We start from the raw sequence: 57,671 nt of genomic DNA on the forward strand, positions 1-57,671 counted from the left end.
AAAAGGGGATAACGGAGAGGCGTATAATATTTCAAATGAAGAAGCGAATATGACAATTCGCCAAATGGCGGAGCTTGTAGCTGATAAGATTGCAGGCGGCAGAATCTCGGTTGTCACAAGTATTCCTGAAAGCAGTCTAACTTATGGTTATGCTCCTGCAGTAAAAATGAAATTATGCTCCGATAAAATCAGAGGGCTTGGATGGAGCCCGACAATAGGACTTGAAGAAATGTATAAGAAAATGATTGAGGAGCTTGAGTATGATCAGTGAAAAGGAATATGTCATAAGTACATTTAGAAAACATTTTTCAGAATATAAAGAACGGAAAATAGTTGTTTATGGAATTGGTTTAAATACAAAAAATATTTTAGATGGTTGTGAGGATTTTAATATTGTAGGGCTAATGGATCCGAATAAATTTGGTGAAATGATCTATGGTAAAAAAATTCTTACCTATGATGAAGTAGTGGAGCAGCGTCCAGAAGCGATCGTGGTCATTGCACGTCCAAATTCGGCAAAGCTTATATATAGGCGTATTCACAACTTTTGTGAACAAAATAATATTTTGTTGTTTGATATTAATAAGAATAACCTATTTGATTTATTTGACTACAGCAAATTGCACAATGAAAATGATCCTTATTTTAGTACAAGTGAAGTTCAACTTCGAGAGCAAATCATGAATCATGAAATTATAAGTTTTGATATTTTCGACACTTTAATAATGAGGAAGGTACTGCATCCTCAAGATGTTTTTACACTTGTTGAGCAAAAGGCCATTAACAACGGTTACGACGTATTTGGATTTAGCCAACAAAGAGCAGAAACAGAACGTATGCTTTTTCTTCAGACAAATCCAACGATTTATGAGATTTATAATGCCCTTCAGGAACGGTTAGGTATTACAGACAAAGAGAAAGTTTCTCTTATGAATATCGAGCTTGCTATCGAGAAGCAGGTGCTTATTCAGCGTAAAAATATGGTTGAAGTATTGAAGTATGCAGTTAGCTGCGGCAAAAAAGTATATTTAATTTCTGATATGTACTTGCCTAAAGCCATACTAGAAGAAATACTAAATGACTTGGGTGTATACGGATATATTGATATTTATGTATCTTGTGAGCATAGAGTAGCTAAATACAATGGTCTGTTTCCTATTTTTAAAGAAAACGTTCATGGAAGTTCCTACCTTCATATTGGAGATAACTATGATGCTGATGGGATACCGGCAATACAGAATGGTATAAGTGCATTTGCAATTAAAAGTGCAGTCGATATGTTGGAACTATCTACATATAGGGAAGTTTTTAATCATTTACACACAATAAATGATCGATCACTAGTAGGGTTGTTTATATCTAAAGTATTTAACAATCCATTTTCGTTATATCAATCTAAGGGCAGGCCTGAAATTAGCACGCTTTATAATGTAGGATATTTATTCGTTGCACCGATCATGACCAATTATATTGCATGGCTTCTAAAGGTTGTTAAAGAAAATGCATATGAATGTATTTTGTTTGCAGCTAGAGATGGGTACCTGATGCAGAAGTTATATAAACGGGCGATAGAGGCGCTAAATCTTCAAAATATGCCTAGAGATATATACTTTCTTACTTCAAGAATGATTTGTGCTGCATCATCAATGGAAACTGTAGAAGATATCGCTAATGTATCGGCTTTACCTTTTTCTGGGTCAGCTGAAGAGTTACTAAAAATTCGATTTGGCTTGCATGACGATGAAATATTGCCTTTCGATAAAGAGTTATACCCTGATATACAGGCTTATGCGCTTGCTCATGAAAAGAAAATAGTCGATAAGTCTAGGGAATATCGTAGACGGTATTTGGAGTATTTTAAGAGTCTCGATATTAAAGACGGAAGTAAGGTTGCTTATTTTGATTTCGTATCAACTGGAACTTGTCAAAAGTATCTTACTAAAATTCTTCCATGCGAAATAACGGGAGTTTACTTTTTGTATTATTTATCAGATAGTACGCTAGCTAAGAAGCTATCTATAAGAGCTCTATTTGAAAAAGGATTTTATTTTCAGGAACAAGGATATATTTTTAATAACTACTTTTTCTTAGAAACAATCGTTACTTCTTTCGACCCATCTCTATCAAGCTTCGATGAAAATATTAAACCAGTATATCGTCCCGAAACACGTTCTGAGGGTCAATTAGAGTATGTAAGAGATATGCAAAGTTCTATCATCGATTACTTAAGTGAATATATGGGACAGCTTTACCATGTAAACGAGGACTTAAATCCTAAGGTAGCTGAGCTATTGTTTAGTTGTATGGATAGAAAATATACGGATATTAAGTGTGATACTTTGAATGAAGTAGTACTACTTGATGATTTTGGTACGGGCAAACTTCAGATCGTATATTAATTGCTTCAAAATTTAACTAAGGGTAAATGATAATGGCTAAATTTCATGGCGAGTACTGGAATGGTTACAACTTACATGCTGAAGAAGTTGATATCGAGAAAGATATACAAGAATATATCAAGCAGACCTCCGATAATGATTACAGTCATATTATAAAATATGATAATCGTTGGCTGACCTTTTTTCATTTAACAGAAATGAGGAAGTCATTGCTAAACTGGTATGAGTTTAGGGAAGATGCGGAATTATTGGAAGTGGGAGGGGGCATGGGGGCATTGACAGGGCTATTCTGCAAGCGCTGTGCCCACGTGACCACGGTTGAACCTTCATGGTTTCGGGCTGAATCGATTAATGCTCGTTATCGTGATATAGAGAATTTAGATATTTATGCGGGAAGCATTCATGATATTAATTTCGGAAAAAAATTCGACTATATCACCGTAATTGGCATGCCCGAATATCTGAACCATGACAATTGTTCAGGAAATCCATACGTCGATTATTTAAAATCGCTATCTCAACTATTAAAACCAGATGGCAAGTTACTTATAGCAATCGAAAACAAATATGGAATCAAGTATTGGTGTGGGGGCAGAGAAGAGCATTCTGGAATTCCTTTCGAAGGTATTAATGGATATCCGAATGGTGGAAGTGTTGGTGGAGTCGGGAAGAAAGAGCTTGAAAAAATATTGATTTCATCAGGCTTACATAGGTATAAGTTTTATTATCCTATGCCAGATTTCAAAGTACCGCAAGTGGTATATTCGGAGAAGTTCCTACCGCAAAGCGGTCTTCAGTCTCGAATAACGCCTTATTATTTAGATAATAGCACACTACTGGCATCAGAAATGGATTTATATGATGATTTAATTGATAATGGTGTTTTTGAATTTTTCTCAAATTCCTTTTTAGTTGAGTGCGGGTTTGACGAAAATTTCTGCTCAGTAATTTATGCAGCGACAACGACAGATAGATCTGCTGCTGATCGTTTCTGTACAACAATACATGAAGGCGGTATTGTGAAAAAAATGCCGCTAGAAATAGAGGGCAATACTAGTGTTCAACATATTTATAGCAATTTAATGGAACTTCAAACTCGTGGTATACACATTGTGCCTCATAAATTGGAAAACAATAAACTTGTTATGCCGTATGTTGAGTGCGAGAGCTTGGAAGCTTATTTAAAGAAAATTATAAGGCAAGATAAGGGAAAATTTATAGCCCTATTCGATAAATTGTATGCGTGCATATTAAAATCTTCAGATTGGGTAGATACTGAGGCTAATTTCTTTTACGACAGCCGTAACCCCGAACTGGAGTATGGTCCTATTTTACAGAAGGCATATATCGATTTAATTCCTAACAATTGTTTTTATTGTGATGGCGAATTAGTCTTTTTTGATCAGGAATTTGTTAAAGAAAACTATCCAGCGGCCTTTATTATGTTCAGAGCAATTAAATATATGTATTTATTCATTCCTAATGCTGATGATAGTATTCCGCTGGAGGATATGAAAATACGATATAGGTTAACCGAGGTTTGGAATGTTTTCGAAAATAGTGATATGGATTTTGTGAAGGAAAACAGAAACTACTCGCTGTATGCTCATTTCCAGCAGTGGTCTTATGTTGATAGAAAAATCATTTCTGATAATGCTCTTAAATTAATGAGATCGGATGAAGCTGAATTGTTACTTCGAAGAGGTTATCGCAGAATTGCTATATATGGGTATGGGCATATGGGGAGAAAATTGCACCAAAAATTAAAGGATTCAACTATTGAAGTGGCTTATGTAATTGATCAGAATGCCGACAGCATCATTCAATCAAGTTATACGGATATTCCTATAGTTCACCCTGCACATCCATTTGCACATGTTGATGCCATTGTTATTAGTGTTGTATCCGCAGCGGGTGATATTCAGGAACTACTTAAGAAAAAAGTGGATTATCCTGTAATTACTTTAGAAGAGATTGCTGCGAAAGCTCTTCCATAAAGGTGTCGAGAAAAGTAGCAAGGAGAGCAAAGTTATGCGTGCTGATTTTTTCAAAGAGGAAGTAATTTGTGATTATCGTGTTACAGAAAAAATGAAGCGCATTTGGGCTGTTCAGCTTGATTTGCTTGAAAAATTTATTGATGTTTGTGACAGAAATGGCCTTACCTATTTTGTGTCGTACGGTACTCTGCTAGGTGCAGTCAGACATAATGGCTACATTCCCTGGGATGATGATATAGATATTATGATGCCCCGTAAAGATTATAATCTGCTTAAGCTTATTGCTGAAAAAGAGTTTTCGCACCCTTACTTTTTTCAAACTCCAGAAAATGATCCGGAAAACTTTACAGCAGGTGGATGTAGACTTAGAAATAGTAACACAACGTACATTGAATATTTAAATTTAGGTCATAACTGTAATAATGGGTGCTACATCGATATAACCGCCTTAGATGGGGTGTTCGATAATAAGCTGAAAAGGCACAGGCAGATTAAGAGAGTTGATAGGTATAAATCGTTATTGTATGCAAAGGTGTACGGTAAAGATTTCGTAACCCTTTTTGACCACAGTAAGTTGCAGTGGGGAACTTTACGATTTCTAGCAAAACTGTTTCCTCATAAGTGGCTGTGTCAGCAGTTTGATAATGCTTGTTCAGCATGTGGTTTTGATGAAACGACAAAACTAGGTATTTTTACTCAAAAAAACGGTGATTATGAATATCGCTACTTTGATAAAGATATTTTTGAGCAGACAGTTAAGCTTGATTTTGAACATATAAATGTTCCTATCCCAGCGGATTATATGCGGTATATTTTAACAGTTTGGGATAAGGGTATGGAATTGCCTCCGTTACATGAAAGAAAGCCCAAGCATGAGGGTTTTTTTGATACCGAGACTCCTTACAAAGAGCATGCCTTGCCCATATTCACCGATGTGTTTAAGGATATCAAGGGAAAGAGGATTTTCTTATTTGGTGCCGGATTGATGCTCGATGATTACATGAAAAAGCATGGTAAAAAGTATCAACCGGAATTTGTATTTGATAATGATCCAAACAAATGGGGGACCATCAGGCACGGAATTGTGGTGAAAAACCCCGCGGAATTACCTTCTCTACTTGAAGAGAATACGAGGCTCATTATTGTAAATATTTATTACCGGGAAATTGGGGAGCAGTTAAGAAAATTAGGAATTAATCAATTTTATGCATATCTCCAAGATAGAAATTATTAATATCAGCAGGCAGAGAACTGCACTCTTGTAGGAGGGATTATTACATATGAAAAAGTATAAAGTAGGTTACATTGCTGGAGTATTTGATCTCTTTCACATTGGGCATCTTAATTTATTTAAGCGCGCCAAAGAGGAATGCGATTATTTAATAGTTGGTGTTTTGGTAGATGAATTATCGGTTGCTTGTAAAAATAAAAAACCCTATATCCCTTTCGAAGAGCGAATTCAAATTGTAGAGTCCATTCAATATGTGGATAGAGCGGTTAAGGTTGTACAAGAAAACTTGGACAAGATGATAGCCTGGGAAATCTATCAGTTCAATTGTTTATTCTCCGGCAATGATTGGGAAGGTCACCCGGTTTGGGATATGGAGAAGAAAAAGTTGAACGAAGTGGGGGCGGATATTGTTTTCTTCCCTTATACGAAAAGTATAAGTTCTACTCAAATACGTAGTGCGATTTCTGCTAAGAACCAAGAGTAATCGTTGCGCTCATGTGGAGCATCAAGTAAATAGCTAACTCTCTGTATTATGGCAATACTTTAGAGTTTCATGAAACCCTGTCCTCATTTGAGGATCAGGGTTTATTTATTTTCACATTTGTACTTAATTAGAGATTGTTATTTTTAATAATAGATCTATAAATAGTTTGTATGTCACTTTATTAGGGTATTTCACTTAATGATGTACATTAAATGTTTATTTATGATGATTATATATTGATTAATGGTGCAATATATAATACATTATATGTACAATATACAGAAAAGAGTGATCTTCGATGCGTGTAGCGGTTAGCGGTACGGGCCGAATTGGTCGATTGTTTCTTAGAAAAGCACTTACGATGGTATCAGGGTCTTTAGAAGTAGCAGTTATCAACTCGACAACTCCACCAGCAACTCTTTCGCATTTGCTACAGTACGATTCGGTACATGGAAAATGGGCAGCAGAAGTTCATGCAGACGATAAAGGTTTGATTGTAAATGGACGTCACATTCCGGTTATTTCGGAGCGTAATCCAGAGAAGCTTCCTTGGGCTTCTTACGGTATTGATCTCGTCGTTGATGCGACAGGTAAGTTCAACGACCGTGCGGGCGCTGAGAAACATATGGCTGCAGGAGCGAAGCGGGTACTTGTTACTGCCCCAGGCAAAGGTGCAGACGCAACGATTGTGATGGGTGTTAATGAGGAGAGCTATGATCCAGATAAACATACTTTTGTTTCGACAGCTTCCTGTACGACCAATTGTCTTGCACCTGTTCTTTCTGTATTAGATACGGATTTTGGTGTTAAACAAGGCTGGATGACTACGGTACACGCTTATACGAGCGACCAGAATCATTTAGATAATCCACATAAAGATTTAAGGAGAGCTAGAAGTTGTGCCAGCTCTATCATTCCTACTTCTACAGGAGTAGGGAAGGCACTGAAGGAAGTATTGCCGCATCTCGCTCATGCCATCGACGGTGTATCGTTGCGAGTGCCTACACCAAATGTTTCGCTAATCGATCTGACGGTTCAACTCAGTCGAGAGGCGACAGCTGATGAGGTGAGGGAAAGCTTTCGGATTAAGTCGCGCGGAAAAATGGGGAGCGTACTTGGCTATACTGAGCTGCCATTGGTGTCATCTGACTACATAGGCGACGATAAATCGGCTATTGTCGATGGCTTAAGCGTGATAAGCCGAGGGGACCAAGTGAAGTTAATGGCTTGGTATGACAATGAGTGGGCCTATGCCTCTCGCGTGTACGACTTCATTTGTTACGCGCATGCTGTTGAGAAGTCAGCTACTCCTGTCGGATAGCGGGACAGCACCATTGTGTCATCTGGCATTCGTACAAATATATAAATGGATGTATTTAACAACGAATCATTGAAGTATGGTACGATTTATGAAATTATGTAGATTATATAGATACTAGCTATGAAAAAGAGAGAGGAGGAGCTTATATCGAACTAACAGCGAGACAGAATGAGTTGTTGACCTTAATACAGCGTAATGCGCCGATTACTGGGGAAATGTTAGCTGAAATGCTAGGTGTATCGCGACCAACTTTACGGTCTGATTTAGCTATATTGGCGATGCTGGGCTTGGTTGAAGCGAAGCCCAAAGTCGGTTATTTCCCTGGCAAGAAGCTGCAGCGAGAAATGCCGCAATTCGCGCAAGTACTTGATTTGCGGGTCAAAGATGTGATGAGCTTGCCGCAAGTTGTGCGCAACTCGGCTACCGTTTCAGATGCGGCGGTTATGATCTTTATGCAAGATGTGGGCAGCCTTGCTGTGCTTGACGAGGAGGATTTACTAACAGGCGTCGTATCTCGTAAAGACCTGTTAAAGGTACTTCTTGCGGGTGGAACGACAGCAGCCCAGTTGCCTATCGTGACTGCGATGACACGGCAAGCGAGCATTATTACGCTAGATCCTGAGGCTAGCTTGTTGGAAGCTTCGCGGACGTTGAATCGCCACCATATTGATGGTGTTCCTGTTGTGAAGCCTGTTAAAGACAGCAAGGGCGAGCTTCGCTCGGAAGTGGTAGGCAGATTTACGAGAAAGCATTTGACGATGATCTTTGCGGATCTGCTAGAGTCAATGGCAGGGACCGAATGATATGACGACTATGGGGGTTCGCATATGACAATGCAACGAAAGCAAGTCGTCTACATCTGCTCAGATGCAACGGGGGAAACGGCTGAAGCGGTGACGAAGGCGACAGCAAGGCAGTTTGGTGATGGAAAAGTAAACATTGTTCGATACGGTCAAATTAAGCATGAAGACGATATACGGCGTATTGCAGATGAGGCGGCCGAAGCTGGTGGATTTATTGCTTATACGTTGGTACAGCCTGAGTTAAGGGAAACAATGAAAATGGAAGGGGTTCGTGCAGGCGTGCGAACCGTCGATATTCTTGGTCCGATGATGCAGGCCTTTGTCGATACGTTTCATGATTCGCCGCATAGACAGCCTGGGCTTATGTATCAAATTGATGATGAATATTACCGCCGCATTGAAGCGATTGAATTCGCGATTCGTTGTGATGATGGCAAGTATGTGAAAGGCTACGAGGAAGCAGATGTCGTGCTTCTAGGTGTTTCTCGTACATCCAAGACACCACTGAGTATGGTTCTTGCTCATAAAGGGCTGCGTGTAGCTAATTTTCCTATCGCGCCTGAGGCAAAGCCTCCGGAGGAGTTATTCCGTATTCCATCCGATCGGATCGTTGGTCTCATGATGGACGCGAGTACATTACAGCGAGTACGCAGTGAGCATCTGAAGTGGTTAGGCTTGCCAGAAGGCGCACAGTATGCGCAGTTGAATCGAATCCAAGAAGAACTAGACTATGCTCAACAGTTAATGAACAAGCTGGAATGTCGAGTCATTGATGTAACGGGCAAAGCGATTGAAGAAACCGCAGGCATGATTATGAATCGTGACTAAAATGGGGGCGTCGATATGGAGCGCGAATTATCTTTGGAGATTGTGCGAGTAACGGAGTTGGCAGCATTGGCTTCCGCTCCATGGACAGGTCGAGGCAACAAGAACGCTGCCGATGATGCAGCGACGCAAGCGATGCGAGCCATGTTTGATTCGGTCTCGATCCAAGGAACCGTCGTCATTGGTGAAGGGGAAATGGATGAAGCACCGATGCTCTATATTGGTGAGCGGGTCGGAAGCATGGATGGTCCAGAGGTTGATGTAGCTGTCGACCCTTTGGAAGGCACCGAGATCGTTGCTAAAGGGCTTAACAATGCGTTATCTGTCATCGCCATTGCGAACAAAGGATGCTTGCTGCATGCGCCAGATATTTATATGGAGAAGCTGGCCGTCGGTCCTGCACTCGTAGACAAAGTGAAATTAGACGATCCTATCGATGTAACGCTTCAAAAGGCTTCAAAGCATTTAAATAAGCCGATTTCAGAATTAACGGTCATGATTCTTGATCGTGAACGACATGCCGTCATGATTCAGACATTGCGTCGCATGGGAGCTCGTATCAAGCTGTTGAGCGATGGAGATGTAGCGGGTGCGATGGCACCTGCCTTTCCTGAGACGGGCATTGATATGTACGTAGGTTCAGGCGGTGCACCGGAAGGTGTGCTTGCAGCCGCTGCGCTCAAATGTCTCGGCGGCCAGATTCAAGGTCGCTTGATGCCTGCCAATGCAGCGGATTATGAGCGCTGCAAGTTAATGGGCATGGATGAACCGCGGAAGGTGCTAACGATGGATGATATGGTGGGTACCGAGGATGTTATTTTTGCCGCGACAGGCATTACACCTGGTGAGTTTCTGGAAGGTGTCCGCTATTTGCCGGGCAATCGAGTAGAGACTCACTCCATGGTTATGCGTGCTGCTACGCGCACGATCCGCCATATTAAATCGCTGCACTATATCCCTAACAAACCTTTGTTGGATGTAGTTCAGAGGGCACAATGTTCATAGGGAATATATAGATGGTAGAAGAAGAGGATGGATGTAGTTTCGTCCTCTTCTTTATGCTTGTCCTCCTCTTTTTTTCTCCTAAAAGGAAGTGCCATCCACTTCTACCTCTTAATCAGTTACTAAATTCCTTATCAAAAATGGTTGCTTGGTTCGGATCGACTTCAGGTCCTACCGCATTGGTGTTAAGTACCAAAATATGTTTCCCTCCTAGAGGGCCGCCCACCGTTGTTGTAGACCCAAGTGTTCCTCCGCTAGCCATCCAATACGTTTTGCCGTTTGAAAGTTTTTTCTCAATAATCCCGAGTCCAAATTTACCAAAAGGCGAATCATAAGTAGTTAGCATCTGCTTCATCATCTCGTCATTCAGTAGTTTCCCACCTAGTAAGGCACTCATAAAAGTGATTAGATCTTCTCCTGTTGAAACCATATCTCCAGCTGCATTTCCCCATGAAGGATTAAACTCAGTCAAGTCGTATAGCTTCATAAGACGATCCATGTTATAACTTCTAGCATGCTCCCCAGGAATTTTTGGGTTGCTGCCACGTACGGATGTTCCTGTTAGTTTGAGTGGCTTAATAAACCGTTTCTGTATTTGTTCAGCGTAAGTTTCGCCTGTGACCTTCTCAATAATAAGACCAGCTAGTATCGTATTTGTATTGGAATAGTGGAAGCTCGTCCCTGGTTCAGCTATTGGTGCTTTTGCAAGCCCTCTATCTACAAGCTCTTTAGTCGTATAGTAGCGATATGGATTTTGTGGAATAATGATGTCTCGCATATCATGATCTGTATAGTTTGCAATTCCGCTTGTATGGTTTAACAACTGGCGGATTGTAACCTTATTACCGTCATATCCATTGCCTTGAACGACCCCTGGCAGCCACTTTTCTACGGTGTCATCCAAACTTAGCTTATTTTCCTGTGCCAGTTGCAGTATAACAGCTGCGACAAATGTCTTTGTAATACTGCCAATTCGGAACGTGAAATGGGACTTCATCGGAAGGGAATCTTCCAAATTAGCTAAACCTGCGGCATAGGACCAACGTGTTCCGTTCTCCATACCGCCTGCAATGATTCCGGGAATAAACTTACTTTGTACGGACTGATCGATAAAGGATTTGACTTGGTCCCGTGGGCTCTGTTTCGTAAATTCAACAACCATATCTTTCGCATGTTGTGTTGGTGTATGATTCGCTTGCTCAGAGCCGAAAGCGGGGAGTGCCAGTGCTCCCATTAATAAAGTAGTAGATAAAGTAAGTGCTAAACCTGTTTTCATGTTAGGCAATTTCATTTTCATCACTCCTGTTATTCTTCTGCTTATCACCCCTTTACCGTAATCCTTAACGTGTTAAGTCAGACAGTGACAAAAACGCTCTAATTATAGATGACATGATGCTTGGAACAATCACATTTACGGCATGACAAATAGTCACATGTTCCATGTGACAGTATGTCAGCATGCTATCTACTGCTTGTTATCACTACTTTGATCGGCTTGCATTTCCAACCGTTGCATGGCCCTTCGCTGACGCTGCACGCCGAAATACAAACGATAGCATCCATTTCAGCTCTTAATACAACTTGATCTCCGGGCTTCGATAGAGGAGGGTCTATCACAATTTTCTTCTCTGAAGTAATACTTGTATTCATAAATACATTCAGTGGTCGTAACGTTGTAAAAGGAGGGACTCCGAACTCACTCAAACTTTGATTGATATTATCAAAGCAGTTGATATGTCCATCACCATTATGGAAGAAATGATCGTACATTTCCTTCCTACAGCAAGGAATCATGACATCATGTACGCCTACATCATCTTGGATCATGGTGAACATCGGCCGATATAAGTTGGTATAAAGGATATCATCCTTCGTGATAAGGAGGGACTCTTTGCAATCTATCGTTGCTTCTGCTGAAAAGTACTCCCTATAATCGGTGGCGTTGACAGCAAAAAAATCAGCAACTTGTTTCCCTTCGATATCGATAATGGAAATGAGATCTCCTTTTTTGAGTGGGAAGGCCATTCCTGTTTGTTTCTCAATGATATATTCGTTCATTAGATACACCTCTCTCCGATTCTCCGATTAAACGAAACGGTTAAAGATTTACTTTATAATTCAGTTGCAGCTCATCCCCAGGCAAACCTCTGATTGCCCAACTGCTTTTTGGTGTTTCAAAGATTGTTATTTCAATATCGTTTATGCCTATGCCTAATGTACCGATCCTATCAAATAGCAAACGTAAGAGGTCTTTCTTTACTTCAACTGAGCGCCCTTCAAACATACTAATTTCTATAATCGTATACTTTTCCGTTCGATCGGGTGGATAGATGAAATCTTCGGGTTTCATACGGAAAAAGCGATGGAATCGTTTATCAGGGGGCAGTTGGAGTGTGTCAACGATACAAGAATGGATGATGTCAGATAGTTGGGCTTGAATAGGTGTTAAAAGGCCATGCAATCCGTATATTTTTACTTGTGCCACAACAATTCTCCTCTCGAATATGTATGGTAGTAGGCTGCGTCTAGTGCTTCTAAGTTTGAGTTACTTCATTTTACAAGTAGTGGAAGTGTAAATACAAATAAGGATTAGTTGAATAACGTGCTGCATAAATCTCTGGTGCTGTGTTCTTATATAAAAATCGTACATAATAAGGAGGAGCAGTATAGAGTCTTGCTATGTAAGGAGGTATATCCATGTTAGCTGTTCTGCAGCACGTTGAAGGTGGGCATATAGCTCGTTTCGAGCGTCATCTACAGTACTCTGTGGAGGAAGTATGGTCGATGTTGACGGAGAATGATAAATTAGCGCAATGGTTCCCCGAGTTACGGGTAGACGAGCTTCGAGCAGGAGGATTTATTAAGTTTGATATGGGGGATGGGACGTTCGAGGAGTTTGCCATTCTCGAGCTTAAAACAAATTCCGTGTTGGAATATACATGGGGAGAAGACCGTGTCCGTTTCGAGCTGTATCCAACGCCCGATGGATGTGAACTGTTCTTAATCGAAACCATTCATAAGATGACAGACCACACTCCAAAGGACCTTGCAGGTTGGCACGTATGTTTGGACGTTATACTCGCATTATTAGATGGAAGGACCATTGAATCACGCACAAACGAGTGGAAGATATGGCATGAGAAATATATAAAGTTAATCAGCGAGTATACACAGGGGTAAGTACATAATTCCGAAAGTATGAATCGCCAGAGTATAGAAAAAGGAGTCAACCTAAGATACGGGTTAGACTCCCTTTCTATTTTATTGGTAGTGCAGCCATATTGTCAGGCTTATTTATAAGATCCTGGCTTAAAGGTAGAACTGTCCCACCATTTATAACCTGGTGTAGTATTGCCCCAAGGTTCATGCTCAGGTTCTGTAGATTGCTGTGGCTGTTCAAATGGAAGCAGGGAGGTCGCCTGATCAAGCTGAATATTTGCTTGCGTAAAGTCGGTATACGATTCTTTCTTAGACAACCAATCTACGATTTGCACCAACAGTTTTCCGTTATTGGAGCCTTGCTCCGTGAAGCCAGGATGAGTTCTTTTTCTTGCTCCCGTTTCTTCATGTCTATATTTAGGAGTCGCATCCTCAACTGGCGAGGAGTCGCCGATGAAAGCAGCTTTACCCGCACCTAATTTGGAAATTGCCGCATAAGGTCCTTCATCTTTTCCACCTTCATATACGCCCTGATCTACCGCATGAGACCACTTTGGAAGTTGATTTGGTAAATATACGATTCCTTTTACCTTCTTCGGATCTAATATCGCTAACGTGCTACCAGCATGCATCGAAACTTTAGATATTTGATTCGTAATTCCAAAAGTTTGATCAGAGGGTGCAATCTTATTAGTAACGACATTACCTACAGCATTGAAGCGGAATCGTACGCCAAAATTTCTACCCAGCCAATCTTCGCTTGTAACATCGGCCATCCTCGCAGATTGACGCTCTTCTTGGCCCATCCCTTTTGTGGGATTGCCATAAGCGCCACGACGGTAGCCATTAAAAATTTCAGTAGCGTCCCAACGATTTTTGTTGCGATCGGCATTGTAGTGATCCGCGATAAAGAAGAGACCGCCACCACCTTGTACATATTGAAGCAGCGCTTCCTGTTCACTCTTTTTAAACGGAATATTAGGTTCAGGAAGTACGAATACATCATAGCCTTGAAGGTCGCTAATTGTGATCGGTTCCGACTTCCGGAGTTCGTTAACGGTAAAGCCCGCATTTGTAAGCCCATTAGCAAAATCAGAAAATCCACCATCAATAACCCAGTCTGCTTGTCCAGCTGTTTCACCGTGCGTATTGTCAAATAGCACTTTTTTGACTGCATTGGCACGCATATTCCCGTTGCGAGGTTGAGCTCTATCAACGTTGTTTCGTGCATCGTGGTGCGAAGCAGCGTTCATTTGGCTGCGTGTGGTGTTAGCTGCACCTTGCTCGGTTTTAGTGGTAGTTCCATTTCCATACGAGCAGGCAGAAAATAAGCTTAAACAGATCATTACAGCGGTAACCGCTCTTAAGTGTTTCATTATTAGAACCTCCAGTTTGTAAACAGTTGCGGTGAGATAAACGTAGTATGGTGAATATGTACCATGGCAGGTTATAACTCGTTCCATCATCACGAACACAAACCATATTGTTGTACAGGGAGGCTCATTTTATTAATAAGGGAAGTAAAATACTCCTTTCCGTAATTGAGAATTTTTATGACCATACATGTAAAAATACATTTCCCAGTCAAGAAGAATATGGTATATTTATTGGCCGACAATTTGAGTTAACAATAAACAATAGGAGAAAGGATAACCACGAGTCATCATGAGAGAACTTGAAACTTTACGCAGATCAATTCCATTCCTGCATAACAGCAGTAGGCTTGAACAAATCCACAAAGGATACTCAAGTGATAAGAAATACATCGTTTATGACAGCAATGAACACCCTCAGTACATACTCAGAACTTATAGCATGGATGCACATAACGATAAGCTAATCAAATTTAAACATCTCCAGCTGATGGAACAGCAGGCTGTTCGCTGCGCTAGAGCGATAGAGATTGGTATCATTCCTGAGCAAGAACTAGGCTATACGATTCTCTCATTTGTTGAGGGAAATGAAGCTTATGAACAATTGCCGCAGTTAACGGAAATAGAACAGTTTGATGTTGGTGTTGAAGCAGGTATAGAGTTGCTGAAAATAAACCAAGTTTCTGCGCCTGCTGATAAAGAGCCTTGGCATGAACTCATGTCTAGAAAGCATCAAAGGTATCGAACGCAATATGCGGAATCTGGGGTCGTAATCCCTAATGATGCGGAGCTATTATCATTTATCGATAACAATCTACACTTGATGAAAGATCGACCGAATAAGTACCAGCATGATGACTTTCATCCTCGTAATTTGGTCATAAAGGACGGTAAATTTTCTGGTGTCATTGATTTCGATCGAGATGACTGGGGAGATCCGATTCATGAGTTTGTGAAAATTGGATTGTTCAGTGCGGAAGTTAGTATTCCTTTTTCGGCTGGACAAATTCGGGGTTACTATCATGGTAAAGAGCCAAATGAAGAGTTCTGGCGGTTATACTCCCTTTATCTCGCGATGACTTTAATTTCATCGGTTGTATGGGTGTTGAAAGTAAACACGGATGAGCTTGATGATATTATGAGAAGAATTCAAAGGTGTATGGATGACCATAGCAACTTCGAGCTTATGGTTCCGAAGTGGTACAGTCAGGCTTAAATAAAGAATTCCTTTTACTAGCAGCCAAGCCGTAATAGACAAAGAATAGATAAGACGAGCCAGCTGCTATCTCGAAAGATAGGGTGGGCTCTGTTGGTTAAGTAGTAAAAAAGCCGTTGGCTAAAGACCAAAAGCCGCTTTCAGTTTGTTATCTGAGGCGGCTTTTGAGTTTGATTAAGATCGATGTTGATTATAAGAAAAACCAGTATCCATTAAATGATAGAATTACTTCTTGCCCTTACGGACCTTTAAAAGCTTGCCCTTTATCGTAATGTCCTGCATCATCTCAAGCACAAGCGGCCCTTTACCGTTCAGAATCTCCACATCAGTTACGTGATCAAATATCGTAATAATTCCGATATCGTCCGCGGTTACTCCGTCAAGCTTCGCAATGGTTCCCACAAAGTCTACGGCTCTAAATTTCTTCTTCTTGCCGCCATTGAAGTTCAGCTTCATAATCTGCTTGTTCAATAGCTCGCGCTTATCAACTTTCAGAACTTGCCCGACGTGCAGGTTCTGTTCGAACTGTTCTCTATGCAGCTCTACCGCTTCTTCGGAAGGAGCATTTACTTTTGAAATTGTAAATCCAATATACGTCTCAATATCAGCTAGACGATTGCTGTCTTTAGGCGTTACAAAAGTAATCGCTTTGCCCGTGTTGCCTGCACGACCCGTGCGTCCCACGCGATGCACATAGCTTTCTTTTTCTAGTGGGATATCGTAGTTAATGACATGGGTGATATTCGTGATATCGATTCCTCTGGCAGCTACATCCGTTGCAATCAAGTAACGGAATTGTCCTCTACGGAACGCGTTCATGACCTCGAAGCGATCCTCTTGCTCCATGCCGCCATGAATACGATCACATGGATAATCGAGGTCATCCATTTCATCGAACAACCGATCTACATGCTCTTGCGTACGGCAGAAAATAATACAGCTTTCAGGATTCTCAACAACAAGTAGATCCTGCAGCACATCTAGCTTATCTGCCTCTTTCACTTGAATAAGAGCATGCTCAATCGTAGCTGTCGTGACACCACTCGCTTTAATCTCAATCTCAACGGGGTTGTCCATATACTGACGCGATAGTTTAGCTACATCCTCAGGGAATGTAGCGGAGAACAGCATCGTAACTCGGTTGCGAGGTAGCTCTTGAATGATGGACTGAACTTGTTCAATAAAGCCCATATTGAGCATTTCGTCTGCTTCATCAATAACGAGATAGGCAATGCGCTCTAGCGATAACGTGCCGCGCTGAATATGGTCGAATACGCGACCTGGTGTACCAACCGCGATATGAGTTCGTTGCTTCAACTCTGCTTTTTGCTCGTAAAAAGGATGTCTGCCATACAGAGCGGTTGCCTTAATTCGCTTAAAGCGGCCTATGTTCATGATGTCTTCGTTAACCTGTAACGCAAGCTCGCGTGTTGGTGTTAGAATCAGTGCCTGCGGCTTATTCTCGTTCCATTCCACTAGTTCGCACAGTGGAATACCGTAAGCGGCTGTTTTGCCGCTGCCTGTTTGTGATTTGACAACAAGGTCTTTTTGCTCAAATGCAACAGGAATGACTTTGGTTTGTACTTCTGTTGGCTTTTCATAGCCCAAGCTAGTTAGTGCTCTCACGATCTCTTCACTTAATGGATAATCTGTAAATTGCTTCTCGCTCATGTTAAACCTCTTCTACGTTTTATTCGAAATATACCTATACATACAGAGTTCCACCGTTCATCTTCCGTATACTCCTCTATTATACTCTCCATTCTTGATTCAGTATTCTACCAAATTTAAAAGCATATTTTGATTCATCTTTATCGCATCTTCATTTCATCTTGATATTGCCTCAGTAGACTAAGGTTATCTGGTGGAGTGACGGGGGAGAGGAACTGTGGTGCGGCGATACAATAAGCGAACGAATATGACAAACGATGAGGCAACCTATAGATCAAAAAAATTAAAAAAATCGAAAAAAGCTCCGAAACTAGCACTGCTAGGCGTGTTGAGTTTACTCGTAGTAGGGCTAGTCTTCTACTACAACATCAATGATGTTCGTGTGGATGTAGAGGTTCTGCCATTGATGGCGGTACCGGGACAACCGCTAGAAGGAAAAACGATCGTCATTGATCCGGGTCACGGGGGGAAGCATCCGGGCTCTATCGGCCAGCTAGGAACGATGGAGCGAGATATGACGCTGCAGATGGCAAAAGAAATCGAGCAGGAGTTGTTGGAGAGAACAGGAGCGACAGTCCTTTTAACGCGGAAGCAGGACGAAACCGTTGACCTACAGCAACGTGTCGATATGGCTGCAGAAGCAAGTGCTGATCTTTTCCTCAGCATTCACTTCGATGCGTTCACAACGAGAGATGTGGAGGGAATGACGACTTACCATAAGGATAGTCATGATCAGCCAATCGCTCAAGCGGTTCATAATCGTTTGATGGAGAAGAACTTTGACACGAGAGATCGTGGAGTGAGAGTAGGAGATTACTATGTCCTTCGTGAAAATACAGTCCCAGCGCTACTGCTTGAGTTGGGTTACATTTCAAATGAAAAAGATGAGACACGAATGAGATCCTTGCAATTTCACAAGGAAGCATCGCAGGCAATTGTTGAGGGTGTGATTGATTATTTTCATAAACGTTAAGTGACAATCATGCCTGTATACATTCATTTATTTATTTCATATTTGCATAACGGATGTATATCAAGCCTAGATCATTTCGACCTGAACGAAGGAGGTGTCCCGTGTCATGCTGCTACGATTGCGGCGATTGGCTCGCAGACAAGGTATTATAGCGATTGGTTTTTTGGCGCCGAGCATAGTCGGATTTGCCGTATTTTACGTAATCCCGTTTGGTATAGGTATCCTCTATTCATTGATGGATCAGACGAGTGGCGGCGAGTTTGTAGGGGCAACGAATTATGAAAATGTACTGGCCAGCGCTTCGTTTCGTAAAGCAGCCATAAACACGTTACAGTTCACAGCTGTTAGCGTACCAATACTCATCTTATCGTCGTTGCTGCTAGCTCTCTTATTGAATGGGAATGTCTATGTGAAGCGGGGGCTTCGAACGGCATTTGTTTTACCATTGGTCGTGCCGGTCGCCTCGATTGTTATGGTATGGCAGATCCTATTTGACTGGAACGGGTCGCTTAATGCTTGGATGTCCCACTTCGGTTGGGAACGGATCGACTGGATGAAGTCGGAATGGGCAATAGGTGTGCTGACACTTGTGTATGTGTGGAAGAACCTAGGCTATAACATCATTTTGTTGCTTGCAGGCTTGCAAAGCATTCCGAAGGATTATTATGAGACAGCTGAGATAGAGGGTGCCGGTCCGCTGCATAAATTGTTCCATATTACAATTGTTTATTTGACGCCGACGATGTTCTTCGTGGTGCTCATCTCTATTATTAATTCGTTTCATATATTCCGAGCGACCTACTTAATCGCCGGAGACTATCCATACGATAGTATTTACATATTGCAGCACTATATGAACAACATGTTTGCCTCGTTAGATATGCAGAAGTTAACGGCAGCCGCGGTAATAATGGTTGCATCTATTCTGATCATTGTCTCAAGTATGCTAGCACTAGAGCGGCGATTTAGCCGATCGTTGGAGTAAGGAGAGTGAAAGATGAAAAAGCCGACTGTGTTGTACAAATGTATCATGTCTCTTTTTCTCATCGCATGTGCGGTGATTACACTCCTCCCACTCGGGGTTCAGCTAACGAATTCGCTCATGAAAGAGAAGGAAATTAACCGTAATTATGAACTGCTGGGTAAGATGCCAGATGCAAAATCTGGGGTAATGGATGCTTTTGTTAATCTGAAAATAATTCCGGATTGGGTTTCCTTCGAGCAGTATGAAAAGGTGTTGTTGGAAACACCTATCTTCTTAAATATGTTCTGGAACTCCGTGTTTCTAGTCGTTCCTATTGTCGTAGGGCAGACCGTAGTAGGGGCATTGGCCGCTTACGCCTTCTCGAAACTGAAGTTCCGGGGAAGGGAAGCCTTATTCTTTGTCTACTTGATGACCATGCTGATGCCCTTCCAAGTAACTTTGGTTCCCAACTACATTATTATCGACCTATTAGGGATCGGGAACAGTGCGAGTGCCATCATTTTACCAGGTATATTTTCAGCGTTTGGTGTGTTTATGATGCGGCAGTTCATGCTTTCTATCCCGTATGCATATGTGGAGGCCGCTGTTATGGATGGTGCAGGACACTGGTATATTTTCTGGCGAATTATTGTTCCGCTCATGAAACCTGGCATTGCGGCACTCGTCATCCTGCTGTTTGTTGATTACTGGAATATGGTCGAACAGCCATTGATATTTCTCGAAGATGCCTTTAAACAGCCGTTGTCACTGTACTTATCTCGGATTCAGGAAGCAGAGAAAGGAGTGGGCTTTGCCGCTTCGGTGCTGTATATGTCACCGATGGTTCTCTTATTTCTATATGCGGAGTCTTACTTCGTACAGGGTGTGCAGCTGTCAGGTATTAAAGGATAAGGAGGTTATCGTGTGGATGCAAGTGCAAGCTTAGAGGAACAATCCATTCAAAAACGAAAAAAAACGCTCCGATTCCTCCTCATCGGAAGTGCGATAGCGCTGCTAATCCTTACTTTGTACAGCAATACGCTGAAAACGTTGGATTTGCCTAAAGTATGGACAGAGGTTGGAAGACAAGGGCAGATCATTCAAGAGTTTCGTGCGGTTGGAACACTACGGCCAGTAAGTGAGGTTAAGTTATCAAGCTCCTCTGGATGGACCGTAAAAAATGTAAAGATAAAGAAGGGGGATCGAGTAATAAGAGGTCAGACACTGGTTACGTATGAGAACTCAGATGCTCACAATGAGCTGCAAGATGAGCAAGCCACGCTTGCACGGCTTCGGCTGGAGTTGGAAGTACCCCAAGAACGCTATGTTCAAGCCGTAAGAAACAACGATGAGGCAAGTATACGTACCTCCAAACGAGACATGAAGCTCGCACAATTACAAATAGAGAATCAGCAAAGAAAGATACAAAATCTACAGCAGAGGATCCGCCGGGATTCGAACCTGGTTGCACCGTTCGATGGATTCATTACGGAGTTAAATGCGGTCACAGGTTCACCGTCAGTCAGTGATGGTTTCGATGTGCGGCTAGCGAATGAAAACTTGGGCTATCAGGCGGAACTTTCACTTCCTGCAACTGCTACTGAGGAATTGAAGCTGGGCGATAAGTTGGATTTGCAAAGCTATGGTGGCGGGTCTGCTAGACCGCTGAATGGCACGATCACAACGATAGAGCATGTGGATGCTAAAGAGTCTTCTTCTCCCTCCCTAGCAGGAGGTGAAGGAGAAACAGGTGTCCAGCAGCCATTAGATGCAGTGGCTTGGAATCGTCTTATTGTAAAAGTATCGGATAAAACGGTTCGAACAGGTGAACAAGTCCGTGTACATTTGACCCGTACATCTGGGGAAGGGGGCAGCATGCTCCTCTCCAATAAGGCAATTCATAAAGAGGGAGTGAACCACTATGTCCATGTTGTAGAGGAAGCTAAAGGACCTCTCGGCAATACATACCACATTCGAAAAACGAAGGTTGAAGTAGGAACTGCCAATGACAGCGAAACCGTTATTCTTTCTGGTGCTTATCCAAATGAACAGATTGTCGTCGAAAGTACGGAGCCTTTAGTAGAGGGAAGTAGAGTAAGACCACAATAGAATTCGATTAGGTATAATTCAGCTTTCATAATGAGAGGAGACCATTACTTATGAAAAAATGGTTGATGTTGATGTGTGGAATACTGGCAATGACTCTTACAGGATGTGCAAGTGGCAGTGGGGATGAGCAGCCAAATGAGAGCGGACCTAAGAAAGTGGTGCTGTCCGTACATACGGCGAGTGAGTACTATAAGTCAGCAAAGGCCGAGTTTGAGGCTTTGCATCCGAATACAACTATTGAGATTAAGGAGTACAAATCCGAGGGGGGAAACGCTGAGGCAGATTTCGAAAAATATGTGCAAACAACAAATACACAAATCCTTTCTGGTAAGGGCGCGGACCTAATCGATCTAAACGTTGCCGGGCTTCAGGTTGGAAAGTACGTAAATAAAAATGCACTCGTTAATCTTACCGAATTGATGGAGCAGGATAAGTCGTTCAATAAAGATCATTACTATATGAATATTTTTGAACATGCGAAAATGAATGACGGTCTTTATGTGCTGCCGACGAGATTTTTTCTGGATACATTGCTTGGAGATCGTGAAGCGATCACGGCTTCGCAGCTCCAAATTGATGATAAGCATTGGACATGGAGCGAATTTGCACAAGCGGGTAAGCAACTGCATGAGAAAAATGGTCGTTACGCGATAGGCAATACGCCTCCAGAACAAATGTTAGGCTATCTTGTCACGGATAACTATACGGAATTGGTCGATTCGTCCACTTCGAACGCCAAGTTCCAGTCTCCCTTCTTTATTGATATGCTGGGCCAAGTGAAGGACATGTACGACGATAAAGTCATTACGACTGACCCGTTAGGTATTGGAGAAGCTTACTTTTACCCCCTTTTACTATTATCACCGAGCGATTATTTTACGGAAAGTATCAGTTTCTTCAAGCAAGGAAAGGTATATCGCAAGCCTCATACGAGTGAACAACCTTCCGGGGTTTCTTTTAGAGGAGCTAACCCTATCGCAATAAATGCCAATTCAAAGGTCAAGCCGGAGGCGTGGGAGTTCCTTAAGTTCCTCCTATCTGATCAGTTTCAATCTAAGGCTGATCAACAAGGGTTTGCGGTGAATAAGTTGGCTAATGAGAAAGTGATGAATCAATTGGTCGAGAAGGGAAAGGTTAGTTCTGTAACTGGAGAGGATGTACCCGTGACCGCTACTGGTATGGAAATTTTGAAGCAGATGATTGCTGACGCCAGCATCTTTATTCAGGAAGATAGCAAGATTCAGTCTATTATAAGCGAAGAAGCAGTGGCTTACTTCAGCGGTCAGAAGTCAGCGGAAGATGTCGCCAGTCTGATTCAGAATCGTGTTACGACCTATCTTAATGAATAAACGGTAGAAACGAGAGGAGATTGAAGATGAAGCGCATAGCTGCCCTTCTCATATTCATTGCATTCGCAACTATTATTATGGGCTGTACTCAGGTTGCATCCAATTTGAGCGAAAATAAAGATTCCCGTGGAGAGCAAAATTCACAGTCCATAGATGAGTCTGTAGATGAAAAAGTGATTAAAATTATTCCATCTACTACTACAGATAAACAAGTAGCGGAGAAGCAGGTACTCACTGATCAAACAGATGACCGATTAGAAAGGAAGAGTGTGCTTTCTAATCAACTAGAGATTTCGATCCCTAAAGATTTTAAGGAGGAGTCTCCCAACGATCGGGAACTCAAGTTTCATGATGAATCTGCACAAGTTACGATTACTATCAAGCATGATCCGGAGCAAAAAAGTGGGGGAGAGGCAGAGCCAGCTGAACAGAGTCTTAAAAAGATGAAAGGGATTCTGGAGCAGAATTATGAAGGCGCTGAGGGAATAAGTGAAGAGGTCAGGGAAGTTGACGGTAAGCATATGGCGGTGCAAGAGATAACGACTAAGGATAAATATGTCCTTCTATCTTGGTCAAGTTTACATGGCGGGCTTCTGGAGGTTCAAGTTTCTAGCCCTATTGGGATGCAAGAGGAATGGAGTCTATTAGCCAATAAAATGATCGAATCTATCCAGATGAAGTAGTGTAAAGATCAAATGGTAGAGAGATGACTTCTATGTGCTGGTATAATATAGATATTACAACCTGGGGTTAGGAGTTATCATGATGCCAAGGACCATTTTAATCGTGGAAGATGAACCGATATTGCGGGAGATTGCAAAAGATTATTTTATAAATGAAGGCTATGACGTGTTAGAAGGATCTGATGGCAAGGTAGGCTTAGCCTTGTTTCAAGAACATCAAGTAGACTTGATCGTGCTAGATATTATGCTGCCAGAACTCGACGGATGGTCTGTGTGTCGGCGTATTCGCAAGACATCGGACGTTCCAATCATTATGTTAACTGCGCGGGTGGATGAAGATGATACGTTGCTTGGTTTCGAGCTAGGCGCGGATGATTATGTGACGAAGCCTTACAGTCCACCCGTGCTATTAGCTCGGGCTAAGCGTCTGCTCGATAGTCGAGCTCGAACAACGACAGCGTCAGCAGATACTTTGATACATGGCGGGGTGTGTATTGATCATGCTTCACGGATGGTGATGATTGACGGTGCAAGCATCAGCTTCACCTATACCGAATTCGAGATTTTGTCGTATTTGATGGTGAACGAAGGAATTGTTATTACTAGAGAACAACTGATTACGAAGATCTGGGGATACGAGAGCTCAGGCGATGATCGTACGGTAAATACACATATTCGAAATATACGGGGTAAGCTTGGCGGCAAGGGCAAGCTTATTAAGACGGTCGTGCGCATTGGTTACAAGTTCGAGGTTAGCGTATGAGAGTAGGAATTGTGTGGAAGCTGTTTTTTTTAACGACAACGCTGTGTATGCTCATTTTAGCAACGGTGTATATAGGACAATCATTTTTTTTCAAGCAGTATTATGAGAATCGCAAACTGGATGATATTCAAGCTAATATACAATTGTTTGAGCGCAATTATGTAAATGTCAAAGGCAACGTGGCTGCCATACAAAGGCTGGAGCAAGAGTTCTATCGAGATAACAATACATGGATTACGACACTCGATAAACACGGTAATTTGCGGAATACAAATGACTTTTATGTAGAAATTAAATTGGATTACTCCTCTAACGAGGATGTGCCTAGTAATTCAACTATTCGTATCCCTCTATACAATTTGGTAAGTATAGAAGAAGCAGCTAATGAGTCATCGCCTATACAGGTTGGATCTGGGGTTGTTATTAAGGCGGTAAATGAGTATGGAGCCTATGTCCCAGTGCGGATAGAAGAGCAAAAACAAGGTAAGTACTATTGGGGTAATGACCAGGTTGTAGAATTAGTGGACGACAAATATATTAAAATGAATATAAAGAACGGCTCGATCACATACTTGAGGGGAACAGTCACTGAAATCCGGATTCCTGAAGAGAACAACGTTTCGAGCCTGATGTATGATGATGCTCTATTTATGGGAGAAATTAAGCAATTCCAAGCAGACTTATTGCAGGATGAGGATGCTTTGGATGATCTACACATCAATTTTATGGAAATGCTAGATAGAGTGCACAACAATGTGAAGTACAAACTATTTATTAAACCGATCCGCGGCAGTGATGGTTCAACGGTTTATTTGTTCTCAATGGCATCCTTGCAGCCCGTTGATGAAGCTGTGCAAATGCTAGAGGAATACTATGGATATCTTATCGCCCTTGTATTGCTGTTGGTCATTCTCGTTTCCTTTTATTATTCGAAAAAGATAGCCAAACCGCTCTTGCGAATCAGTAGTACTACTGAAAAAATTGCGAATCTGGACTTCTCCGAACAGTTGTCTATCCGTTCGAAGGACGAGATTGGTGACTTGTCATCTAATATTAATCAGCTATCGCAGACGTTGCATTCTTATATAGAGCAGTTGCAGCGAGATATTGAAAAGGAAAAGCAGCTGGAAAATACAAGGAAAGAATTTATTGCCGGCGTATCCCATGAATTGAAGACGCCTTTAAGCATTATGAAAAGCTGCATCTCTATACTGCGAGATGGTGTCGCCCAGCATAAACGAGAGCATTACTTCGAGGCGATGGTAAAAGAAGTCGATAAAATGGACTTGATGATCGTGGATATGTTGGAGTTGGCTAAGTTTGAATCCGGCACATACAAGATGGAGATGGACGTGTTCCAGCTCGATACGATCGTAGCCTACATATGCGAACAGCTTTCACCCGAGATGGAAAAGAAGCAATTGCTTGTCCATATGCAGCTTGTACCTGTAACCGTTGAAGCGAATCAGCTGCGTATTGAGCAGGTCATTACTAACTTTATGACAAATGCAATACGCTACACGCCTGAAGGAGAGGAACTATATATCTTGACTGTTGAAGAGGGCGAATTCATAAAAGTAAGTATCGAGAACAAAGGGGTTCATATTCCACCTGCTCAGTTAGATAAAGTGTGGGACCGTTTCTATCGGGGGGATTCATCTCGTCAACGGACTCAGGGAGGAACTGGACTCGGGCTTGCCATTTCTAAAAATATTCTTGAGCTCCATCATGTACCGTACGGCGCTGAAAATACAGAAGATGGTGTTCAATTCTATTTTTATTTGCGTAAGTGTTAGTTGTTGTACTCGTTACTCTTATATAGAAGTACAGGCAAGAAATGATGGAAGCCATCGCTAGCGAAAAAACGATCCAAGCCATCCTAATCGGGATGGCTTGTGTGCTGTTTGTCATTTCAACTGTTGGTGCTTCAAACTCCTATAGCTTATGAGCCACTTATTTTGCTCGTTTCATCCAGCTTCAATGGAAGAAAGGCATAGTTTTCATGCCTTAAAATTTCACACTTACGAACAGGAATAGGATGTTTGAAAATAGGTCCATCAATGACCGTCGTATGGAACTCTCCGCCTTCTCCGCAAGGGTCGATACCGCGCGCTTCAAGTTCTTTCACAAATTCATGTGTTAGCGTTCGCCCTAGATCGTCTTCTGTCATCCCTAACGATAGATTCACCGTCACGAGAACTGTAACAAATCCCAAATTGATAAATTCATCGACTGTTTCGCGATGGTCCATTTCCCACAGAGGCATGCCGAGCTTCATTCCCACTCGCTGTGTAATGCCATCCTGCCAACAGCCATGAGCAGGCATGTCCAAGTCGCCAGTTACTAACACTTCGGCACCTTGCTGTTTCGCCTGTTCCAGAAGGGCGATAAAGACAGCTTCATAATCTGCCCAGCTTGCGGCAGCTGTAAAGGCGGGCAATCCGATTGATTCAGCTTGCGCATGAATAAGTTCCGGCGGCATGCCGTGGGAGCGGGAACGTTTCCCTTCCTCTTCAAGCATGACGATGAGTCCCAACGGTTCTCCCACTTTCATCGCTTTATATAATGCTAGGACGCTATCTTTTCCTCCGCTAAACGAGGCGATAAACTTGCGCCCAGCAGCTCCATTTCTCCAGTTGTTAACGTTAGTTTCCGTCATACGTATGTCCCCTTTACCCCAAGATGTCTATTGCGTGATACATATGATTCGTCCAAAATATGCTTTCATGATTGTAATTGCAGTAAGGGTTGCTGTAAGAGCTGAATTAAGAGTTGCTCTCGCCGGTCCTTCTTATCGTTGTTATTGTCTCATTTTCCGCCATTTCATTTCAACTTAATGTGTCATTGTATCGGAATGGATAAAGGTATTCCTCCGTTACAATCGAAATAGATACTACGACTTTATATACTAAATCCTAGGCATTACCGGTTATTTACTTTTGTTAATAGGCGTGTGTGCAAGTGGACAATGGGGTGGAAATGAAGGGTTCGACTATATAATGGGGATTGCATCAGACCAAGAGGTCCCTGAAGGGTTAGTTAAAATTGATATTCCAGCAGCAACTTGGGCTGTTTTTGAATCGACTGGGGTGCCACAAAACATCCAAGAAAGTTGGAAACGATTATATACGGATTGGTTGCCTGTATCCTCCTACGATCTTGCGGACCTGCCTGCAATTGAGAGTTATTTTCCGCCAGAAGAGAATAAAAATGAGCTATGGATTCCTGTTGTAAAAAACGATAAATAAAGAGTTAGCCTGCAAGAGGTCGCCCTAATTGGGGCGGCCTTTGTCTATAAAAATGGACAAGTGACACAGAAAAATGATGTGTGAAAGGTACAGATGTCCAACCGAATCGTCTGCTTACCCAATAAAATGCTGGTAAGGAAAACGAAGAGGGAGGGACGATACGGTGTATAATTACAAAAAGCGTCGGAGCACCTTTAAAAAAAGTGCTCATCGCAAAGTAAAGATCAAACGGCATAACGTATGCAAAAAAATGATCGTGAAAGTAAAACGAATTCCCGGACCTCCTGGTCCGCAAGGGCCTACAGGGCCTCAAGGCCAAGCAGGAGCAGCAGGTGCCACAGGGACAACCGGAGTAACAGGTATCGGAGTGACAGGTCCCACAGGTGCGACCGGAATTGGAGTTACCGGAGCCACGGGCACAGCAGGAGCCGCTGGTGCTACGGGCGCGACGGGTGTAACTGGAGCCACAGGGTTTACTGGTATCCAAGGGGATACGGGTGCAACGGGATCAACTGGGGCAACCGGAGTCACGGGACCTCCAGCTGTTGGGATTGGGGCGATCATCCCATATAGTACAGGTGATGATACCATTTCACTTATTACAGGCGTGGGTGATCCGATTGTAGATGGAGGGATCTTTACATTTGGCGTTGCATCGCAAGTTAGTGTGACCCCAGGTGGGTCCATAACGTTAGGCTTACCCAATGTACCTAATTTCAGCTTCGTTGTACCTCGAACGGGAACGATCACTTCGTTAGCTGGTTTCTTCTTTGTTTTAAATCAGGGCACTTTACCTGGCCCTGTGCAGGTGAATATGCAAATCTACTTGGCGTCGGCCAGCAGCAATACATTTAATCCAGTGGGGACACCGCTTGCACTGGCACCGAACTTTACTACTGTTGCTCCGGGAGACAATGCAAATGGAATTAGTCCTCAAAGCATCCCTGTCGTAGCGGGGGATAAGCTGCTCCTAATCGTCATTCCTAACATTTTAGGCGCTAACTTCGGATCTGTCCTTACTGGATTAGCGAGTGCGGTATTACGATCGACTAAATGAAAACGAAGAGAACCAAACAACTTGGATCACAGGATAGGATAGTGATTATCCCATATCCAAGTAATTGGTTCTTTTTCTGCTACTCATTCCTTAATCCAACATAATGGGCTTATCGGGATGTTCAAGAAACTCAAACATCGTTTTAATCTGCTCAGCTGTATTTCGCTCAAGTGACAGCTCTGGTAGGCGATTCACTTCGAAAAACTCAACTGCGCTTGTCTCTAAGCCTACTGTTGCTTCACCGCCAACAATTTCACAGCGGATAAACAGCTTGTAGACATGATAAGGCTCAGGATGATGGTTATGAAACTTTTTGTCCATGACCGCCAGCAAGCGGATAGGCAAAACGTCAAAGCCTAATTCTTCTTTAACCTCTTTTACTGCGATTTCGGAGGGGGAGAAACCGATATCCGCCCAGCCCCCTGGTAGCGCCCATGCGCCATCTATTTTTTCACGAATAAGAAGAATTTTGTTGTCTCTGAACACGACGCCACGAATATCTACTTTTGGGGTGGCGTAGCCAAGATCGCTCGCGAAGGTAAGTGCAATTTTCTCTTTATCCGTAAACTATAGTTAGCTAGAATATCGACACTAAGATCCCTTAAAGCCTCGTACCGCTCGATATCATACTCATTTTGCGTATAAATGAGCCCTGTTTGTGCAATTTTTTGGATTTGTTTCGCCCATTCCAGCCACTTAGTGTCCATGGATAACGACCTCTTTCTCAAGAAGTTCGCGAAAGTGCGCCACATTCGTGAAAAGTCCATCTGGTTCCAGATCATAGGTCAAGCTTTGGCAAGTAGACAGGCATTGAACAGCGTATGTACGTAATCCGGCAGCTTTTCCGGCGAAAATGTCCGCGTTGCTATCACCTACAAAGATTGCATTTACCGGATCAATCCTAATGTATGGAGCACTTTATGAATGCCTTCTGGATGGGGTTTAGGCTGGACCACATCATCACCCGTGATCGATACATCAAAATAGGAGTCGAGCTGCAATGCCGTAGTGGAAATGTCAAAAGAGCGTCTGCTTTTACCTGTAACGACACCAATTTGTACCCCGTGCTCCTTTAAAAAATGAAGGATGTGGATGCTCTCTTCCTCACACTGGCACTCGTTATGATGCTCTTGTTCATAGTAGGAGTAGTAATCTTGAATGGCGTCTTGCACGGATGGCTTGCTGGCGAAGTTGGCATCAATGATACCTTCTTCTGTTGGGCCGAACATCGCAACGAGCTCCTCGTTCGTAACCTCTCGATTATCGTATTGTTTGAATACGGACTTAAAAGCATTGAAAGATAAAGGCAGTGTATCAGCAAGCTTTCATCAAAATCAAAAAGCACAGCTTTAATAGACATCGATAGAACAAACTCTTTTTCCGATATTATTAAATTATATACAATATATGTTTTATTCTTTTCAATCCTATTAATGGGTTGATTGAGTGTAATGAAATTATTAGGCTCTAGAGGATACAGTTTATACTTGTGAGGTACACTGCATGAATTGGAGCATATAATATCCTAAATCAATACCTGAAAATTGTATCATTTTGTTTAGAAAATCTTATGATAAAAAATAGTAGTTCTGATACAATAAAAGTAATTACAATGGGCAAATATAGATAATGATACTTTTTAGAAGCGAGGTGAACTAATGGCGACGGCTGCACAAATAAAAATGTTAGTTGAGGCGCATGTATCTAAAAACGACGATAGATTTAAAACTATAGTATTACAACTAGCTGCACATGAAGCGAAGTTAGGGCATACTTCATTCGCACGTGAATTAAGAGGCATTTTAAATAATAATCAAAATAGTAATTACAAAATAATTGAATTTAGTAAAGATATAGATGAATTAATAGATACAACCATTGGTGAACATAGATTGGCTGAGCTTGTGGTGACCAATGAGATTAAAGATAGAATTTATCGAATACTCAAAGAATATCAAATGAGAGAAAAGCTTACAAAGTATGGATTAAGTAATAGAAGAAAGATTCTGTTAGAAGGAGTCCCCGGAACAGGGAAAACACTGTCTGCATCAATAATCGCAACTGAGATAGGTCTTCCATTGTGTACAATCAAAATGGATAAATTAATGACTAAGTACATGGGGGAAACAGGAACAAAGTTACGGGTCGTTTTTGATGCAATAAAGGAATACCAAGCAGTGTATTTTTTCGATGAATTTGATGCCATTGGAACAGATAGGAATAAAGATAATGATGTAGGTGAGGTTAGGCGTGTATTGAATTTGTTCCTGCAGTTCATAGAACAAGATGATTCGGAAAGTATAATTATAGCTGCGACTAACAATCCACAACTTCTCGATCCAGCATTATTTCGTAGATTCGATGATGTTATCCATTTTGCACTACCAAGTAAGAGGCAGATCCCAGATTTAATAATCAATAGGCTCGGACAATTTGCACCTCCTGAGAACTCAATAGATATGGAGAATATATTGGATATAAGTGGATCGTTGAGTCATGCTGAATTAACTAAAGCATGTGATGATTCAATAAAAGAGGCGATTATGTCTGATAAAAAAACAGTTACCAGTGAGCAGCTTTTAAAAATGATTAAAGAAAAGGTAAGATGACAAGATTTTAAAAGGAGACTTTAAATGACTAGTCAATTTTTCCCACACTTTTTTCTAAATACTGCAGAATCTCACAGTTACAAGGGTAGAGGCCAAGGGGGAGCGAAATATCCAGTAAGAAATAGATTAACACATAGTGAAAAATTAAAAAAACAGTTCGAAAATTTATGGACAGTTAGCCCGGAATCTAATGGGGCGGTTTCTACCTCATCTAATGATGGAGTTTATGTGGAATTTCGAAACCTCCCAGGTTATGATATTAAATTTGAAAGTTTAGAAAGTAGGAAGGATGGAATTAGGCTGTTAAATATTAGGGAGCGAAAAATTGCTGGCAAGGTTGAAAGATTAGCCACTGTATATATCCCTAAAGATAGGAGAAATATTTTTTTAAATAAACTGAACCAATATATCAATGAGGAGACTGAGAAAGGAAAACCCAAAAATGCTGCACTCATCGATGGAATTGAAGATATAAACCTGGCTATTCTTGAATCTTTTTGGAGCGAGAGTGAAAAGAAATGGATTCCAGAAGAGGAACATGTGTGGTGTGAAATATGGCTGAGCAGTGATAGTGACACTACATATGAGGAATTTATTAAAGTTGTTACAGACAAGCTTCAATTAGAAGTTAAAAATAACTCTATTAGATTTCCCGAGAGGCGAGTTGTTTTAGTTAGAGCTAATAGAGATAATTTGCAAAAGATGTTGTTTTTAAGTGGTAATATTGCAGAAATGAGAAGGGCCTCTGAAGCTGTTGCATTTTATGTTGAAATAGATAATAAAGAACAGGTTGATTGGGCGCGAGATTTATTAGATCGACTTGAGGTTAGTCAAGATACAAATGTTTTTGTAAGTGTTATTGATACCGGAGTTAGCAATGGTCACATGCTACTAGAACCAATGATAGCTGATACAGATCTTTATGCATATGACTTAAAATGGAATGTTTTTGACTCAGCTGGGCATGGCACAATGATGAGCGGGATAATAGGATATGGTGACTTAAAGGAAATCCTAGTAGGATATGAAAAAATAGAAATTAAGCATAAAATTGAATCTCTGAAGATAATTCCTGATAAAGGCGAAAATCCGCCAGAGTTATATGGTGATATAACGGAGCAAGTTATTAGCAGTGCAATAATTGATAACCCAGATAGACAGAGAGTAATCTGTATGGCAGTAACGGCTCCAAATTACCAAACAGACGATGGTAGACCTTCTTCGTGGTCTGCTTCACTAGATAGAATCACTTCGGGGTCAATCGACGGTACTCATAAAGTATTTCTTGTATCAGCAGGTAATAATTTTATAAATCATAAAGATGAATATCCCGATAGTAATTATACTAGTGTCGTTCAGAATCCAGGTCAGTCTTGGAACTCATTAACTGTCGGGGCATATACTGATCTCTATAATCCCTACAAAACTTATACACCACTTGCACCAAAAGGCGGCTTATCGCCCCATAGCACAACTTCATTTAGCTGGGACAAAAACAAATGGCCAATCAAACCTGAAATTGTTTTAGAAGGTGGCAATTTAATTGTTGATAAATATGGTGCCTATTCTGATACCGATCACAGTATCTTAACTACATCTCATAATCTTCCGAGAGAACAGTTTACTACTTTTAATGCTACCAGTGCTGCTACAGCAAAAGCGTCATGGATGGCAGCACAAATTCAATCGAAATATCCAGAAGCATGGCCCGAAACGGTAAGAGGCTTAATGGTTCATTCAGCGGAATGGACTGAGGAGTTAAAAAAACAATTTTTAGAGGGTAGTGACAAAAAGCATTATCATAACCTTGCTCGAATGTGTGGTTATGGAGTGCCAAATTTAGAGAGGGCATTACAGGGTCTGAAAAATAATGTGAGTATGATTGTTCAATCTAAATTAATGCCTTTTAAAAAACATAATTCATCGATTGCATTGAATGAAATGCATTTACATAAGTTACCTTGGCCTAAGGAAGTACTCTTAAGTCTCGGAGAGCTAGATGTAAAATTAAGAATAACATTGTCTTATTATATTGAACCAAGCCCGGGTGAGGTTGGCTGGAAAAGCAGATATTCTTATGCTTCATATGGACTAAGGTTTGATATGAATGGAACAGCGACGGAAGAGCAATTTATTAAGCGAATTAATCAAGCAGCTAAAGATGAAGAAGATGGAAAGACCCAGTCAAGTAATATTGATTGGACATTAGGACCTAATACTCGAAATAAAGGTTCTATTCATAGTGATATATGGGAAACAACCGCTTCGCAACTTGCAACGAGTAACATGATTGGAATCTATCCTATTAGCGGATGGTGGAGTAAAAGACCATGGCTAGATCAGTGGAGTGGAGAGGTTAACTATACACTGATTGTCACATTATCTACCCCCGCAACCAATATTGATTTATATACACCCATAGAATTAGCTTCAAAAATTAATAATAAAATTGTAATTAAAGATAATTGAGTAATTATAGAGTACTCATTTTTACTTCATAATTAAGTAGTTAGCTATAAGAGCGAGCCGTAGTTCCAAGGCTCGTTTTCTTATTTACTGGACTTAAAATTTTAGAGTCTAGAGATAAGTAATTTCATGTATTAGAAGTGAAGTTTTACTATAGTAAATCATTCAATGCTAATACAGAATTCTGTGGAGAACAGAATTGTTTGCTCTTCATTATTTTCAGATTCTCAAAATACTTGTGGTTCGAAGAGGAAACCCATATCGCAGTATCCACAACAGATATTGGTGAGCCCCAGCATCCAGAGAAATGGTATAGTAGAAGGAGTTACTTAACTTTTACTAGATTATAGATAAAGGGATGTTGCCATATGAAATATAAAATGATTGTACTCGATCTTGATGATACATTACTGCGTAATGACGGAACAATTTCGCCAAGCAATAAGCAAGCGCTAATGACTGCGCAGGAAGCAGGCGTTAAAGTTGTATTGGCGTCAGGCCGTCCAACCTATGCGATGCGAGCATTGGCAGATGAACTGAATCTTGAGCGTTTCGGCAGCTACATCTTGTCGTTCAACGGTGCAAAAATTATTAACTGGAAGACGCAAGAAGAGTCGTTCAGCAGTACGTTAACGCCAGAAATGGCGCATAAGCTGCATAAGATGAGCATCGAAGAGGGCGTATCAGCTTTGACGTATGTCGGCGATGATATTATCACGGAGGAAGCGACTAAATATACCTATGTTGAATCTGAAATTACAGGGATGAAAGTAGTTGAGGTGCCAAACTTCGCTGAAGCGGTTCAAGTACCCGTTGTAAAGGTACTAATGGTAGCAGAGCCTGAGAAGCTCGTCCTTGTAGAAGAGAAGCTAAAAGCGAAAATGGCAGGGCGATTGAACGTGATGCGCTCCAAGCCATTTTTCCTAGAGTTTACGGAAGATGGAGTAAACAAAGGGACAAGCTTGCATCATCTTATCCAAAAGCTTGGCATCGAGCGCTCAGAAGTTATCGCGATGGGTGACGGTTATAACGATGTTGCGATGCTTGAGTTTGCAGGTCTTGCTGTCGCAATGGGCAATGCACCAGATGAAATTAAGAAGTTAGCTGATTACGTTACCGATACAAATATGAATGATGGGGTAGCGAAAGCGGTAGAACGATTTGTACTAAATGATCTCGTTCCAGCAAAGTAACCATTACTATTGTTGAATATAGTCCATATATGAAACGCCCTTCGGGGCGTTTTTTATATCTCAATTATCCATCATTTTATTTTCGATCATCCCTTGGGCTATACTTAGTCTACAAGTATGTTTTCGATCACACGCAGGTCAGGAGATGAAGCACCAATGTCTAAAACCATCGTAGAAAAATTGAATCTACACAAGTATAAGCAAGCTGCTATATTAAATCAGCCCGAAGGTTCTGATTATTTCACAGAGCTGTCAGGATATCATACAACGCTTGAAGAAGGTACTTCGTACGAACTCATCTTCGCTTTCACACTAGATATGGAATCTTTAAAGGAGCTTGTAAATCGCGTAATCGAACAGAAGCATCTTACAAAGAACGGCTACCTGTTTGCTGCTTATCCGAAAAAGGGCAACAAAGTATACGAAACGTTTATTCACCGTGATGACCTGCTGTCTGGTCTAGGCAGTGATGAACAGGGATATGTCGGGACAAGCACAGTCAAATTTGCGCGTATGGTCGGTCTTGACGATGTGTTTACCGTTGTCGGGTTTAAAGAAGATGCGAAGGGTAAAGGTCAGACTTCCTCTGCATCCAGTCAATGTGTAGATGATTACATTGCGCTCATTCCCAATGTAGAGCAGGACTTGGCAGATACACCAGAGCTGCTGACGATCTATCAGGGGCTGACTCCGGGGTATCGCAAGGACTGGGCACGCTATGTGTACAGTGCGAAGCAAGAAGCGACAAGAGCCAAGCGCCGTGACGAGATGAAAATGATTCTTCAAGCAGGCTATAAGAGTCGTGAGTTGTACCGCAAAGACCACTCATAAAGGCGGATGAAAAATAATAAGACCCTCAATCGGTGAATAAATTGGGGGTCTTTGTATGTGATAGCATTGCTTTTTTATGTTTATTTTACGTGAGAAAGTTGAGCAGAAGTAAGATGTTGGACATAATCTGCCTTGCTTTGCTCCAATTGCTCTTCACTTAGACTGCCCACATTATAGAGCTTGAACGGAGGGAAGTAAGAAGCCCCTACAAAGTTCACAGTTGCCTCAAACGGTTTAAGCAGCTCTTCGATTGTGGAACGGTTATCTCCGTCCGCTTGATATTGTTCATTGGTTCCGTAGGCGGAGATCGCTACACCGATTTCTTTCTTCTGCAAATGATCACCGTTTGGTCCGAAAGCCCAACCGTATTGCAGCACATGATCAAGCCACTTTTTTAATAGCGGTGGACTGCTGTACCAATAAAATGGGAATTGAAAAATAATCCGATCATGCGCAAGCAGAAGCTGCTGCTCACGTGCCACGTCGATGACTTCGTCAGGGTAAGCTTCGTAGAGAGAATGAACGGTAATCTGCTCATGCTTTCCTAGTTCCTCAATTAACGCTTTATTAATTTTTGATTCCGCTAAATTAGGGTGAACCGCAATAACTAACACGCTCATCTTTACCACTCCTACTTTTCCGATTTGGATGTGTGACTTAATCATATCCATCATATATCAACTACGCACAAAAAATAAGTACGCACTTTTTCGGAAGATACTTACCCGGAGGTAAGCGTAAGCGGTGTTACTTTAAGGGATCTCATTTCATAGAAAACAGAATAGAAAGACAGAAAAACCGTCCAGCGCTTATGCACATACAGTAGTGACTCCTAGCACATAAAAGGGGGTCAGTACCAGCAGGTGCGGTAACCGAGACGGTTCTATTTTTGTTCCTGAGCAAGTTCAGGGCAATGGTTTGCAACGGGCTTAGTCTTTGAATGTTCCGCTTGGAATTGAAGTCCCCATTGCTGCAAATGGTCAATGGCAGGTCGTAGGCCTTCGCCGAGAGGAGTAAGCTCATACTCTACTTTTGGAGGATTCGTTGGAAAGACATGTCGAGCGATAATACCGCTTGCTTCGAGGTCGCGCAGTTGTTCGGCAAGCACCTTGTGATTAATGCCTTCAATTAGCTTTTTCAGCTCGCCATACCGCTTTTTTCCGTCAAGCAGCTTATAAATAATAGTGGGCTTCCATCTCCCAGCGAATAAGGCGATGGACAGTTCAATCGGGCATTGATATGTCTTCCCGTTGAATTCATAGAATGGACTAGGGGTTTCGATCAGGAACACTTCCCTTCTGGTAAGTATCGAACGAGAAAGTGCGTACTTACTTATGAAAAGTATATGGTGTTAAATTGGAAATGTAAACCACAATACCCTTAAGAGGAGCTTGCACGATGCGTAAAAAGTATCTCCAATTTCAGCTGCTCCACTGCCCCTTCTTACACATTTATTTTTATTACAAGTAAAGAAAAATAACAAAGTCATTATATGTAAATGTTCATATTTACATATAATGACTAACTAATGTACAATATATGTATATGTCACGTTTAAGAGAGGTCATTCTAATGATGAAAATGGGTAACTGCTCGGTGCAGTTGAGCTAATCTGATAACAGATTGCGCCGAGCTTAAATATGGGACTGTTATCAGTCAACTGCACCGCATCCGCACATGAACAAACTAATGATCAATGATGCGAGAGGGGTACAGTTATGATGAAGACAAATGAATGGAAGAACCTATGGAAATTGGAAGAGGAAAAGACATTTGCAGGCTGGGATTTCTCCTATATTGACGGTCGGTCTGAGTTTCAGGCTGAACCTTGGGATTACAAAGCCACAGTCTTATCTTATATACATTCGTCCACAACGTTGCTGGACATGGGGACAGGTGGAGGAGAATTTTTATTATCCCTTTCACCACCGAAGGGCAGCACGTACGCGACTGAGGCTTACCTACCGAACTATGAATTGTGCAAGCGCACGCTTCCTGCTCATGGGATTGAGGTTAGAAGAGTTATCGATGACAATGAGCTGCCGTATGAAGACAATTTCTTTGATCTTGTGATCAATCGACACGAAGCGTACTCTGTGGAAGAAGTACGCCGTATTCTCAAGCCGAACGGCATCTTCGTTACGCAGCAGGTCGGGGGACTGAACAACAAGGAGCTTTCCACCTTTTTATTAGGTAAAACACCTGAGATTGTGGACCAGAAGTTCGATCTTGCCAGCAGCAGTAAAGAACTTAGTAAGGCTGGGTTTACGATCATGGATTCGAGGGAGTATTTCCCGAGGTTGAAGTTCTTCGATGTAGGTGCTCTTGTGTATTTTGCCAAAATCATTGAGTGGGAGTTTCCTGATTTCACGGTCGAGAAGCACTTTGATAAGCTCTGCCTTCTTCAAGCGCAAGTGGAGCAGAAGGGCTATGTGGAATCGATGGAACATCGATTTTTCCTGATAGCTAGGAAGTGTGGTTAGTCATGCGTACTTCTTAAGCCGAAATAATGGATACTTTCATAATGATATAACGTAATCGTACACCCCTTAAATTACACGCTGGTGCCATTTTCGTGAAGCCATCGTCTCTTTAAGGGGTGTGTTTCGTGTGATTTGGGCTCTAAATAATGTATAGGAAAGGAGTGTGTCTATACATGCTTTGTACAAATTGCAGAGAACACAGAATTAAAGAAGGAGATAGATTTTGCGGTAATTGTGGCGAAAGAGTAATGCCGCCAAACATTGAAAAGATAGAAGCTGCTGTACATAATGAGGAAATAAATGAGATATCTAATAAAAAACCGAAATCTAAACGACCTATTATTAAATATGTTGCTACCGTAGTTGTTGTTATAGCTGTAATCTTTATTTTTGAGCGTCATATTCTTCCTAGCGCTAAGTATTTGCAGGCAAGGTCATTTATGCAAGATAACGAAAATACGAGAGCAATTGAACTATTTGTTGATTTAAAAGGATACAGAGACTCCGAAATTCACTTGGCCAAACTTAGTTATGAAGAAGGATTACGGCAATATGGTGCTGGAGATTTAAATAAAGCTAAGGAGTTTTTCACACTTAGTGGCATGCATATGGAAGGGCAAATGTACGTTCAGGCAATTACCGAATTAAAGGGAATGCAGGGAACTTGGCAATTTAATTCTAACCGAGACGATATTCATCAAACATATATTTTTTAAGAGGGGCGGCTCTTCTTCTTGTAAAAGCAGTGAATCAGAACAGCCACACAAACTTTTTATACTTTTTGGTTTACAAAGTGGTATCATTTCTATATGCTTAAATGGTGGAATGTGTAAACCAAGGAGGGATAACGATGGAGTTAGCAGGCAAAAAAGTCGTCATTACAGGAGCGAGCCGCGGATTAGGGCAGGCCTTAGCGATTAGCTTGGCCAAGATGGGGGCTCAACTGTTTCTATCTGCCCGCACGAAGGATAGTCTTAACGAAACCTCTCGACTTATAGAGGAAACGACGGGTCAGGTGCCATTGAAATATGCGGTGGATTTGCGCAATTCCGAGCAGATTCGCTCCTTTGCCGAAGCGGTTGAGGCGGAGAGTTCTTCTGAAATCGATATTCTAATCAACAATGGTGCAATGTGGCTGGCTGGTGAGTTTGATAGCGTTAGCGATGAAGAGATTAGCGACACAATCAACTCTGCTGCTGTGGGCACTACCCTTATCACACGTCATTTCCTACCGCTGCTGCGCCGTTCCAAAGGTGCCGATATCGTCAATATGATATCCGTATGCGGTCTATTGAATGTGCAGCATGAGTCGGCACACGAAGCGTTCCACGCAGCTAAGTTTGCTCAAGCTGGATTCACAGATCGACTTCGTCATCGTCTCAAGCCAGAAGGGATTCGCGTTATTGGAGTGTATCCGCCTGACTTCGACGATGTTTCTCCAGTTGATCCAGAATGGGCTCAACCTCGAAACACTCGTGACGATCAGAACATTTCGAATCGCCATGTGGTGGAGGCAATTACGTTTGCGCTTACGCGTGATCGGATTTGCTCCATTAATTCGATTCAGTTAGATACATGGCCGAGTGTTTAATAGGAAGGGCAAGAAAAAGGAAGGCTGTTCTTAAAAGTGAGAAGATATCTTGGACTACTTTTACATTATATAAAGAAAGAACCTTCAAACAACCACTGAAAGTGGGAGAAGAAGGTTCTTTCTACTATCTTCAATAATTGAAAGCTTCTAAATCATTTATGCGAAGCTAGCTGTTCTAGCACCAATTACAAAAGGTGTTGATGACATAGCTGGGATAACTAAGAAGAAAGTAATTGTAGCTTCTGAGTTCGCAGGGATTGTACCTGTATCTATAATATCTACAAAGCTATCTTTAGGTACCCATGCATAAGATTGAGACACTCCGCCCATGTTGATTAAAGGGAATGAGAATCCGCCACCACCAGTCTTACCCATATAAATCTTAAAGTTTTTCGAAACATTATAAGTGTTTTTAATCTTCATAGTAACTGCCATTTGCTGACCATATGCTCCACTATTAAATCCTGAGCCGTCTCTTATGATGGTCTCTGTATTTCCTGAACCGTCCTGTTTTTTAACAACGACCGGGAATGTTGGTCCTGGATCTGTGATATAAACAAGATCGTCTGTACCAAAAATAGTATGTTCACTGCTGCTATATTTCTCGGATGAAGCAAATTTATAAGCTACACCATGGGGATTGGCATCCGTAGGTGCAAGTGGGGCAAGATGAATGGTGGAATAATAAGCTGCACCTTTTCCTCGTACGAAAGTTCTACCTTGCACAGGTGCCCATTCGGATGCACCTATATAATTGTTGACCCATGCCAGATCGTAAAAGATTGCCGATGCAGCAGCAGAAGTACCGTTATTGCTTACATTTACTTTTCCCAAATATCCAAACACATTTTCGTTTGGGATGCTCTGCTGAAAGAGAACCCCGAAAGAGTTAGGGTTTATGACTACAGGTGATTGCGTAACTGTCCCTGAAAAATAGTTTTTCCAAGCGTTTGTATCAGTCTGGCTGCCTGATAAATTGGTTGTACCGTGATTACTAGAGCTTACTTTAATCGCATAACTGTTTGGATTGTATACGAGTAAACCATGTTTGATTGTTTTACCAGCTTTATTATGATGCCAGCTATATACAAACCCAGACCCTGAAACCGTATCTCTGTTCATCCATTTTCCAGCGTCGACTAAATCCCCCGAGCCTACTGGCTCCGGACAGTCTGTAAAAAAGAGAAATCCTCCACTTTTATAAACAGAACTAGTGCCCTTGGGTTGATAAGTTGGTGTACGCGGTTTAGCTGTGCTTCCAGTAATAATGGTTGCCATTCGAATCCCTCCATTTATTTATTCCTTAGCGATTAGCTAAGATAGTAAATAAGTGATTTTAGGACTCAAAAAAACAACCTTCACTAACCATTTTTTTGAATGGAAGTGAAGGTTGTGAATAGCAGGAACTACTTCTTCCACAGCAAGTAGATGAAGTAAGGCGCTCCGATGATCGCAAACATAATACCTGCTGCAATCCCCTCTGGATCAACAATATTACGGCCGATCGTATCGGCTACTAGCAGCAGCCAACCGCCGAGCAGCACGGCTAACGGAATAAACAGCTGATGGCGCGGCCCGATAAGCGCTTTTGCTAAGTGAGGGGCAATAAGACCAATAAAGGCAATCCCGCCTGTTACAGACACCGCAGATGCCGCTAATGCGACAGCTGCCAGCAGCAGCACGATCCGTTCTTTCTGTACAGAAACGCCGACACCAACAACGACAGGCTCGCTTAGCATAAGGATATTCATCCGATTTGCCTTATAAAGCGTAAACGGGATGAGCACGATCAGCCAGGGAAGTATTGCCCACACGAACGGCCAGTCTGATCCCCAAATATTGCCTGACATCCATTTTGCAATAAAATCGACTTTGTTACGGTCCGCCGCAGACATGATCACGATCATAAGACCTGACAATGCCATGGAGAATCCGATACCAACGAGAACGAGCCGAACAGGCTGCAAGCCCGTATGCTTGTTATAGGAAAATGCGTAAATAAGAGCCGCCGTCAGCAATGCCCCTGCAAACGCTACAGCAGGAATGAGATAGACGAACGAATCCACATTAATCGGTACAAATAAATAGAAGATGGAAATGGCGACTCCAGCCCCTGCGTTAATGCCGATGATGCCCGGTTCGGCCAATTCATTGCGTGTAACGCTTTGTAAAATCGCACCTGACAGCGCTAATGCCATACCAGCAAGTACGGTGATGACAATTCGAGGCAGGCGAAGGGTGAATAAAACAAACTCATCCTTGAACGTACCGTTTCCGAACAGTGTCGGTACTATTCGGTCAAATGAAACGGAGGAGTAGCCTATTCCTAAGCTAACGATAGTCGTTAGTAAAATAAGAGCCGAAAATGCAATAAGCAGCAATCGCTGTTTACGAATGAGAGTTGGAGGAATCATGACAGTGTTTTCCCTCCTTTACGAACAATAATCAAGAAGAATGGTAAGCCAAGAGCTGCAATAAGTGCTGCTACAGGCGTCTCATACGGTGCTCCAATAATGCGTGCCATCGTATCGGCAAACATCATAAACGAAGCGCCGATTAATGCGCACATTGGCACAATATAGCGATAGTCAGTCCCTACAATGCCGCGTACGATATGTGGGATCATAAGCCCGAGAAATGCGATATTGCCGACTAAGGCAACAGAAACGCCGGCAAGGAGCGTTGTGACCACAAATAACACAGCTTTAATCCATTTCACATTTTGCCCAAGTCCGATCGAAACTTCCTCGCTTAAGCTCAGAATCGTCAACTGTTTTGAACATAGGATCGCGAGAATAAGGCCAATACAAATGAACGGAATAATGATTTGCAGCTGTTCCCACGTAGTACCGATCAAACCACCAGCTGTCCACATGGACAAGTCCTTCGATATTTTAAAGTAAATAGCTATCCCCTCTGCAATCGCATTCAGGAATGCTGTCATCGCCGCTCCGGCTAACACGAGGCGCAATGGAGAAAGATTGCCTTTCTTCAAGGAAGCGATACCGAATACAATAAAGGCTCCAGCCGCCGCACCGATAAAGCATGCAATCGTAATACCGAAATAATTGGCTGTAGGAATAAAGGCAAGTGTAATCGCAAGTGCCGCATTGGCCCCCGCTGTTAAGCCAAGAAGCCCCGGATCAGCCAGCGGGTTGCGCGTCATCCCTTGCATAATCGCTCCAGACACCGCTAATGCAGCCCCAACGAACATCGCGCCCAACTCACGCGGAAGACGAAGCTCGCGAATAATTGAAATAGATTCGCTTGTTTCTTTTGACGTAATGGCAAGCCATACATCTGATAACGTTGTGTTGGCAGCACCTAGTACAAGCGATGCTGCGAGTGTAGCTAGCAATAGGATAAAACCAGCAGCTAGCTTTAATGGATAAGGAATCTTACGTCGATTAGGTTTCATCATAAGTCGCCCATCTTTTCTATTGTGGATTAAATGGACAAAAGAACCCCCCAAACCACATCAATCTGTGGAGGAGAAGGTTCTTTATTATCCTAGTCATAAAAGGACTTGCCTATTTGCTTACTTATTTACCAAGAAAGCTTTTGATAAAGAAGTCTAGCTGCAATTCAAGCGTAAGTGGATCGTTGAAGTAGAACTCCATCATATTCGCTTCATACACACGGTTGTTTTTCACAGCAGGAATATTCTTGTATGTTTCTGTTTGTTGGAAGGAGTTGTCAGCCTCTTTATTTTTGCTGAGAATGACGTAGTCTCCCGCATATTGTGAAAGAACTTCCGTAGAAAGGGCATAGTAGCCTTCTTTCGTCATATCTTTCACTTTGTCTGGCATGTTAAGCTTCATTTCTTGGTAGAGGATTTCTGTACCACGTCCCCAGTTATCGCCGTAGACGTATAGCTGCTTATCGAAGTTTTCTATGACAGATACGGTAGCATTCTCACCAATTTTAGCTTTAATTTCGTTTCCAGCTTCTTGAGAACGCTTCTTGAAGTCATCGACCCAAGCACGAGCTTCTTTTTCTTTATTCAACAATTTGCCGATTTCGATATGCTGTGTTAAATAATCGACTTTGCCGTATGTGTACGTGATAGTCGGTGCAATTTTATTTAAGTTTTCTACATTTTTCGTATTAGACAAACCAATAATTAGATCCGGTTTAAGCTCAATAATTTTCTCCAAATTCTCATCGGATACTTCTGCAGCATCTTTCATTTTTTCTGCAAATCTCGGATTTTTCATCGTCCAAGTATCTACACCAACTAGGTTAACGCCCAATGCCTCAACATTCCCTGCGAATGAACCTAGAACGATGACGCGCTGAGGATCAGCAGGAACTTGTACAGGACCACTTTCCGATTGATACGTAATCGTGCTTGGTTGTGCTTCTTTAGGAGCTTCGGCTTCCTTGTTAGCTGGTGCTTGGTTGCCGCACGCACTAAGGACAAGCAGGCAGAGAAGCAGTGGTAAGATTAGTTTTTTCATCATATGTAACTCCTTTAGGCAGTTTCGTACTGTTGATCGTTAACGTTTGAAAATGAGGTTCACAATTAAGATACAAATAGATTGAGATATCGTATTGCGTTTTATACTGATAATGATTATCATTAACAATACGTAATTAATATAAGAGTATCTATGTACAAAGTCAACTAAGAAAATAATGGAAGTTAGGATATACAGAATATAATGGCACTTCGCATAAACAACGAACTTGCGGAGATATCAATTTAGGAGCGTGCGGAGATGGATGAAATCGAAGTTTTTGATGTGACGATAATAGGCGGCGGGCCAGCGGGGTTGTTCTCTGCTTTCTATAGTGGTCTTCGTGAATTGAAGACGAAGCTTATCGAATTTCAACCGCGCTTAGGCGGTAAAGTCCATGTGTATCCGGAGAAAATGATCTGGGATGTAGGCGGACTTGTACCTACGACGGGTGCCAAACTTATTGAACAAATGGTTCAGCAAGGTCTCACGTTTAATCCTGAAGTTGTGTTAAATGAAAAAGTAGAGTCCATCGAGAAAAATGAAGACGGATTGTTTGTTCTACATACAGCGTCAGGTACGAAACATTACTCGAAGACAGTTATAGCGGCAATTGGCGGCGGTATTTTGAATCCGCAGAAGCTGGAGATTGAAGGCGCTGAGCGCTATGAGGTATCGAACCTGAACTATACGGTTAAGTCATTGGCTTATTTTAAAGGGAAGACAGTCGTTATTTCTGGTGGCGGTAATTCAGCTGTGGACTGGGCCAATGAGTTGGAGCCGATTGCAGGCAAAGTATATCTAACTTACCGTAAAGATGCTTTGTCAGGCCATGAAGCACAAGTCTCGCAGTTGATGAACAGCTCTGTGGAATGTTTGTTCCATACGACGATTACGAAGCTCATCGCTGATGAGAGTCATGAAGTGATTGAGCGTGTGGAGCTGACGAACCATCAGACAGGTGAAGTGACGCAGCTGGAGATTGACGAAGTCATTATCAATCATGGCTATGAACGTGATTCAGCGTTAATTGGTAATAGTAAGCTTACCATTGACCAAGTAGATGATTTCTACATGGCTTGTAATCCGAAGGGTGAATCGTCTGTGCCAGGACTCTACGCAGCGGGAGACATCCTGCATCATGAAGGTAAGCTGCACCTTATTGCAGGGTGTTTCCAAGATGCGGCCAATGCAATCAACCAAGCGAAGCTATTTATTGAACCAGAAGCAAGCAAATGGGGGATGGTATCCTCTCATAATGAAGTGTTCAAAGAACGTAACCGCGAGCTTGTAAAGCAAATGATGAGCTAGCCGATTACGAATCAGTGCAACCAAGTTAAGCTTCGTGCGCTGCAACATTCGATAATCTGTAAATTGAAAGGATGAGCCGTTCCGAATGAGGAGCGGCTTTTCTGTTGTTGGCTCATATACCCTAACCTATATACAGATTGGTTTTGCATACAGATTGTGATAGTATGTACACCTATAAGAGATAAGGAAGTGAACGATAATGATCAACATTACGGTCCCAACACCGGACGTTACGATTTACAAAGAGATTGCACCTGAGCTAAGCAATATTTATGGATTTACGGATTTCCACCTCATTACGCGTGAAAAGGGTGGCATCTTTATGTTCTACAACAGCAAGGATGAGTTGTTGTTCGTAGGTAAAGCGAGAAAGCTTAGACCAAGAATTAAGAAGCACTTCGAAGATTCGGTATCGCCAATGAAAAATTACAGAAACGAAGTAAGCAAAATTGAAGTATGTGTGATTGAAGATGCGGTCGATCGTGAAATTTACGAAACGTACATCATTAACGAATTCCAAGCGAAGTACAACGTGGATAAAGTGTTTTATAAATAAGTAAAGTAAGGCTCCAAACATTCCCTTGCCTTTGAGCAAAGCCATTGTTATGCTGAGGTTAGAGATGCAAGTGGAAGGAGTCAATCGCTTAGTATGTGTCCAATTAACCTGTAAAGCTGATGAATTTGATAGCATACCAATGATATAGTGCAGCAGTTCGACGCTTGTTTGCGTTGCTTATGCCGCTCGTTTATTTGGTATCTCTATCGTCAACCTTACAGGATACGCAGGATGAGCGATGTATATATACATTCATGATGCGGATACCTTTTTGGGTGTCCGCTTTTTTGCGTGGATATGTACAGCCCAGCAATCAGAAATTAGGAATTAGGAATGACCAATCTGCATCTCTACTATGCAATGCCTGCTATCCTCCATTCGAATAAAGCGGAGGAATTAACTATGACTATGTATTCATTGAAAAGTAAAATTGCAATTGTTACGGGCGCAAGCCGATCTACTGGAATTGGAACAGCCATTTGCCGCGAATTAGCGCGTGCAGGTGCGGATATATTCTTCACGCATTGGCACGCGTTTGATGCAGCGGAAGGCAATGGCGGGGAGCTAGGCTGGCCAGAGCAATTGTGCCAGGAGCTGGAGAGCTTAGGTGTGAGGGCGGGCCATATGGAAGCTGATTACGCCAATCCTGATATGCCGCAGATGATCATGGAGCAGGTCGAGAGAACATTAGGAGTCCCGACCATTTTGATCAACAATGCAGCCTATTGTGCACCTTCGAACTATCGTACACTTGATTTACGATCGCTCGATCAGCACTACTCCGTTAACAATCAGGGGACGATTATGCTGAGCTTGGCGTTTGCACGAAGATTTGAACAGTATTACCAGGCAGGAACCTCGGGTAGAATTGTCTACATGGTGTCCAAAGGAGACGATCCAGACAATTTGGCGTACATTGCAACAAAAGGTGCGCTGCTGGGGCTAATCGAACCGCTGTCGGTTGGGCTGGCACCGTTGCATATTACGGTTAACGGGATCGATCCGGGTCCGACAGATTCAGGGTGGATGGACGATACGTTGAAAGGCTTTCTGCAACCGATGTTCCCAATGGGTCGAATCGGTGTGCCTGAAGATGCGGCGCGAGCGATCTGTTTTCTAGCTAGTGATGAGTCTCAATGGATAACAGGGCAAGTCATTAAGTCCGAAGGTGGATTTAGAGGGAAATAAAAATGGAACGGAAGCTAAGTAAGCAACTATGAAACATAATATAGCAACGCTTGTCGTAAAAAAATAAGTAGCGTATGAAAGGAACTGATCTGAACAGGATCGGTTCCTTTTTTAATCACTACCTCTATGGCTCTTTAGCCACTAACTTATTGACAGTAACTTATAAGCATGATATATTTATCTCGAATTAAAGATAATTTAATTAAAGATAAATCAACATAGATGTACCATCACATTACCAGTCAGGCAGCATGAGGGAATTTGGTTAAGCGACAAAGGTATTGGTTAGTATTTTCAAAACAGAGCAGACTCAAATATGACAATCATACGGAGGTAGTTATTATGAATCCATTAAAGGGTATCCACCACGTTACAGCTATTACAAGCAGTGCAGAGAAGAACTATGACTTTTTCACAAATGTGCTCGGTATGCGTCTTGTAAAGAAGACGGTCAACCAAGATGACATACAGACGTACCACTTATTCTTTGCTGACGATAAGGGCAGCGCGGGTACAGATATGACATTCTTCGATTTCCCGGGCATTCAAAAAGGCGTACATGGTACAGATGAGATTGCAAAAACATCGTTTCGCGTACCGACAGATGCCGCTTTGGATTACTGGGTGAAGCGTTTTGATCGCTTGGCAGTAAAACATACGGGCATTCAAACGTTCTTTGGGAAACAGACGCTTTCGTTCATTGACTTTGACGATCAGCAGTACCAGCTTATCTCGGATGAGCACAATAAAGGCATCGCATCAGGTACGCCTTGGCAAGATGGTCCGATTCCATTGGAGTATGCAATTACTGGTCTAGGACCTGTCTTCATTCGTATTGCTCCGTTCGATTATTTCAAGGAAGTGTTGGAGAAAGTATTCTTCTTCAAAGAAATCGCACAAGAAGGAAACTTCCATTTGTTTGAAATGGGAGAAGGCGGCAACGGTGCACAAGTTGTTGTAGAGCATAACGAGTCTCTTCCACGTGCACAGCAAGGCTTCGGTACGGTTCACCATGTGGCATTCCGTGTAGATAATCGCGAGGAGTTGGATGCATGGATGGAGCGCTTGGAAAGCTATCGCTTCAATACTTCCGGTTATGTAAATCGCTACTTCTTCGAATCACTTTATGCTCGAGTGGCACCGCAAATTCTGTTCGAGTTCGCGACAGACGGCCCAGGATTTATGGGCGATGAGCCGTATGAAACGCTTGGAGAGAAATTGTCCCTACCGCCGTTCCTAGAGCAGAAGCGTGAGCACATCGAGAAATTGGTTCGCCCAATTGATACGGTTCGCAGCACGAAAACGTTTGTGAAGGACTAAAAGGAATAATGGAGGCAAGAGCTTGTTCGCTTTCACTCATCATCTCCGTAACGAAATAGATGTAAACAATAGAGGAGAGGCCGTGCAATATAGCAATTGCGCAGCCTTTCCTTATTTATCGCTAACATTATCCGGCAGTAGAAGACATGTTCCTGTTTGCGTACTACTGGAGAACGATAACCTCTCCATTCGCTCGAATGTCTATCGCTGCTATTTGTTCGATAGTAGGAAGGAGATCCAGTAGCTGAAATAATTGTTCGATATGATACACCCCATAGGGCATAGGAGAGCGATAAATCGCAGTTGCGACTGCAGTAGCTACAGCTGCCGTCATATTAGCTTCATGCCTACCTCGTACAAGGCATTCCACCGATACGTCCTCGTTATTTTGTTTGCCTTGGGCATCTACTTTAACAGCGAACTGGTCGCTGCCTAATCGTATTTTACTAAAGGCCAGCACGGCAAATTGACGAATCGGCTTTATTTTTAATAGGTGGAACAATCCAGTGGCTCTTAACCAAGCCAGCATTCGAGTTATTGAGTTCGAGTCAAAGCAGAGACGTGTGGAAACAGTAGGAATAGCAAGGGTACGTGGTATAGCATGTTGGTCTGAGAAATTAAATCGGTAGGCTCTTTTACGTCCCAACTCGGCTCCAAACTCAATATTTTTGCCATCAGTAAAGCTTGAAACTTTTTTAATCTGTCCGTTGTGCATGATTTCAAACTGTGTACTTACGTTATCGATCGTCCATTCAATCGCAGCATTGCCGTGGCTATCACCTAATCCGAGCATGATGGAGATGTCTACGGTCTCGGTTTGATCCATTAGACTCTTTGCTTGCTTAGCGAGCAAATTAGTTATCCCGGGAGCCAGTCCGACACTTAACACAGCAGTTGCACCATAAGATGCAGCTGTTTGGTGCAACTGCTCAACTTGGGAAAGAAATAAAGGATTAGCTGATACATCTACATAATGAATCCCGCGCTGTAAGCAAGTTTCCACAAAGGCAGTGTTTGTTTGATCCAAGCACATGATAACCAGCTTCACGTTGTCTAACAAAGAGGGAGTAACCTTTGAGCGGACATCTATTTGAAATGGTTTGACTTTGCTATTCGTTGTCAGGCAAAATTGCTCTGCACGCTCTAAGCTTCTACCAGCAGCATAAACCTTACCAGGGTAATCATCAGCTAACTGTTTGCAGATTGCTTGTCCTACATGTCCATATCCCCCAATTACTATAATACGATCGTTCATTACCATCTCTCCTTCATGTAGGTCTTGAATATGCTTGGTTTATTCATTGGAGTACTAAGTGCTACGGTTGAAATAATGAGACCTTCATCATTATGTTTAGTAACTAAACTAAAAATCCAAAAAATAGTTCGATCAGGACAAATTTATTTTTCTAGCCACTTTTAAAAATAAGATGAGCAACTCCTGCTGGACATTAATTAAAAACAGGTGCTTTATAAAATTGCAGTTGCATAATTAATCGTCTAAGACCGTCACTACTGTTGAAGTTAGAGATAGATGCTGCATATTCATTATTTTCCTTGTATTTAGTATAGTAACTAAACTAAATGATTGTCAACACATGATTATTTTTGAGGCACAATAGCAACGATTCTGCCGTCTGCCTGCGGTAATTTTAAAGGGAATTGACCAATAGACGAAAATACTAGTATATGGTATCTTGTTAGTGCTGCCCGATATGACGGCTGTCCTCATGGACGGTTTAAGCTGTACGTATAGTTAGGGCGACAATGCAGCACGTTAAACATACATCGTGGAAGTTCGTAATTATGAATCAAGCGTTGATATACATAGATGTCCCTTATTGAATTATTTTACAGCAAGCATTCTCCTTGCAGAGGATGGCTTTTAGTTATGACAACGTAGATATCGACATCATTCATTGGGGCGTCATCCAGAAAGGAAGAAAAGATGAAGAAGCGATTTATAGACATTTTTATGATTATGCTCGGAGCTTTTATTTTTGCAGTAGCGATTAACGTCTTCGTTATTCCGAATGAATTCGGGGAAGGCGGGGTTACAGGGATTACGATTATTCTTTATTATTTATTCCAGTGGTCTCCTGGCTTGGTGAACTTGGTTATTAATGCATTCTTGTTAATTGTCGGTTACAGGTTCCTCGACAAGATGACAACGATATATACCATTATTGCGGTTTTATTTAACTCCCTCTTTTTGTACCTTACAGAAGATTGGACGATTGCATCTAACGAACTTATTATTAATGCCATCTTTGGTGGTGTATTTACTGGAGTAGGGCTTGGCTTAATTATTCGTGTAGGCGGGACAACAGCAGGTACGACGATTCTTGCACGCATTACCAACAAGTATTTAGATTGGAACATCAGCTATGGCTTGTTATTCTTTGATCTTATTGTAGCGTTCTCCTCTTACTTCATCATCGGGGCCGAAGCCTTGATGTTTACAATAGTGATGCTGTATGTAGCTACAAAGGTGATGGACTTCATTATTGAAGGTCTGAATACACAAAAGGCATGTATGATTATATCTGATGCACATAAGGACATTGCGGAGCAGGTCAATTTGTCGATGGATAGGGGCGTTACCGTCTTCTACGGAAGAGGTCATTATACGAATACACCGAAGGAAATTTTGTACGTCGTTATTAGCAAGCAAGAAGTGAGTGCGTTAAAGAAAATTGTGCGCTCTCACGATAAGGACGCATTTATTACGATTCATGATATTCGCGACGTGTTCGGTGAGGGATTTGTAGATATATCGAAATAATGGAAAAAGGCGAAGAAGTTCACCCCTTGGGGGCGGCTTCCTCGCCTTTTTTACTCGTGCACTTACGTCATATTTTACACGTTCTACAATGAGGACTACTCAATCGTAATTTGAATGCTTGATTCTAAGCGATGTCCAGGCAGATCCATGATGCTTTTGGTTGGATCATCACTTGCCATGCGGTATTCTGCAACAACACCAATTGTGTAGGTTCCAGCAGGTAAGTGGAGAGGTCTAGTGATTTCCTTTTTAAAAATTTCTTCGCCACCTTCTAGATCATATCGTGGAGATGAACCGCGATTGTACTGATAGGCGACGAACCTACTCCAAGATCGAACCTCCTGAAAATGAGGGGTGATATCGCTTGTTCGCAGAGCTAAAGCTCTTGTTTCCCCAAATATGGAGCCTTTTGCATCTTGTACATAATAATGAAGCAGGGGGCTTCCATGATGGAGTTTCGCTTGTTCCCCACTTTTGTTGCTCAATACGGACCAAATTGCCAACTGCTCTCCTACGTTATATCGCTTTTTACTGCTGTTAATACGAAGGTGAAATAATGCATTTTCGCTCTCAGCATATAAGTTCGAAGAACCTCCAACCCCATCAATAGAGTTGAACATATCGATATAAATATTTTTATTGGCTGAATCGTACCGCGTAAAGCCTATGCTTGCATTTTCAATGGAGCGAATAGGGATGTACGTCAGGCCGTCTTTTTGCAGGAATGGCATGTTTGGATGATTTCCGAGCTCTTTTCCCTCAAAAAAAATGCTCCCCTCGTATTTGGTGAGAACCCACTCATTAGATGCCACAACGGTCGTACCCGTTATGAATAGCACAATAGTGAACCACACGAGGTGAATTTTGAAATTTTTCATCGCATGTCCTCCTGCTTGCTTCCCGTGAATCCATTAATCTTTATACTCATAGAAGCTCAGTGTACCTGTCTTCTCATCTGCGCTAACAAACAGGTCTCGTTTGTTCACTTTATGAATTCCCTCTGGTGCTTTACCACCGGATGGAACTAAGCCCAAGTATTTTGGTTTCAACGGATTCGTTACGTTAAAGAATAAGATCGTGTTGCCGCGCTCGGAACATACAGCAAGAATCTGCTTGCCATCGAATTTGCCGATCGTTAAGTTCTCCACTTCACTGCCGCGCTTCGGGCTGCGGTCATCTGGATATACACCAGCTTCCGCGTTGACACGATCAATTAGATCCAAGCTGTCATACACGACATTGCCATTGCGATCCCATGCCATAATATTGCGTCCACCGGAGTATACGCCGTCCTTGAACTCATTAGAACCGAGATCGCCTTCATTAGCGGTGTACAAATATTTGCCGTCTGCGCTCCATACGATTCCGTCTGGCTCAGGACGAGCAGTAAGGTCTTCGGTAATGGAAACGACGCCGTCTGTTTTCAAGTCTGCTTTGTGCTTCGTTGTGCCAAGGCCAAACACTTTCGTTACTTTTTTACTCTGCAAGTCAATGAGTGCAATCGCATTGTTTTCTTGCAAGGTTACAGCTGCGGTCTTGCCATCAGGGCTAATAGCAGCGTATTCAGGCTGTGGGTCATTCGGATACGTGACATTAGGACCTACATTCGTTAAATCAATCGGTACGTCGGTTACCGTTCCGTTCAGCACATCTGCTTGCGGGAAGGATAGAATGGCTACAGAACCCGGACGTTTTACTTTGCTGAAGTCAATTTCATCGAGAACAGGATCAAGCTCTTCATCTTCGATAGCGACAACTGCCGTACGACCATCTTTCGAAAGGTCAATCGCGTCGGGGCCGATTCCTACTTCGTACGTTTTGGCAATCGTGCCAGCTGCGATATCGACAACAGCAATGACACCTTTATTGGCGTTGTTTACGTTGTCGCCTGTCCGTACTGCTGCTAATGCATATTTACCATTCGGTGTAACGACAACGCTTGTTACTTCAGCGTCGGGGGATATCGATTTCAAGCTAATTTGCTTGACCGTTTGGATGTTCTTCAAATCTTTAATGGATACGACACTGATCGAGCCTAGGTTGGCTTCGGTTACGAGAAGTGTGTTGCCATCTGGGGTGGAGGAGATGATTTCTGCTGCTTTGCTAGGCATGGCATAAGTAGCTGCGAGTTGGAATCCGCTTGTAGGCTTCACCTTGGTTTCATTATGCTTGTGGTTGTGGTCTCCTGATTGGTGGGATGAATGCTTGTCATGGTCATTGCTTGCAAAGGCTGTAGAGAACAGCGAAGCAGTAGATAATACACATGCTAAGGTAACAGAAATAAACCAACGTTTACGATTCAATCGAAACACTCCTTTTGCCTATTCATTTTTTTGGATGGGTAACTAGATTGGTTAACTTGCTGACTTGCTAAGGAAAAATGAATATATGTGGGTTATACATGGATGCGAGTAATTGGGGGAAATCGTTCAATCTTGGGCAAAATAAGGTGAAAATAATGATAATAAACGATATTATTCGACAGTCATAAACAAATTCCTCCTTTGATTCCAATTCGTGTTGTTTGAATGTATTAGGCCGGTTCGCTTCATCAAATTCACTTGTGTTCACTTATAAAATTTGGGACAATAAGAAGCAGATTGTGAGTATAGGCGCGGCTTGCTAGAACGTACAGGGAGCTGCGTAACATAGAACTTAGAAATTCAGTGTTTTGAAAAGAGGACAACGAATGAATAAGCAATCCATTTATGGATTAACACTAGATCAATTAATAGCATGGCTGTCCGAACACGGACACAAGAAATCTCGCGCAGCAAAAGTGTGGGATTGGTTGTATCGCAAGCGGGTAACGGATTTCGCGCAAATGGATGATGTGAACAAAGAATGTTTGCAGCTGCTATCTGAGCATTTTGTCATTCAAACGTTAACGGAGCATGTGAAGCAGGAGTCTGCGGACGGCACGATCAAGTTTCTGTTTAAGCTCCAAGATGGCAACCTTATCGAAACGGTATTAATGCGACATAAATTCGGTCTATCTGTTTGTGTAACGACACAAGTTGGCTGTAATATCGGGTGCAGCTTCTGTGCGAGCGGATTAATTGCGAAGAGTCGCGACCTATCCAGTGGTGAAATTGCAGAGCAGATTATGAAGGTTCAGCATCATTTTGATGCAGTTGGCAAAGGTGAGCTTGTCAGCCATATCGTTGTAATGGGAATTGGTGAGCCGTTCGATAATTACGAGAACTTGCTTGATTTCTTGAAAGTTATGACTGAACGTAAAGGCTTGGCGATTGGCTCAAGACGAATTACCGTATCGACAAGCGGACTTGCTAAGAAGATTAAGGAGTTTGCAGATGCGGACTTACGAGTGAACTTGGCGTTGTCGTTGCATGCGCCGAACAATGAGCTTCGTACGCAAATAATGAAAATTAACCGAGCCATTCCGATTGAGCAGTTAATGGAAGCGTTGGATTATTACTTTGCTAGGACGAATCAGAAAGTAACGTTGGAATATATTTTGCTGCGGGATGTAAATGATCGTCCAGAGCATGCGCTGGAGTTAGCGCAGCTGATTCAAGATAAGCGTCAGTTCTTAAAAGTAAACTTGATTCCATATAATCCGGTCGATGAGCACAGCCAATATCAACGCACAACACGCGATTCGTTGACAGAATTCTATGATGTGTTGAAGAAGCATCAGATTAATACGAGCGTGCGTGTGGAGCATGGCAGTGATATCGATGCCGCATGTGGACAACTGCGCAGTAAGCAGATGAAAAAAGCTGAAGCGAATAAATTAGCGTAATGTGACGATGTGACATTGAGCGTGGAAACTATCCATTATAGTTCAATAAAAGAGCGTACCCACCGACGAAGAGTGGATACGCTCTTTGTTACATCAATTAGTTTTGAATTTTATCTGTAAGTGCATCGATGTTCGTCAAACCTTGGTTGATTTGACCGAGGCTTGCTACGATTTGACCTTGAATGTTGTTAATTTGCGCTTGAAGGTTTTGGAACTGCATAGCTGCCATTGGATCGGAGTTACCGATAATTTGAGCGAACTGTTGAAGCTGAGATTCAACGAAATCGAATTGTTGAGCTACCATGTTAACGCTGTTTACCATGTTTTTAAGGCCTTTTACTTCAGCATCGATTTGATCGCCTACGCGAGCGCTTTTGTTGCCAAATCCAAATCCGTTTGATCCAAACATGTGAACATCTCCTCTAAAATGAATAATAATTGCTTCAATGGGGGTAGAATCATTCTCACAGCCTTGATAATTATCCGATACGAAAGGTTCAGCATGATTTAGCGCTAACGTAAATCTATGAACTATAGCAACCAAAACTTATGTATGAGATGCCGGTCCCATTTCGCATATCAAGGTTCCCCTTGCAGTTCTTCTGCGTGAGTCTTACATCATAAGCAAAAATATGTGCGATAACGATATCTTGTGTATCTGTATTTTAATAAGGTACATATTTACATACGCACGCAAAAGGATATAGTTTCATACTAAAGAACTTTATTCCATGTTATTTTTTATGAAATAAATATTGTGGTGCACGATCCTCTCAAAAATAGAATGTGTTCTTTCTATGAAACTCTTCAACCTATTAGCTTTCTTGGATTTTACGATTAATACTGTAACGAATCGTTGCTGAGACTACCTCCTCAAACCTACTCGTTTGTACTACAATGAGATCGAACTATATTTTTCCTATGCACTTGTCATTACATAGAAATAAGAAATCATACTATGAATACTTGGTTAGGAGGAAGTATCGATGAAATTGCGATTTGAGGGAGATTTGACGGAATTACTAGCTGGTATCCGTGCACTGTCGCAGGACAATTGGTTTAGTGAATCAGAAGATGGTGTGCTTGTTCGTGTTGAGCCTTCAACGGGCAATTTGGAAGTAGGTTTAGAGCAAGGTAAAGCCTATATTCGTTATGGGCATAAGCATCAATTTTATAGAGGGCTCGGGCTTCTTGTGCAGCACGGCAGCAGCGGGCAGGCTTTTCATATCGAAGAGAAGCAGCATATCCACACGGTTGGACCGATGTTCGACCTTTCTCGCAATGCGGTACTGACATTAGACAGCTTTAAAGATTTATTACGCAAAACGGCACTTATGGGTATGAACTCGGTCATGCTCTATATGGAAGATACGTATGAGATTAAAGATGAGCCTTACTTTGGATATATGCGTGGTCGATATTCAGAGGCTGAGCTTCGTGAGATTGATGATTATGCATACCAATTCGGTATTGAGGCTTTCCCAAGCATTCAGACGCTTGCTCATCTAGAGGAGTTCCTCAAGTGGGAGCCAGTAAGGGAATATAAAGATACGAAGGGTGCTTTGTTAGTTGGCACAGAGAAGACGAATCAGCTGATGGAGAACATGATCGAGGCGGTTAGTGCTCCTTTCCGCAGTCGTAAAGTTCACATTGGTATGGATGAGGCAGAAGAGCTTGGACGCGGCAAATATTTAGATAATAACGGGTATGTGGAACGCTTTGAGATTATGATGGCTCATTTGGACAAGGTGCTGGAAATCGTACGTCGTCGCGGCTTGAAGCCGATGATGTGGAGCGACATGTTTTTGAAATTTACTTCTGCTGACGGTACAGAACATTTTGACACAGAGAGTCAATTTTCTGAATCGATGGCAAATCGTATTCCGAGTGACGTTGATATGGTGTATTGGGATTACAACCATATGGAAGAAGAGCATTACGATAAGCTTATTGCGAAGCATCGCCCATTGAACTGTAATCTTGTATTTGCTGGCGGAGTATGGGTATTCAATACATTTGGCGTTAACTATGGCATGTCCTTGAACGCTACGGATAGTGCGCTGAAGGCGTGCAAACGTGCTGGTGTTGGCGAAGTTTATGCGACGCTATGGGGCGATGATGGGATGGAAAGCAATCCATATATCGCATTGCTTGGCCTGCAGTTCTATGCAGAGCACGCTTATGCCGAGGGCGAGTTGGATCAAGCGAAGCTAGCTGAGCGCGTGAAGTTCTGTACAGGCATCGAGATGGATGCTTATATGCTGATGAAAGACTTGGATGAGACGCCTGGAGCAGAGCCTAACAATGAGAAGCAGAGCAATCCGTGTAAGTTCTTATTGTATCAAGATGTGCTGCTCGGCTTGTTCGATAAGCAGATTGAAGGATTGGAAATGTCAGCTCATTATGCGAAAGTAGAGCAGGCGATTCGCAGCAGCCGTGTGCCCGAAGCGGAGCTGGATTATATTTTTGATGTGCCAGAGAAGCTGTG

General features: G+C 42.1%; 51 protein-coding genes and 3 pseudogenes (2 of these 54 cut by a window edge). 35 read left to right on the forward strand and 19 right to left on the reverse strand.

The features are described 5' to 3' along the window. The 9 genes from IFO66_RS06500 to glpX all read left to right on the forward strand — a co-directional run. Positions 1–271, forward strand: the final stretch of a protein-coding gene (locus IFO66_RS06500; RefSeq protein ID WP_337912596.1) for an NAD-dependent epimerase/dehydratase family protein. The gene continues 770 nt to the left of window position 1, outside the view; 271 of the gene's 1,041 nt are visible here — the last part of the coding sequence; the start codon falls outside the window, past its left edge; the stop codon is at positions 269–271. Further along, positions 261–2,399: a hypothetical protein gene (locus IFO66_RS06505; RefSeq protein WP_192024368.1), complete on the forward strand. Its 2,139-nt coding sequence runs from the start codon at positions 261–263 to the stop codon at positions 2,397–2,399. The genes IFO66_RS06500 and IFO66_RS06505 overlap by 11 nt, the downstream gene beginning before the upstream one ends. 32 nt (positions 2,400–2,431) lie before the next feature. Beyond that, positions 2,432–4,396 (forward strand): class I SAM-dependent methyltransferase, encoded by a 1,965-nt coding sequence (locus tag IFO66_RS06510; RefSeq protein ID WP_192024369.1) that lies wholly within the window; start codon positions 2,432–2,434, stop codon positions 4,394–4,396. 34 nt (positions 4,397–4,430) lie between these two features. Continuing rightward, positions 4,431–5,630, forward strand: a complete 1,200-nt coding sequence (locus IFO66_RS06515; protein WP_192024370.1) for a LicD family protein — start codon at positions 4,431–4,433, stop codon at positions 5,628–5,630. Positions 5,631–5,676: 46 nt separating this feature from the next. Continuing rightward, on the forward strand, positions 5,677–6,111 hold the full coding sequence (locus tag IFO66_RS06520) for an FAD synthase family protein (RefSeq protein WP_192024371.1): 435 nt from the start codon (positions 5,677–5,679) through the stop codon (positions 6,109–6,111). 298 nt (positions 6,112–6,409) lie between these two features. After that, positions 6,410–7,432 (forward strand): type I glyceraldehyde-3-phosphate dehydrogenase, encoded by a 1,023-nt coding sequence (gene gap, locus IFO66_RS06525; RefSeq protein WP_192024372.1) that lies wholly within the window; start codon positions 6,410–6,412, stop codon positions 7,430–7,432. A 146-nt stretch (positions 7,433–7,578) separates the two neighbouring features. Then, complete coding sequence (locus tag IFO66_RS24200; RefSeq protein ID WP_337912693.1) at positions 7,579–8,235, forward strand: CBS domain-containing protein; 657 nt, start codon at positions 7,579–7,581, stop codon at positions 8,233–8,235. Positions 8,236–8,259: 24 nt separating this feature from the next. After that, positions 8,260–9,063, forward strand: a complete 804-nt coding sequence (locus IFO66_RS06535) for a pyruvate, water dikinase regulatory protein (protein WP_192024373.1) — start codon at positions 8,260–8,262, stop codon at positions 9,061–9,063. 15 nt (positions 9,064–9,078) lie between these two features. Beyond that, complete coding sequence (glpX, locus tag IFO66_RS06540; RefSeq protein ID WP_192024374.1) at positions 9,079–10,065, forward strand: class II fructose-bisphosphatase; 987 nt, start codon at positions 9,079–9,081, stop codon at positions 10,063–10,065. 112 nt (positions 10,066–10,177) lie between these two features. On the opposite strand, the pseudogene IFO66_RS06545 reads toward glpX, so the two are convergent. The 3 genes and pseudogenes from IFO66_RS06545 to IFO66_RS06555 form a co-directional block, all read right to left on the reverse strand. Next, positions 10,178–11,230: pseudogene (locus tag IFO66_RS06545) on the reverse strand (serine hydrolase domain-containing protein); the annotation flags it as partial. Between the two features lie 293 nt (positions 11,231–11,523). After that, positions 11,524–12,120, reverse strand: coding sequence for a DUF1989 domain-containing protein (locus IFO66_RS06550; RefSeq protein ID WP_192024376.1), 597 nt, complete (start codon positions 12,118–12,120; stop codon positions 11,524–11,526). Between the two features lie 40 nt (positions 12,121–12,160). Then, positions 12,161–12,547, reverse strand: a complete 387-nt coding sequence (locus IFO66_RS06555; protein WP_192024377.1) for a tautomerase family protein — start codon at positions 12,545–12,547, stop codon at positions 12,161–12,163. Between the two features lie 212 nt (positions 12,548–12,759). On the opposite strand from IFO66_RS06555, the gene IFO66_RS06560 reads away from it, so the two are divergent. After that, entirely contained in the window at positions 12,760–13,242 is a 483-nt protein-coding gene (locus IFO66_RS06560; RefSeq protein ID WP_192024378.1) for an SRPBCC family protein, read from the forward strand. Positions 13,243–13,358: 116 nt separating this feature from the next. On the opposite strand, the pseudogene IFO66_RS06565 reads toward IFO66_RS06560, so the two are convergent. After that, positions 13,359–14,399: pseudogene (locus IFO66_RS06565) on the reverse strand (DNA-binding protein); the annotation flags it as partial. A 487-nt stretch (positions 14,400–14,886) separates the two neighbouring features. Between IFO66_RS06565 and IFO66_RS06570 the strand changes: the two are divergent. Beyond that, the gene (locus IFO66_RS06570; protein WP_192024380.1) at positions 14,887–15,810 is read left to right on the forward strand and encodes an aminoglycoside phosphotransferase family protein; all 924 of its coding nucleotides are present in this window, start codon (positions 14,887–14,889) and stop codon (positions 15,808–15,810) included. A 225-nt stretch (positions 15,811–16,035) separates the two neighbouring features. Here IFO66_RS06570 and IFO66_RS06575 read toward each other — a convergent pair whose 3' ends face one another. Then, the gene (locus IFO66_RS06575) at positions 16,036–17,481 is read right to left on the reverse strand and encodes a DEAD/DEAH box helicase (RefSeq protein ID WP_192024381.1); all 1,446 of its coding nucleotides are present in this window, start codon (positions 17,479–17,481) and stop codon (positions 16,036–16,038) included. A 220-nt stretch (positions 17,482–17,701) separates the two neighbouring features. On the opposite strand from IFO66_RS06575, the gene IFO66_RS06580 reads away from it, so the two are divergent. The 8 genes from IFO66_RS06580 (at position 17,702) to IFO66_RS06615 (ending at position 26,118) form a co-directional block, all read left to right on the forward strand. Further along, complete coding sequence (locus IFO66_RS06580) at positions 17,702–18,454, forward strand: N-acetylmuramoyl-L-alanine amidase family protein (protein ID WP_337912600.1); 753 nt, start codon at positions 17,702–17,704, stop codon at positions 18,452–18,454. 106 nt (positions 18,455–18,560) lie between these two features. Further along, positions 18,561–19,439, forward strand: coding sequence for a carbohydrate ABC transporter permease (locus tag IFO66_RS06585; RefSeq protein ID WP_192024382.1), 879 nt, complete (start codon positions 18,561–18,563; stop codon positions 19,437–19,439). A 45-nt stretch (positions 19,440–19,484) separates the two neighbouring features. Next, the gene (locus IFO66_RS06590; protein WP_420488654.1) at positions 19,485–20,330 is read left to right on the forward strand and encodes a carbohydrate ABC transporter permease; all 846 of its coding nucleotides are present in this window, start codon (positions 19,485–19,487) and stop codon (positions 20,328–20,330) included. Positions 20,331–20,342: 12 nt separating this feature from the next. Next, positions 20,343–21,527, forward strand: a complete 1,185-nt coding sequence (locus IFO66_RS06595) for an efflux RND transporter periplasmic adaptor subunit (protein WP_192024384.1) — start codon at positions 20,343–20,345, stop codon at positions 21,525–21,527. Positions 21,528–21,577: 50 nt separating this feature from the next. Further along, positions 21,578–22,876, forward strand: coding sequence for an ABC transporter substrate-binding protein (locus tag IFO66_RS06600; protein ID WP_192024385.1), 1,299 nt, complete (start codon positions 21,578–21,580; stop codon positions 22,874–22,876). 26 nt (positions 22,877–22,902) lie between these two features. Beyond that, the gene (locus tag IFO66_RS06605) at positions 22,903–23,559 is read left to right on the forward strand and encodes a hypothetical protein (protein ID WP_192024386.1); all 657 of its coding nucleotides are present in this window, start codon (positions 22,903–22,905) and stop codon (positions 23,557–23,559) included. A gap of 82 nt (positions 23,560–23,641) precedes the next feature. Then, positions 23,642–24,322, forward strand: coding sequence for a response regulator transcription factor (locus tag IFO66_RS06610; protein ID WP_192024657.1), 681 nt, complete (start codon positions 23,642–23,644; stop codon positions 24,320–24,322). Beyond that, positions 24,319–26,118, forward strand: coding sequence for a HAMP domain-containing sensor histidine kinase (locus IFO66_RS06615; protein ID WP_192024387.1), 1,800 nt, complete (start codon positions 24,319–24,321; stop codon positions 26,116–26,118). Before IFO66_RS06610 ends, IFO66_RS06615 begins: the two co-directional genes overlap by 4 nt. Positions 26,119–26,264: 146 nt before the next feature. Here IFO66_RS06615 and IFO66_RS06620 read toward each other — a convergent pair whose 3' ends face one another. After that, positions 26,265–26,981, reverse strand: coding sequence for a Dph6-related ATP pyrophosphatase (locus tag IFO66_RS06620; protein ID WP_192024388.1), 717 nt, complete (start codon positions 26,979–26,981; stop codon positions 26,265–26,267). A gap of 292 nt (positions 26,982–27,273) precedes the next feature. Here IFO66_RS06620 and IFO66_RS06625 point away from each other — a divergent pair, with 292 nt between their 5' ends. Continuing rightward, positions 27,274–27,570 carry a GyrI-like domain-containing protein gene (locus IFO66_RS06625; RefSeq protein ID WP_337912696.1) on the forward strand — a complete coding sequence of 99 codons (297 nt, stop codon included), beginning with the start codon at positions 27,274–27,276 and terminating at the stop codon, positions 27,568–27,570. A 163-nt stretch (positions 27,571–27,733) separates the two neighbouring features. Next, the gene (locus tag IFO66_RS06630) at positions 27,734–28,627 is read left to right on the forward strand and encodes an exosporium glycoprotein BclB-related protein (protein WP_192024389.1); all 894 of its coding nucleotides are present in this window, start codon (positions 27,734–27,736) and stop codon (positions 28,625–28,627) included. Between the two features lie 90 nt (positions 28,628–28,717). Here the strand turns inward: IFO66_RS06630 and IFO66_RS06635 are convergent. The 3 genes and pseudogenes from IFO66_RS06635 to IFO66_RS23755 form a co-directional block, all read right to left on the reverse strand. After that, a pseudogene (locus tag IFO66_RS06635) lies at positions 28,718–29,334 on the reverse strand (NUDIX hydrolase). Further along, complete coding sequence (locus IFO66_RS24205) at positions 29,324–29,533, reverse strand: HAD hydrolase-like protein (protein WP_337912698.1); 210 nt, start codon at positions 29,531–29,533, stop codon at positions 29,324–29,326. Before IFO66_RS24205 ends, IFO66_RS06635 begins: the two are co-directional and overlap by 11 nt. Then, positions 29,515–29,937, reverse strand: a complete 423-nt coding sequence (locus IFO66_RS23755) for an HAD hydrolase-like protein (RefSeq protein WP_225445585.1) — start codon at positions 29,935–29,937, stop codon at positions 29,515–29,517. Before IFO66_RS23755 ends, IFO66_RS24205 begins: the two co-directional genes overlap by 19 nt. Before the next feature lie 348 nt (positions 29,938–30,285). Here IFO66_RS23755 and IFO66_RS06645 point away from each other — a divergent pair, with 348 nt between their 5' ends. The 4 genes from IFO66_RS06645 (at position 30,286) to IFO66_RS06660 (ending at position 35,726) form a co-directional block, all read left to right on the forward strand. After that, a complete protein-coding gene (locus IFO66_RS06645; protein WP_192024390.1) occupies positions 30,286–31,236 on the forward strand; it encodes an AAA family ATPase in 951 nt (316 codons plus the stop codon). A 24-nt stretch (positions 31,237–31,260) separates the two neighbouring features. Beyond that, complete coding sequence (locus IFO66_RS06650) at positions 31,261–33,705, forward strand: S8 family peptidase (RefSeq protein WP_192024391.1); 2,445 nt, start codon at positions 31,261–31,263, stop codon at positions 33,703–33,705. Positions 33,706–34,070: 365 nt separating this feature from the next. Next, the gene (locus IFO66_RS06655; RefSeq protein WP_192024392.1) at positions 34,071–34,895 is read left to right on the forward strand and encodes a Cof-type HAD-IIB family hydrolase; all 825 of its coding nucleotides are present in this window, start codon (positions 34,071–34,073) and stop codon (positions 34,893–34,895) included. A gap of 156 nt (positions 34,896–35,051) precedes the next feature. Next, on the forward strand, positions 35,052–35,726 hold the full coding sequence (locus IFO66_RS06660; RefSeq protein ID WP_192024393.1) for a YdeI/OmpD-associated family protein: 675 nt from the start codon (positions 35,052–35,054) through the stop codon (positions 35,724–35,726). 80 nt (positions 35,727–35,806) lie between these two features. On the opposite strand, the gene IFO66_RS06665 is transcribed toward IFO66_RS06660, so the two are convergent. Further along, positions 35,807–36,346 (reverse strand): NAD(P)H-dependent oxidoreductase, encoded by a 540-nt coding sequence (locus IFO66_RS06665; RefSeq protein WP_192024394.1) that lies wholly within the window; start codon positions 36,344–36,346, stop codon positions 35,807–35,809. Between the two features lie 263 nt (positions 36,347–36,609). Further along, a complete protein-coding gene (locus IFO66_RS06670) occupies positions 36,610–37,017 on the reverse strand; it encodes a winged helix-turn-helix transcriptional regulator (RefSeq protein ID WP_337912606.1) in 408 nt (135 codons plus the stop codon). A 427-nt stretch (positions 37,018–37,444) separates the two neighbouring features. Here IFO66_RS06670 and IFO66_RS06675 point away from each other — a divergent pair, with 427 nt between their 5' ends. The 3 genes from IFO66_RS06675 to IFO66_RS06685 all read left to right on the forward strand — a co-directional run bounded on the left by IFO66_RS06675 (position 37,445) and on the right by IFO66_RS06685 (position 39,800). Next, complete coding sequence (locus IFO66_RS06675; protein WP_225445556.1) at positions 37,445–38,209, forward strand: class I SAM-dependent methyltransferase; 765 nt, start codon at positions 37,445–37,447, stop codon at positions 38,207–38,209. Positions 38,210–38,382: 173 nt separating this feature from the next. Continuing rightward, positions 38,383–38,925 carry a hypothetical protein gene (locus tag IFO66_RS06680; protein ID WP_192024395.1) on the forward strand — a complete coding sequence of 181 codons (543 nt, stop codon included), beginning with the start codon at positions 38,383–38,385 and terminating at the stop codon, positions 38,923–38,925. A gap of 134 nt (positions 38,926–39,059) precedes the next feature. Then, entirely contained in the window at positions 39,060–39,800 is a 741-nt protein-coding gene (locus tag IFO66_RS06685; RefSeq protein WP_192024396.1) for an SDR family NAD(P)-dependent oxidoreductase, read from the forward strand. A gap of 156 nt (positions 39,801–39,956) precedes the next feature. Here IFO66_RS06685 and IFO66_RS06690 read toward each other — a convergent pair whose 3' ends face one another. From IFO66_RS06690 to IFO66_RS06705, 4 genes are all read right to left on the reverse strand, one after another. Continuing rightward, on the reverse strand, positions 39,957–41,078 hold the full coding sequence (locus IFO66_RS06690) for a hypothetical protein (protein WP_192024397.1): 1,122 nt from the start codon (positions 41,076–41,078) through the stop codon (positions 39,957–39,959). A gap of 128 nt (positions 41,079–41,206) precedes the next feature. Further along, entirely contained in the window at positions 41,207–42,214 is a 1,008-nt protein-coding gene (locus IFO66_RS06695) for a FecCD family ABC transporter permease (RefSeq protein ID WP_192024398.1), read from the reverse strand. Next, a complete protein-coding gene (locus tag IFO66_RS06700; RefSeq protein WP_192024399.1) occupies positions 42,211–43,221 on the reverse strand; it encodes a FecCD family ABC transporter permease in 1,011 nt (336 codons plus the stop codon). Before IFO66_RS06700 ends, IFO66_RS06695 begins: the two co-directional genes overlap by 4 nt. A 121-nt stretch (positions 43,222–43,342) precedes the next feature. Continuing rightward, a complete protein-coding gene (locus IFO66_RS06705; protein WP_192024661.1) occupies positions 43,343–44,260 on the reverse strand; it encodes an iron-hydroxamate ABC transporter substrate-binding protein in 918 nt (305 codons plus the stop codon). Positions 44,261–44,521: 261 nt separating this feature from the next. On the opposite strand from IFO66_RS06705, the gene IFO66_RS06710 reads away from it, so the two are divergent. The 4 genes from IFO66_RS06710 to IFO66_RS06725 all read left to right on the forward strand — a co-directional run bounded on the left by IFO66_RS06710 (position 44,522) and on the right by IFO66_RS06725 (position 48,635). Continuing rightward, positions 44,522–45,571: an NAD(P)/FAD-dependent oxidoreductase gene (locus tag IFO66_RS06710; protein ID WP_192024400.1), complete on the forward strand. Its 1,050-nt coding sequence runs from the start codon at positions 44,522–44,524 to the stop codon at positions 45,569–45,571. Positions 45,572–45,770: 199 nt separating this feature from the next. Then, complete coding sequence (locus IFO66_RS06715) at positions 45,771–46,127, forward strand: nucleotide excision repair endonuclease (RefSeq protein WP_028594657.1); 357 nt, start codon at positions 45,771–45,773, stop codon at positions 46,125–46,127. A gap of 408 nt (positions 46,128–46,535) precedes the next feature. Then, on the forward strand, positions 46,536–47,315 hold the full coding sequence (locus IFO66_RS06720) for an SDR family oxidoreductase (protein WP_192024662.1): 780 nt from the start codon (positions 46,536–46,538) through the stop codon (positions 47,313–47,315). Between the two features lie 342 nt (positions 47,316–47,657). Further along, a complete protein-coding gene (locus IFO66_RS06725) occupies positions 47,658–48,635 on the forward strand; it encodes a ring-cleaving dioxygenase (RefSeq protein ID WP_192024401.1) in 978 nt (325 codons plus the stop codon). A 163-nt stretch (positions 48,636–48,798) separates the two neighbouring features. Here the strand turns inward: IFO66_RS06725 and IFO66_RS06730 are convergent, their stop codons facing one another. After that, on the reverse strand, positions 48,799–49,890 hold the full coding sequence (locus IFO66_RS06730) for a saccharopine dehydrogenase family protein (protein WP_192024402.1): 1,092 nt from the start codon (positions 49,888–49,890) through the stop codon (positions 48,799–48,801). A 690-nt stretch (positions 49,891–50,580) separates the two neighbouring features. Here IFO66_RS06730 and IFO66_RS06735 point away from each other — a divergent pair. Then, the gene (locus IFO66_RS06735; RefSeq protein ID WP_192024403.1) at positions 50,581–51,417 is read left to right on the forward strand and encodes a YitT family protein; all 837 of its coding nucleotides are present in this window, start codon (positions 50,581–50,583) and stop codon (positions 51,415–51,417) included. Positions 51,418–51,512: 95 nt separating this feature from the next. On the opposite strand, the gene IFO66_RS06740 is transcribed toward IFO66_RS06735, so the two are convergent. Both IFO66_RS06740 and IFO66_RS06745 read right to left on the reverse strand, forming a co-directional pair. Continuing rightward, positions 51,513–52,295, reverse strand: coding sequence for a hypothetical protein (locus tag IFO66_RS06740; protein ID WP_192024404.1), 783 nt, complete (start codon positions 52,293–52,295; stop codon positions 51,513–51,515). Between the two features lie 33 nt (positions 52,296–52,328). Beyond that, complete coding sequence (locus IFO66_RS06745) at positions 52,329–53,720, reverse strand: choice-of-anchor I domain-containing protein (RefSeq protein ID WP_192024405.1); 1,392 nt, start codon at positions 53,718–53,720, stop codon at positions 52,329–52,331. 386 nt (positions 53,721–54,106) lie between these two features. On the opposite strand from IFO66_RS06745, the gene rlmN reads away from it, so the two are divergent. Then, a complete protein-coding gene (gene rlmN / locus IFO66_RS06750) occupies positions 54,107–55,183 on the forward strand; it encodes a dual-specificity RNA methyltransferase RlmN (protein ID WP_192024406.1) in 1,077 nt (358 codons plus the stop codon). A 97-nt stretch (positions 55,184–55,280) separates the two neighbouring features. On the opposite strand, the gene IFO66_RS06755 is transcribed toward rlmN, so the two are convergent. Beyond that, positions 55,281–55,592 (reverse strand): hypothetical protein, encoded by a 312-nt coding sequence (locus IFO66_RS06755; RefSeq protein ID WP_028594663.1) that lies wholly within the window; start codon positions 55,590–55,592, stop codon positions 55,281–55,283. Positions 55,593–56,169: 577 nt separating this feature from the next. Between IFO66_RS06755 and IFO66_RS06760 the strand changes: the two genes are divergently transcribed. Further along, positions 56,170–57,671: the 5' portion of a beta-N-acetylhexosaminidase gene (locus IFO66_RS06760; RefSeq protein WP_192024407.1), read on the forward strand. 409 nt of this gene lie beyond the right edge of the window; 1,502 of the gene's 1,911 nt are visible here — the first part of the coding sequence; its start codon is at positions 56,170–56,172; its stop codon lies beyond the right edge, outside the window.

Source organism: Paenibacillus arenosi (assembly GCF_014841135.1).
GTDB lineage: Bacteria > Bacillota > Bacilli > Paenibacillales > Paenibacillaceae > Paenibacillus_B > Paenibacillus_B arenosi.

Excerpts from the sequence above, each read along its gene's own strand:
- IFO66_RS06685 (WP_192024396.1), top strand. The coding sequence starts at position 39,060 with ATGGAGTTAGCAGGCAAAAAAGTCGTCATTACAGGAGCGAGCCGCGGA.
- IFO66_RS06710 (WP_192024400.1), top strand. The coding sequence starts at position 44,522 with ATGGATGAAATCGAAGTTTTTGATGTGACGATAATAGGCGGCGGGCCA.
- IFO66_RS06600 (WP_192024385.1), top strand. The coding sequence starts at position 21,578 with ATGAAAAAATGGTTGATGTTGATGTGTGGAATACTGGCAATGACTCTT.
- gap (WP_192024372.1), top strand. The coding sequence starts at position 6,410 with ATGCGTGTAGCGGTTAGCGGTACGGGCCGAATTGGTCGATTGTTTCTT.
- IFO66_RS06510 (WP_192024369.1), top strand. The coding sequence starts at position 2,432 with ATGGCTAAATTTCATGGCGAGTACTGGAATGGTTACAACTTACATGCT.
- glpX (WP_192024374.1), top strand. The coding sequence starts at position 9,079 with ATGGAGCGCGAATTATCTTTGGAGATTGTGCGAGTAACGGAGTTGGCA.
- IFO66_RS06730 (WP_192024402.1), bottom strand. The coding sequence starts at position 49,890 with ATGAACGATCGTATTATAGTAATTGGGGGATATGGACATGTAGGACAA.
- IFO66_RS06620 (WP_192024388.1), bottom strand. The coding sequence starts at position 26,981 with ATGACGGAAACTAACGTTAACAACTGGAGAAATGGAGCTGCTGGGCGC.
- IFO66_RS06515 (WP_192024370.1), top strand. The coding sequence starts at position 4,431 with ATGCGTGCTGATTTTTTCAAAGAGGAAGTAATTTGTGATTATCGTGTT.
- IFO66_RS06680 (WP_192024395.1), top strand. The coding sequence starts at position 38,383 with ATGCTTTGTACAAATTGCAGAGAACACAGAATTAAAGAAGGAGATAGA.
- IFO66_RS06655 (WP_192024392.1), top strand. The coding sequence starts at position 34,071 with ATGAAATATAAAATGATTGTACTCGATCTTGATGATACATTACTGCGT.
- IFO66_RS06690 (WP_192024397.1), bottom strand. The coding sequence starts at position 41,078 with ATGGCAACCATTATTACTGGAAGCACAGCTAAACCGCGTACACCAACT.
- IFO66_RS06740 (WP_192024404.1), bottom strand. The coding sequence starts at position 52,295 with ATGAAAAATTTCAAAATTCACCTCGTGTGGTTCACTATTGTGCTATTC.
- IFO66_RS06615 (WP_192024387.1), top strand. The coding sequence starts at position 24,319 with ATGAGAGTAGGAATTGTGTGGAAGCTGTTTTTTTTAACGACAACGCTG.
- IFO66_RS06650 (WP_192024391.1), top strand. The coding sequence starts at position 31,261 with ATGACTAGTCAATTTTTCCCACACTTTTTTCTAAATACTGCAGAATCT.
- IFO66_RS06560 (WP_192024378.1), top strand. The coding sequence starts at position 12,760 with ATGTTAGCTGTTCTGCAGCACGTTGAAGGTGGGCATATAGCTCGTTTC.
- IFO66_RS06715 (WP_028594657.1), top strand. The coding sequence starts at position 45,771 with ATGATCAACATTACGGTCCCAACACCGGACGTTACGATTTACAAAGAG.
- IFO66_RS06520 (WP_192024371.1), top strand. The coding sequence starts at position 5,677 with ATGAAAAAGTATAAAGTAGGTTACATTGCTGGAGTATTTGATCTCTTT.
- IFO66_RS06695 (WP_192024398.1), bottom strand. The coding sequence starts at position 42,214 with ATGATTCCTCCAACTCTCATTCGTAAACAGCGATTGCTGCTTATTGCA.
- IFO66_RS06590 (WP_420488654.1), top strand. The coding sequence starts at position 19,485 with ATGTCTCTTTTTCTCATCGCATGTGCGGTGATTACACTCCTCCCACTC.
- IFO66_RS06535 (WP_192024373.1), top strand. The coding sequence starts at position 8,260 with ATGACAATGCAACGAAAGCAAGTCGTCTACATCTGCTCAGATGCAACG.
- IFO66_RS06585 (WP_192024382.1), top strand. The coding sequence starts at position 18,561 with ATGCTGCTACGATTGCGGCGATTGGCTCGCAGACAAGGTATTATAGCG.
- IFO66_RS06755 (WP_028594663.1), bottom strand. The coding sequence starts at position 55,592 with ATGTTTGGATCAAACGGATTTGGATTTGGCAACAAAAGCGCTCGCGTA.
- IFO66_RS06570 (WP_192024380.1), top strand. The coding sequence starts at position 14,887 with ATGAGAGAACTTGAAACTTTACGCAGATCAATTCCATTCCTGCATAAC.
- IFO66_RS06550 (WP_192024376.1), bottom strand. The coding sequence starts at position 12,120 with ATGAACGAATATATCATTGAGAAACAAACAGGAATGGCCTTCCCACTC.
- IFO66_RS06575 (WP_192024381.1), bottom strand. The coding sequence starts at position 17,481 with ATGAGCGAGAAGCAATTTACAGATTATCCATTAAGTGAAGAGATCGTG.
- IFO66_RS06660 (WP_192024393.1), top strand. The coding sequence starts at position 35,052 with ATGTCTAAAACCATCGTAGAAAAATTGAATCTACACAAGTATAAGCAA.
- IFO66_RS06645 (WP_192024390.1), top strand. The coding sequence starts at position 30,286 with ATGGCGACGGCTGCACAAATAAAAATGTTAGTTGAGGCGCATGTATCT.
- IFO66_RS06700 (WP_192024399.1), bottom strand. The coding sequence starts at position 43,221 with ATGATGAAACCTAATCGACGTAAGATTCCTTATCCATTAAAGCTAGCT.
- IFO66_RS06605 (WP_192024386.1), top strand. The coding sequence starts at position 22,903 with ATGAAGCGCATAGCTGCCCTTCTCATATTCATTGCATTCGCAACTATT.
- rlmN (WP_192024406.1), top strand. The coding sequence starts at position 54,107 with ATGAATAAGCAATCCATTTATGGATTAACACTAGATCAATTAATAGCA.
- IFO66_RS06665 (WP_192024394.1), bottom strand. The coding sequence starts at position 36,346 with ATGAGCGTGTTAGTTATTGCGGTTCACCCTAATTTAGCGGAATCAAAA.
- IFO66_RS06675 (WP_225445556.1), top strand. The coding sequence starts at position 37,445 with ATGATGAAGACAAATGAATGGAAGAACCTATGGAAATTGGAAGAGGAA.
- IFO66_RS06735 (WP_192024403.1), top strand. The coding sequence starts at position 50,581 with ATGAAGAAGCGATTTATAGACATTTTTATGATTATGCTCGGAGCTTTT.
- IFO66_RS06720 (WP_192024662.1), top strand. The coding sequence starts at position 46,536 with ATGTATTCATTGAAAAGTAAAATTGCAATTGTTACGGGCGCAAGCCGA.
- IFO66_RS06610 (WP_192024657.1), top strand. The coding sequence starts at position 23,642 with ATGCCAAGGACCATTTTAATCGTGGAAGATGAACCGATATTGCGGGAG.
- IFO66_RS06725 (WP_192024401.1), top strand. The coding sequence starts at position 47,658 with ATGAATCCATTAAAGGGTATCCACCACGTTACAGCTATTACAAGCAGT.
- IFO66_RS06705 (WP_192024661.1), bottom strand. The coding sequence starts at position 44,260 with ATGAAAAAACTAATCTTACCACTGCTTCTCTGCCTGCTTGTCCTTAGT.
- IFO66_RS06505 (WP_192024368.1), top strand. The coding sequence starts at position 261 with ATGATCAGTGAAAAGGAATATGTCATAAGTACATTTAGAAAACATTTT.